This is a genomic window from Armatimonadota bacterium (genome assembly GCA_031081585.1).
Lineage (GTDB): Bacteria > Sysuimicrobiota > Sysuimicrobiia > Sysuimicrobiales > Humicultoraceae > Geohabitans > Geohabitans tengchongensis.
This window is the reverse complement of record JAVHLY010000008.1, coordinates 1-57,671: the sequence shown is the minus strand read 5'-3', so window position 1 is coordinate 57,671 and position 57,671 is coordinate 1. Positions and strand designations below refer to the sequence as shown.

Below are 57,671 nucleotides of genomic sequence, written 5' to 3'. Positions count from 1 at the left end.
ATGGGGTTGGGGACGACCGGGACCGAGCCGGTGGCCACGGGGCGGTCTCCCGGACCGAGCAGGGTGATCTCCACGAAGAGGGCCTGCGGGGCGCCCGCGTTGCGGACGCGCCCTGAGACCACGAACGTGTTGCCCTCGGTGCGGCCGGTGAGCTCGACCACGGTGACCTCCGCCTCCGCCCCGGCGGCCCCCGGCGCGGGCGTGGCAGGCGGTGCCGCCGCCGACGGGGGAGCGGCGGTGCGGGAGAAGACCTCGATCTGTCGGACCCGTCCGGCGACGACCAGGAACTCCACGCCCTCGAAGGGGAAGATGAGACGCTCCCCCTCGACGGCCCGGGCCCGCACCCACCCCACGGTGCGCGGGTAGGCGGCAACGGCCCGCTGCTCAGGATCGCCGATGGCCACTCCGCGGGCGGTCGCGCACCCCGCCTGGCGCGTGGCCACGCGCTGGACGACCCCGCGGACGGCGGTGAGGCGGTAGATGGCCCCGGCGAACTGGTAGACGGTCTCCGTTCCCCTGATCACCTGGGCCACGGGGCGGCCGGCATCGGCGAGGGCCCGGGCAATGGGGCTCCCGATCCGCACCCCGCCCACCCCGACACCCTCCTGGACGACACACGGGGCCGCTCCCGTCCCCGCCGGGGCGGGGACGAGGAGGAGAGCCAGCACCACGCCGAGCACGCCACGCATCGACATCCTCCAGGGGAAGCGCGGGAGGGCTGTCCGCGCAGAGTGGGAGCGCGGAAAGGGCGGCCCCGGCTTCCCAGCCTGATTCCCACCCCTCCCGGGGAGTTCCTGCCCCCCGGGGGCCCTGGCACAGACCTCCACCGCCCCCTTGTAGTATGGTCGTTTTCGGAGGGCAGCGTCCGCCGGTGCGGGCCCCGGTCTTCAAAACCGGTGGGAGGCTCGTGGAGTCTCCGGTGGGTTCGACTCCCACGGCCCTCCGCCACCCGGCGCAGAGCACCGGCGGCTGGAGCAGGAGGGGGACGGGAGGTCCGCGTATGCCCTGGGGCATGGAGGCGGCGGCGGCCGCACGATCGGCCACCGCCGGAACGCCGTGAGGTCGGCCACCACCGTTGCCCGGCCGTTCGCGGACGTGCTGGCCCAGGGGCGGCGCTGGGTGCGGCGCGAGGCCGTCCTGGGCCCGCTGCTGGTCCTGCCCGCCTTCCTCTACGTCGGCCTGCTGGTCGGCTTCCCCTTCCTCTTCGCCATCTACCTCAGCCTGACCGACGCCACGACCGGGAACCCCTACGGCACGTTCATCGGGCTGCGCAACTACGCCGAGATCGTGCAGGACCGCGTCTTCCGCCAGGCGCTGCGCAACACCTTCCTCTTCACCCTCACCGCCCAGGCCGCGGTGATCGTCCTGGCCAACATCCTGGCCCGCGCGCTGCACGCCACGCGGCGCGGCCGCGGGGTCGTCCTCTTCCTCGTCCTCCTCCCCTGGGTGGCGCCGGTCTCCCTGGCGACGATCGGCTGGCTGTGGATCCTCCACGCCCGCTTCAGCATCGTCGACTGGCTGCTCTGGCAGGTGGGGCTGCTGCCGCGGCACACCAACATGTTCTGGCTGGGGCGGCCCGACCTGGCCATGGGCTCGGTCATCGTCGTCCACGTCTGGCGGATGCTGCCGTTCGCCACCGTGGTGCTGCTGGCCGGGCTCACCTCCCTCCCGCGCGACCTGCTGGACCAGGCCCTGGTGGACGGCGCGGGGTTCTGGCGGCGGCTCGTCCACGTCCAGCTGCCGCTCCTGCTGCCCATCCTCAGCGTGGCCCTGCTCTTCGGGACGATCTTCACCTTCACCGACATGGCCGTGGTCTACGTCCTCACCCGCGGGGGGCCGTTCGACACCACGCAGGTGCTCTCCAGCCTGGCCTTCTTCAAGGGCATCGTCGGCGGCAACCTGAGCGTGGGGGCGAGCATCTCCCTCTTCCTCTTCCCGGTGCTCTTCGCCACGGCCGTGCTGATGCTGCGCCTGGCCCGCCGGGCGGAGGTGGCGTGATGCGCCTGGGCCGGCGCTGGCGGGCGCTGCTGCGGGACGGGGGCCGGTGGGCGGTGCTGACCGCCTTCGCCGTCTTCGCCGCCTTCCCGTTCGCCTGGATGGGCATCACCGCTTTCAAGCGCAACTCCGACCTCTACAACCCGGCCAACAACCCCTTCTGGTTCAACGAGCCGCCGACCCTCGAGCACCTGCGCTACGTTTTCCACAACACCATGTACGCCCACTGGATCACCAACACGGCGATGGTGGGCGTCGCCGTGGTCGCCCTCACGCTGCTGCTGGCGTTGCCGGCCGGGTACAGCCTGGCTCGCTTCCTCGGGGCATGGGGGACCCGGCTCGGCATCAGCATCTTCCTCGTCTACCTGGTGCCGCCGACGCTGCTCTTCATCCCGCTGGCCCGGGTGGTCAGCGAGCTGGGGCTGCAGAACACCATCTGGGCCCTCGTCGTCGTCTACCCGACGATCACCGTCCCCTTCGCCACCTGGCTGCTCATGGGGTTCTTCAAGTCCATCCCCCGGGAGCTGGAGGAGCAGGCCCTGGTGGACGGCTACAGCCGGGCGGGAGCCTTCCTGCGCATCACCCTGCCGCTGGCCGTCCCCGGCATCGTGGCGGTGACGATCTTCAGCTTCACCATCTCGGCCCAGGAGTTCGTCTACGCCCTCACCTTCGTCACCAGTACCGCCCGCAAGACCGTCAGCGTGGGCGTGCCGGCGGACATGGTGCGGGGCGACATCTTCGACTGGGGGCCGCTGATGGCGTCCGCCTTCCTGGCGAGCGTCCCGGTGGCGGCCCTCTACTACTTCGTCCTGGACAAGTTCGTGTCGGGGTTCACCACGGCCGGGGCGATCCGGTGAGCCCGGCCTGAGGCCACGGAGCACGGAAGAGGATGCCGAGGAGGAGAGGAGGGGAAGACGATGGCAGACGGGCGCGAGGAGCGCATCTGGGTGCAGGTGGCCGACGGACGCTGGCGCCGGCTCACCCGTCGGGAGTTCCTCAAGCGCGCGGCGGGCGCCGCGGCGGTGGCCGGGCTGGGGCCGTACGTCCTCACGGAGCGGGCGGCGGCCCAGCCGGTGACGCTGCGCATCCTGCAGTGGCGCCACTTCGTCCCGCCCTACGACGAGTGGTTCGACCGCGTCTTCGCCCCCCGCTGGGGCGAGAAGAACAACGTGCGCGTGGTCGTGGAGCACATCGGCCTGGCGGAGATCCCCGCCGTGGCCGCTGGCGAGGCGTCGCGGGTGGCCGCCGGCGCCGACCCCGGCCACGACCTCATCCAGCACCTCACCCCGCCGGCGGCCCTGGAGAACCAGGTGGACACGGCCCTGCACCAGGAGGTCATCGAAGAGCTGAAGCGCCGGGCCGGGACCTACATCCCGCTGGCGGAGAAGAGCACCTACAACCCGGTGACCCGCAAGTACTTCGGCGTCTCCGACAACTTCGTCCCCGACCCGATCCACTACCGGGCCGACCTGTGGCGGCAGGTCTCCGCCCGCCTCACCGGGGAGCAGCGGGTGCCGCTGCGCGGGCCCATCACCTGGGAGGACATCCGCAAGGCCGGCCGGGAGCTGAAGCGCCTGGGCCACCCGGTGGGGCTGGGGCTCTCCCAGGAGATCGACACCGGCATGTGGCTGCGGGCGTTGATGTACTCCTGGGGTACCTCGGAGCAGGATGAGGGCGGCAACGTCGTCCTGGACGTCCCGCCCTTCCGCCAGCGCACGCTGGACGCGCTGCGCTTCGTGAAGGCGCTCTACGAGGAGACGATGTTCCCCGGGGTCTTCGCCTGGACCGCCGCCTCCAACAACGAGGAGTTCCTGGCCGGGCGGATCTCCATCGCCGCCAATGCCATCTCCATCGCCCGCTCGGCCCAGGCGCTGGCCGCCGCCGCCATTCGCCGGGGCGAGAACCCCAACCAGTCGCCGGCGGTGCAGTTCGCCCGCAACACCTGGATCACCGAGCGGGCCCCGCGGGGCCCGGAAGGGGCGCGCGGGCTGGAGCACGTCATGGGGGTCTACACCCTCTGGCGCAACCGTCCGCGCCCGGTGCGGGACGCCGCCCGGAAGTTCCTCATCGACCTGGTCCTGAGCTACGACCCGGACGTGGCGGCGCGCGAGGGGTGGCCGCCCGGGAAGTTCCACGCCAGCCAGGCCTACGACTACCCGACCTTCCTGAACGCCATCCCCAAGGCGAAGCGCCTGGCCTACCTGCGCGACGACCCCGTGAGCAAGGCGGCGGGGGACCGCAAGGACAAGCTGGTCACCATCGAGACCGCCTACGAGTGGGCGCACAACGTCGGGTGGCCGGGGCCGTCGAGTGCCGCCATCGACGAGGTCTTCAACACCTGGATCATCAACACGATGTTCGCCCGCGTGGCCCAGGGCGTGGACACGCCGGAGCAGGCGCTCGCGGCCGCGGCGGCGCAGATCCGCCGCGTCTTCGCCAAGTGGCGCGACCAGGGGCTGGTGGGCGGACGGCGGTAGACGTCAGACCGATTCCCCCGGACCGTGGCGGTGGCCGGCCGCTCCAGAAGCGGCCGGCCGCCGCCGTCCCGGTGGTATCCTGAGGGACGATGCCGGAGCTGCGGATCGTCTCCCTCCTGCCCAGCGCCACGGAGATCGTCTGCGCGCTGGGGCTGGCCGACGCCCTGGTGGGGATCTCCCACGACTGTGACTACCCGCCGGAGGTCCTGGACCGTCCCGTCCTGAGCCAGGCGGTCGTCGGGCCCGAGCTGCCCAGCGGGGCGATCGAGGAGGCGATCCGCGGTCAGGTCCACCGGGGCCTCAGCGTCTACCACCTCGACGCAGACGCGCTGGCCGCCCTGCGCCCCACCCTCATCCTCACCCAGGAGCTGTGCCGCGTGTGCGCCCCCTCCTACACGCTCGTGCGCGAGGCGGCGCGCATCCTGGAGGGGGAGGTCCGCCTGGTCTCGCTGGAGCCGCGCACGCTGGCCGAAATCATCGAGACCATCCGCCTGGTCGGTGAGCTCACCGACCGACGGGGGCAGGCCGAGGCCCTCGTGGGGCAGCTGCGCGCCCGCCTCGACGCCGTGCGGGCGCAGGTGGCCGGTCGCCCCCGACCACGGGTGGCCTGCCTGGAGTGGCTTGACCCGCTCTATGCGGCAGGGCACTGGGTACCCGAGATGGTGGAGGCCGCAGGGGGGGAGGACGTGCTGGGCCGTCCCGGCGAGCACGCCCGCGTGGTCGCCTGGGATGCCGTGCGCGCGGCCGCTCCCGAGGCGCTGGTGCTGATGCCCTGCGGCTTCGACGTGTCCCGCACGCGCAGAGAGGCCGCCCTGGTGGCCCGTCGGGCGGGCTGGGGAGAGGTGCCGGCGGTGCCGGCAGGACGGGTCTACGCGGTGAACGGGTCGGCCTTCTTCAACCGGCCCGGTCCGCGCATCGTGCGCGGGGTGGAGATCCTGGCCGGGCTCCTCCACCCGGAGGCCGCACCGGCCCCCGAGCCGGGGGAGGGGGAGCGCCTGGACCTCGCCGCCCTTGGGGCCGCCGCCAGACAGGGGAGCGGGGTATAGCCAGAACGGGGTGTGCTGACGACGCGGTCCACCGTGCCCATCGCCGACCGGTACATCGTCCGGGAGATCCTGCCGCCCTTCCTCCTGGGCGTGGGCGGGTTCGTCGTGCTCCTCTTCGGCGACATCCTCTACACGCTGGCCGAGTTCATTGCCTCGGGGCGCATCACCCTCCAGGCGCTGGGGCGCCTGCTGGCCTACAAGCTGCCGGCCATCATGGTGATCACCTTCCCCGTCTCCACCCTCTTCGGGGTGCTGCTGGGGCTGGGGCGGCTGGCGCGCGACCGCGAGCTGCAGGCGATGCGCCTGGCCGGGATGAGCCTGGGCCGGCTCTTCGCCCCGGTGCTGGCCTTCGCGCTGGCCATGGCCGCGGTGACCTTCCTCACCAACGAGTACTTCGCCCCCTGGGCCAACCACCAGGCCAACACCCCGGTGCGGCGCGCCGCCTTCGGGGAGGCCTTCCCCCAGGTGCGGGAGCAGGTCTTCTTCCGCGCGCCCGGCAACCGCTTCTTCTACGTCGAGCGGGTGGACGACGCGGAGCGGCGGTTGCAGAACGTCATGGTCTACGAGGTGACCCCGCCGCTGCCGCGCCTGATCACGGCGCGCCAGGCCCGCTGGGACGACCGCACCTGGCACCTGCGGGACGGCGTCGTGCGCGAGTTCGACCCGGAGGGGTTCACCCGCTACGAGGCGCGCTTCGACGAGATGCGCATCCTGGTGAACCTCCCCGGCGGGATCTTCTTCGCCGGGCAGAAGACCCCCGACGAGATGACCGCCGCCGAGCTGCGCCAGTACCTGGCCGCCTTCGGCCGGGAGGCGCCGCCCCGCTTCGCCATCGAGTTGCACCGGAAGTTCGCCATCCCCGCCGCCAGCGTGGTCTTCGCCCTGGTGGCGGCGCCGCTCAGCCTGCTGGGCGCGCAGGGCGGGCGCTTCATCGGGGTGGGGATGAGCGTGGTGCTGCTCTTCCTGTACTACGCCGTGATGTCGAGCGCGCGGGCGATGGGGGCAGCCGGGGCCCTCTCGCCGCTGCTGGCGGCCTGGCTGCCGAACCTGCTCTTCGCCGCAGGGGGCCTCGTGATCTGGGCGCGGCAGGACCGGTGGCTGCGGCGGGTGCCGCCCGTCCCCAAGGTGAGCACCGTTGGCGCGCCCTCCTGACGCGCCGCCACCTCCGCCCGTGCGCCTGCGTGCGGGCTCCAGGCTCCGGACCGCCCTCGCCGTGGCCGGCCTGGTGGCCGCCGCGCTGGCCGCGGGCGCCTACCTGGGCTGGTCGGTCGCCTGGTCCCGCCGCGCCCCGGCACCGGTGGCCGTCGTGCCGACGCCCGCCGCCACGCCCGCCCCGCCGGGCGTGGCTATCAGGGGTGCGGCGCTGGTCCTGCGCCACCAGGGGAAGCGGCAGGTGGAGGTGCGGGCGGACCGGGTGGAGGTCAGCGCGGACGCGCGGCTTGCACGCTTCCGGGGGATCCGCCAGGCCACCCTGTACCGCGACGGGGCCCCGGCCCTGCACCTGCGCGCGAGGGAGATCGTACTCGACCGGGCCACGGACGACTTCACGGTGCTGGGCGACCTCGAGATCACCACCCCTCAGGGGGACCGCATGCGGGCGCCGGAGGCGCGCTGGAGCGCGGCCCGCCGGACTCTCACCTTCCCCCGGGGGGTGGACGTGACCATCGGGGGACACCGCGTGCGAGCGGGCCGCCTGGTGGTCGACCTCTCCCTGGAGACGCTGCACCTCGAGGGCGGCGTGGACGTCACCTTCGCCCTCTCGGGTCCGCTGCCCCTGGGGCTCCCGCGGTGAGAGGGGCACCGCTGCGCGCCCTCGGGCTCGTCGTCGCCGCCACGCTGGCCGTCGCCGTTCCAGCCGCGGCCCGACGGTCCCTCGCCGGCCCGGTGGCCGCTGCGTCGGCTGCGCCGGGGCCGACCGCCACCCCACGGCCCACCCCCAATCCGTCCGCGACCGCGACGCCGCCGGTCCAGGTGGGCCGGCTCCGTGCCGACCGGGTCCGCTACGACGCCCGGGCACGCGTCTTCACGGCCGAAGGACGGGTGCGCCTCACCCTGGGCGCGGTGGAGATCCGAGCGGAGCGCGTGCGCCTCGATCAGCGGGTCCAGGTGGCGACCGCGCACGGTGGCGTGGTCGTGCAGCAGGCACGGACCACGCTCACGGCGGAGACCGTGCGCTACGAGGTCCGCACGCGCCTGGCCCAGGCCGAGGGCCGCGTCGTGGTGGCGCAGGGTGAGGGGACGCTGCGCGCCGGACGGGTGCGCTTCGCCCTGGACACGCAGGTCACGCAGGCCTCCGGGGGGGTGACGGTCACCCGGGGCGACCTGGAGGTGCAGGCCCCCTCGCTCACCCACGACGGCCGCACCGACGAGGTGACGGCTGCAGGCGGGGTGCGGCTGCGTCAGGGCGGGAGTACCCTGACCGGAGAACGCCTCGCCGCCAACCTGCGGGCGCGGCGCGCCGAGGTGGTCGGCCGCGCTCGGCTGGTGCGTCCCGGCGCACCGGCCCCGGGCGGCGATGCCACCGTGGACGCCCTCGCGCGCGAGGAGACCACCATCACCGCCGAGCGGATGCGCTTCCGCTGGGACACGCCGGAGGCCGAGGCGCTCGGGGAGGTGGAGGTGCGGCAGCGGGATCGCACCGCCCGCGCGGCCCGCGGGCGCTACAGCGAGGCGGACGGCCGCCTCGTGCTGGAGGGGGACGTGGTGGTGGAGGGCCTCACCGGTGACCTGTTCCTGCCGGAAGGCGAGCGCCCGGCCGACCCGGAGACGCGCCGCACCCTGGCCGCCCCGGCGCGGCTGGCCTGCGATCGCCTCACCCTGCTCCTCGGGCCGCGGGACATGGAGGCCGAGGGACGGGTGCGCGTGACCCAGGGCGCCCGGCAGGCCACCGGCGACCGCGCCCGCTACACCCACCGCGACCGGCGGGTGGTGGTGACCGGGAACGTGCACCTGCAGGACGAGGACGGCAACCGGCTGCGCGCCGACCGTGTCGTCATCGCCCTGCAGGAGGAGACGTTCGAGGCCCTCGGCAACGTGCAGACGGAGTTCAAGGTCCGGCGCGGTCGCTAGTCTCCGCTCATGCGCCGCCTCTGCGTCCCTGCGGCCGCGCTGCTGGCGCTCCTCACGCTCGTCCTCCCGTCCTCCGCGCCTCCGGCAGCGGGCGCCACCGCACCGCCGCCCGCGCCCCGGTCTCCCGGACCTGTGGCCCAGCCATACCCCACGCCGACGCCCACCCCCACACCGGCGGCCCCCACACCGGCACCCGCACCGTCGCCAACACCCGCTCCCGCACCGCCCCCGGTGGCACCCGCCGACGAGGTCCCGGTGCAGATCCGCGCCGATGCCTTCCGCTACGACCGCCGCACGCGCGTGCTGGTGGCCACGGGGAACGTCGTCCTCACCTTCGAGGACGTGACCATCCACAGCGACGCCCTCATCGCCAACCTTGAGACCGGAGAGGTGACCGCGGAGGGAGGCGTCCGCCTGCGAGTCGGCACGCAGGAGGCCACCGCCGACCTCCTCACCTACAACCTGCGGACCCGCCTGGGGACGCTGCACCAGGCCCGCGCCCAGGTGACCAGCCCGATGGTGCTCGGCCCCGTCCACCTGCGCGCCCAGCGGCTGGAGGGCGTGCTCGACCGCACCGTCTCCATCCGCCAGGGCTTCGTCACCACCTGCGACGCTGACGACCCGCTCGTCTACCTGACGGCGGACGAGATCGCCGTCTTCCTCACCGACAAGGTGGTCGGCCGGCGCGTCTCACTGTGGCTGGCCGGGCGGCGGATCCTCACGCTGCCGGCGTTCATCATCTTCCTGCGCGAGCGGCAGGAGACCCGCTTCTTCCCGGTGGTCGGCTACAGCCCGGCCGAGGGGTGGTTCGTGAAGACCCGGACCACCTACTTCGTGAACGAGGCCCACTGGGGGTCCGTGCTGGCCGACTACATGGAGCGGCTGGGGATCGGCCTCGGCGTCGAGCACGTCTACCGGCTGGGCGGCGGGCGGGGCCAGGGCAACGCCGTCGTCTACCGCCTGGCCAACCGCCAGACCGACGGGACCGACTGGCGGGTGATCCTCAATCATGCCCAGGAGCTCACCCCCGCGCTGCGCCTGGGCCTCTTCGGCGACTACACCCTGCGCGCGCCGGGCGGGACCCCGCCCCCGCCGGCCACCAGCGACCTCTACACGGCGCTCGACCTCAACTACCGCACCCCGCGCTCGACGACCTTCCTGTACGCGACGCACACCAGCGCGTCCCTCGGCCCGACCCACAGCCTGACGGGGACGCTGGTCCACACGCAGAGCCTCTCGCCGACACTGAGCGGCGAGGCGGTCCTCACCTTCACACGCGCGGCGGGGACGGCAGGCGTGGACGACGAGCTCCTGCCGCGCCTGGTGCTGCGCCACGCCGGCCCAAACTTCTCTGCGGCTTTGGTGGCCGAGACCCGCTGGGACCTGGACGGTGCGGCTTTTCCCGCCGACCAGCGCTACACGCTGGAGCGGCTGCCGGAGCTGACCGTGGCGCTGGCGCCCGTCCCCCTGGGGCGGTCACCCTTCATCCTGCAGGTGGAGGGCGGGGTGGGCCGGTTCCGCGAGCACAACGTCACGCCCTCGAGCCTGACCGACGCGGTGCGGGCCGACGCGCTGCTGACCCTCAGCGGGCCGCTGCCGGTGGCGGGTGGGACGCTCTTCCTGCGCGCCTTCGGCCGGACGAGCTGGTACACCACCGGCGACCTGCGCCTCTTCACCGGAGGCCGGGTCGAGTACCTCCGCCCGCTCAGCCCCGTCCTGGAGCTGCGCGGGGCTTACACCGCTCAGGGTGTGGCCGGACGGAGCCCCTTTCTGTTCGACCAGATCGCCGGGACGTTCAGCTTCGGCGAAGCCAGCCTCACCTACCGGACCCCGGGGCTCTTTGCCCGCGCGTCGGTCACCTACGACTTCCTGACCCGGCAACCGGGCAGCGTGGTGGCCCAGGCGGTCGTCCTGCCGCGGCCCGAGTGGACGGTGGCGCTGGCCGCCAGCTACAGCCCGACGCTGGGCCGGCTGGAGCGCGTCGAGGCCAGCCTGGACCTGCGCCTCAGTCCCCAGTGGCAGGTGCAGTACCTGGGCTTCTACGATGGGACCACGGGGCAGGTCTTCCACGACCGCCTGACGGTGACGCGCATCTTTTGCGACTGTCTGGCCGTGAGCCTCTCCTACCTGGGGGTGCGAGGGGAGATCTGGCTGGAGACCTGGCTCACCGCCATCCCCTGGGGGCGGGGGCGCATCGGGCTGGGGCAGAGCGGCCTGCTCTTCGACCAGCCGCTGCCCTTCCCGGGCAGCCCCTGACGGGGCGTGGACCTCCGGCGAGTGTGGCCGCCAGCGCGGTTCGGGCATAAGCCATGAGGAGTCGCCGGTGAAGCGGGACGGGTCGCCGGTGAAGAGCGGAGAGGGAGGCGCTATCGTGCCCACGAGGATCGGTGGCCCGCTCGCTGGCGTCGTCCTGGCGGTCGTCGCCTCGATGGCGGCGACGACCGGACCCGCCGCAGCGCAGGCCGGAACGCAACTCGCCATCACGGTGCAGTTCGCGGCTCCCGTCCGTCCCACGGGCGGGGTCTACTACATCGCCTTCACGGTGGACGAAACCCTGCTGCGCGGACCGCAGCCCGACAGCACCGACTGGACCCACTACGTCCTCCTGCGCGGGGGGCGCTTCTTCTTCGGCCGCGTCCCTCAGGCGCCGTACCGGCCCTTCGGGTTCGAAGCCATCCGCCCGCCCGAGCCCTTCCTCTTCGGCGAGGTCCTGCCCGACGGGCGTACCATCCGCGCACGGGTGCCGATTGCCAGTCTGCAGACGGGCACCGCACCCCCGAGGCGGGTGAAGGTGAACGTCGTCACGGTGGACGGGCGGCAGCGGCCGCTCGACGCCCTCGGCCCGGGCGCCCGGGACGCGTTCGGGTTCGTCACGGTGGAGGTGCCGCGGGACCTCTTCACCACGCTCGTGGACCCGACGGGAGACGCACCAACTCCAGCGTTCGACATCGTGGGGGGAGAGGTTCGGATCGCGACGCCGTGACCGGCCGCGCGGCTCGCCTACCGCCGCCGCTCGGCGAAGAGGCGGCGCTGCTCGTCCAGGTTCACCGTCCGCAGCAGGCTGGGCAGGAACTCCGCCAGCGGGGCGGTATCGCGCTCGTACCGCTCGAGCTCCGTGGCGAAGTGGTCCACCAGGATGAGCCCCCGGTCGTAGTGGCGGCGCAGGAAGGCCGCGCGCTGGTCGGGGGGCAGGACCAGTCGGGCCGTGACCGCGGCCACGAGACTCTCCTGGATGACGGCCGCCCACTCCTGGTAGCCGTGGCGCTGTGCCGTCTCGCGGACCAGGTCAAAGAGCGGGCTGGTGCGCTGCACCTCGGCCGCCGCCTCGGGCCGGAGAGTCCCCAGGACCAGCCGGGCGGTGAGGGTCACGAGCGTGACTGAGTCGGGCGGGCCGACGGAGCCCAGGACGAAGACCACCACGTCGTCGAGCGGCACGAGGTAGCCGCGGCCCGGCGCGTCCAGGAGGTTCGGCACGAGCACCAGCCGCTCCCGCGGGGCGTCGCCGGCCCGCAGGTAGTCGAGGGTGCGGCCCATGAGTGCCAGGCCGTCACCGGCGAGCGCGGCGGCCGCCTGCTGGTGAGCCTCGGCCTGGGCCTTCCAGAGGTCCGCCACCCCGGCGGCCTTGTAGAAGTCGGCCAGCACCCGCCCCCAGCCCTCCAGGCCCCGGAGGGCGCGCTGCTCGGCGAACCCCGGCGGGGCGCCCAGCGTAAGGGTGGAGCGGACGTAGGCCTCCAGGGGCAGGGGGTGCTCCTCGCGGTACCGGCGCACGGGCTCGACCACGCGGAGCGGCAAGTCCCCGAGCCTGTCCCGCACGGCCTGGCGGACGGCCCCCGACTCCCGGAGCCCCTCGTCATAGCCGGCGGCGTTGAGGGCCGCAAAGAGGGTGAAGAGGCGCTCGTCCGCCCGCACCTCCACCCGGTCGCGCAGGCGTGCCTGACCGGTCCCGGCCCGGGCGGCCGGCGGCCCGGCGGTGAACGACCAGGTGAAGGGGGCCAAGGTATTCCCGGCCCGGTCGCGGCCGCTCACCGTGACGGTGTACCGGGTGCCGGGGTTGAGCGGGTTCTGCGGGCGCACGGTGACAGTCCGCTCGTCGGCCGACCACTCCGCCGGGGCGAAGGTGACGGCCGGCTCGGCGGCGACCGTCACACTGCGGGTGTTCATGGCCTTGCTGAAGGTGACCGAGATCTGGGCGTCGGCCGGGATGGTCCCGTCACGCTGGGGGACGGTCGCCGTGACGGTGGGAGGAGTGGCGTCGGCGGCGGGGGTAAGGGGAGGTAGGCCGCTCAGGCTGCCGCAGGCGGTCAGAACCGCCGCGGCAAGGACGCATAGGGTGATGCGCGGCAACGTCATCTCGAGACCGATCCCTCAGATAGTTCTGCCCAGGACTCACCGACTTCCTGTGCCCTCGCACAACCGAGCATGGACGGGCGGTGAAGGACGCTGCCCGGGCAGGGGGCCCTCCCCTGAGGGAAGTTGCCCACCCGCTGAGGGAAGTTGCCCGCCCGCCCGCGAAATGCCCCGGGGATGACGCCTGGGAGGAGGGTTCCGATGACCATCAACGGGGCATTCCGATACGCTTTGGCCGTCATCGCTGTGGCAATGCTGACGGCCGCCTGTGGGGGCGGTGGTGTCAGCACTCCCACACCCGGGCCAGGCGTGGGATCCGTGTCGGGGACTGTCTCCATCTCGGTCGCGGCGCGGGGCGCGCGTCCCCGTCTGCCTGCGCACCGGGGTTTCCGGCAGGCTTCCATGAGACCCATGGCGAGGCCCAATGAGTTCCTGGTCAAGTTCCGACCTGGAGTCATGCCTGGCGAGGCCGCCAACCTGAACGCCCGGGTAGGAACCCAGGAGATCCGGCGACTGCTGAAAGGGCGCATTGCGCTCGTCCGGGCAGTTTCAGCAACTCCCGATACAGTGCTCAGCAGCTATCGCGGCCACGCCGCCGTCGAGTACGCTGAGCCAAACTACTACCGCTATCTCCTGTCGACCCCACCGCGTCGTCCTCTTGCGGTTCCCAACGATCCCTTCTACTCGTTCCAGTGGCACTACTCCAACATCGGCACCGAAGCTGCTTGGGACGTCACGACCGGAAGTGCGTTGGTCGTGGTGGCCGTCATCGACACTGGGATCCTCTTCGGCCACGCGGACCTCAACGGGGTCACCGTGGCCGGCTTCGACTTCGTGGACGACGATACGAACCCGGCAGATCCCGGGTGCCCGGGCCCCTCCGATGTTAGTCATGGATCGCACGTTTCGGGCACGATCGCAGCTGCGACCAATAACGCGACCGGCGTGGCCGGTGTCAACTGGGGCGGCCCGAGTCGAACTCGCATTATGCCTCTGCGTGTCTTCGGGAACATCGGTGGATCCTGCACGGCGACGAGCGCCGATGTCATCGACGCCATCGAGTACGCAGCCGATCACAGCGCTCGTGTCATCAACATGAGCTTCGGCGGACCCGGATTCAGCCAGGCGGAACAGGACGCCGTCAATTACGCCTACGGGCTCGGGGTAACCCTGGTGGCCGCGGCGGGCAACGACAATGTGGACCTGGGGGCCTCACCCGTGTACCCCGCGTGCTATGCAAACGTGATCGCCGTCGCCGCGACCACGATCACCAACACGAAGGCTCCCTATTCGAACTTTGGCTCCTGCATCGACCTGTCGGCTCCGGGAGGGGACGTCAATACCGATCTGAATGGTGACGGCGAGCCCGATGGCATCTTGAGCACCAGTGGAACCCCTGCGACGCCCACGCAGTACTGGTGGTTCGACGGCACTTCGATGGCATCTCCCCATGTCGCCGGGGTGGCTGCCCTCCTACTGAGCAAGGGCGTCACGGGGGCCGCGATGATTCAGAACGTCCTGCAGAGCACCGCGACCGACCTCGGGACTTCCGGATACGACACCACGTTTGGCTGGGGGAAGGTCAACGCCGCGGCCGCCGTCGGCGCATCCGTCAGCACCAACCCCATGCTTGCCTTTACCGGAGACCTGAGCGGGTCGACCATTACGGTTGGCAGTGACCAGGTGGGGGTCGCCTCTGATGGAACCTTCGTCATCACCAACGCGCAGTCAGGGACGCACACGGTCTTCGCGTGGCAAGACACCAACGCCAACGGCATCATCGATGCCGGAGACCTCTATGGGACGGCGCCTGGCGTCGTGATCTTCCCGGGCACGACGACCTCGGGCGTCATGGTGTCCGTCTCTGAGCGCCCCTCTGGTTCACCGCCGATCAACCTGGCTGCCCGGCGCGGAGCCCCGCTCCCGTAACCAGGACCCCGAGAACCGACTGACGATGCCGGGAGCCATCCCCGGACTGGCTCCCGGCATCGGGTCTAGATCCGCACGTCGATGATCGCCGAGACGCCTACCCCTACGACCCGGCGGAGCTGGCGCCACGGCTCCAGGCTGTCCACCGGGATGAGGGCCCGGATCTGCCACACCCCGGAGAAGTTCGCGTCGATGGCGGCCACCGCCTGAACCCGCTGCACGGCCCGGCTGGGGCCGGCCACCTGGGCGGCCCCGATGGTGGCCCGGCCGGGGGCGTCCACCCCGATGGAGAGGCTCAGGATGGGCACCACCTTGGTGGTCTGCTGTGTCTGCGCGTCACGCGCCGCCAGGAGGTTGTTGATGAAGGTGTTGATCTGGGGCGCGAACATGCGCACGGCCGCGCCGATGCCGATCGTCTTAATGATCGCCGTGATGTCCTGCGCGTAGGCGCCGGTGACCCCGGAGAGGAGCGCGACGGCGACGAGCAGCGCTGCCAGGCGAGTCTTGCGCATGGATCACCTCCAGGTCAGCTCTCGAACTTCTCATTTCCCCACACGGGGGCAGGTCCTGCCAGGTTCCCGTGCCCGGTCTCCCGGGGGCTCATCCTCCCTCCCATGGGCGACCGCCCCGGCGTCGCTGTGCCCGCCCCTTCGACGGCGGAACCGGACCGCCTGCCCGCTCCGTGATCTCGGGTGGCCCCGCCACGCTCGGGGCCGCCCCCGGGGTCCCGTGAGGGGGAAAACTGCCCTTGCCCCGTCGGGGAGGGGGAGCAGGCAGAGGAGGAGTCGACGTGGCTAGAGGAGTCATCGCCGTGGCAGTCGTGGTGCTGGTCGTGACCGCGTGCAGCGGGCTGGTCGAAACCTCGGTGACCAGCCGATTCGCCGACGGGGTCGGGGATACAGCCCCCGGAGCCCCGCCCACCGAGTACGACATCACCCGCGTCGTGAGCACCCGGACAGGGAGTGGGGTGACCGGACAGCTCGCGGTCGAGGTGACCTTCAGCCAGGGGATCGCGCTGCCGCCGGCCGGCTCCGGCCCGGACAGCCTGGGGATCCAGCTGGCCTTCGATATCGGCTTCAACACGGACCAGAACACCGCCACGGGCGGCAGTCTGAACTGCGGAGTGCTGGGCACCACCGCCGGCATGGACTTCTTCGTCATCGGGGACGGGCAGTTCGCGCCCCTGGGCAACCGCCTACCCAACGGGAACTACCGGGTCATCACGGCCTCGCTGGTGCAGACGGGGGAAGCGTCCGTCGCGGTGAGCGGCAACGTCCTCACCGTGACGGTTCCCCTGAGCGCCCTGGGCAACGACGACGGGCAGACCCAGCTGGTCGTCTTCGCCGGCAACCGCAACGGCGGTTCGCTGAACACCACGGACTGCGCGCCGGACCCGACCGGGGCCGTCATCACGCGGGAGTCGCCGGGGATCCGGCGGCGCTGACCTGCACCCGAACAGGGTGGGTCAGGACGGCGGTCGGGGCGGCCGCCCCGACCGCCGTCGGCGTCAGTTCCCCGCCGGTGCGGCGTACCAGGCCCGCAACCAGCCTCGGAGCATCTTCGCCTCCTGACCGTCCACCCGGGCCAGCTGGGTGCCGAAGGCCTTGAGGTCGGCTTGGGTGGCCTTCGCTGCGGCCAGGCGCCCGAGGGCCGCCGTCTGCTCCAGCCGCCCGGCCATGAGCGGCAGGTAGACGCGCTCCAGGGCGGCGCCCTTGAGCGCCCGCATCTGCTTCACCGGTGCCGACGCCACGCCCACCATCCGCCTGCTGGGGGACTTGCCCGCCTGCTGGAGCCAGGTCAGCATGCGGCGGACCTCGGCGTTCTTGCGCTCGACCATACGCTGGTTCCACTTGAGCAGTTCGCTGTGGTCCGCGTTCAGGGTGGCGGCCATGGCGATCTCGACCGCCTCCTCGTGGAGGGGGATGAGCGTCTGGAGGAAGGCGATGTCGAAGGCCGACCCGCTGAGACGGGAGAGCGCGGCGACGGTGGGGTCTGGCGGGGCGGCGGCCTGGGCCGTGACGGACACGCCAATGGTGGTGACGAAGGCCGAACCGAGGGCCAGGACAAGGGCGAGGGCAGGGATGATGCGCGGCATCGGCTCACCTCTCAGGTCGCAGAGTCGTCTTCGTGGGCTGTTATGCCCCAACGGGGGGAGGCCCGGACGCTGTTCGGCAGGATTCGGGCAGCGTAGCCAGAAGAGAGCGGGCAGTTTGCGACGAGCAGGGACCGGCACCGCGCCTCCGACCGTCCCCATGACCACGGACCTCACCCCGATGATGCGCCAGTACCACGAGCTGAAGGCGCGTCACCCCGGGACGCTCCTCCTCTTCCGGCTCGGCGACTTCTACGAGCTCTTCTACGAGGACGCGGAGGTCGCCGCCCGCGTGCTGGAGATCACCCTCACCTCGCGGGAGGTGGGCAAGGGGCGCCGGGTGCCGATGTGCGGCGTGCCCTACCACGCCGTCACCGGCTACCTCGCCCGCCTGGTGGAGCGCGGCTACCGGGTGGCGCTGTGCGACCAGGTCGAGGACCCGCGCAAGGCGCGCGGCCTGGTGCGCCGGGAGGTCACCCGCATCATCACGCCCGGGACGGTCATCGAGGAGGCCCTCCTGCCCCCGCGGGCCGGCGTCTACCTGGCCGCGCTGGCGCGGATAGAGGGGCGATGGGGGCTGGCCTGGGCCGACCTCTCCACCGGCGAGTTCGCCGCGGCGGAAGCCGGCCAGGGCGACCTGCCGGCGCTGCTCGAGGAGGTGGAGCGGATCGGCGCGCGGGAGCTCCTCCTGGCCCCCGAAGAGCGCAACGCGGTGGAGGGCCGCCTCCACAGCGGCAACCGCGGCACCCCCGTGCACGTCACCGAGGTCGAAGGGTGGCGCTGGGAAGCCGGACGGGCGGAGCGGGCGCTGCGCGAGCACTTCCGGGTGCACGGCCTGGAGGGGTTCGGGCTGGCCGGGCTCCCCGCGGCAGTCAGCGCAGCCGGCACGCTGCTGCAGTACCTGCAGGAGACGCAGCGCAGCCCGCTGGCGCACCTGCAGGGGGTGCGCGTGCTGGCGCTCGACCGCTACCTGGCGCTCGACGCCGGCACCCGCCGCAACCTGGAGGTCCTGGCCAACCTGCGGGACGGCTCCTCGCGCCACACGCTGCTGGGGGTCCTCGACCGCACCGTCACGGCCATGGGCGCGCGGCTCCTGCGCGCCTGGCTCACGCGGCCGCTGCGGGACCAGGAGGCGATCCGCGAGCGCCACGACGCGGTGGCCGACCTGGTGGCCCACCCGGCCCGACGCGAGGCCCTGCGCCAGGCATTGCGCCCGATCGCCGACCTGGAGCGCCTGGTGGGCCGCATCGGCCACGGCTCCGCCACCCCGCGGGACCTCGTGGCGCTGCGCGCCTCCCTCGAGCGCCTGGGCCCGGTGCGGGAGGCGCTCGGCGCCGCGACGGCACCGCTCCTGCAGGCGCTGGCCGCGCAGGTGGACCTCCACCCGGAGGTCACCGACCTGATCCGCCGCGCCATCGTCGACGACCCGCCGGGGGCGCCGCGCGAGACGGGGATCATCCGCGACGGGTACGACGCCGAGCTGGACGCCCTGCGGACGGCGGCCCGCGACGGCAAGGCGTGGATCGCCGGCCTGGAAGCGGCGGAGCGGGCGCGCACGGGGATCCGCTCCCTGCGCGTGGGGTTCAACAAGGTCTTCGGCTACTACCTGGAGGTGAGCCGCCCGAGCCTCCACCTGGTCCCGCCCGACTACATCCGCAAGCAGACGCTCACCCAGGCGGAGCGCTTCATCACCGCCGAGATGAAGGAGCGCGAGGCGCAGATCCTGGGGGCCGAAGAGCGCATGGCCGATCTGGAGGCGCGGCTGCTCGACGGGGTGCGCCGGCAGGTGGCCGCCCACGCGCCCGCGCTGCAGGCCACCGCGGCCGCGCTGGCCCAGGCCGACGTGCTGGCGGCCTTCGCCGAGGTGGCGGCGACGCGCAGCTACGTCCGGCCGGAGATGACCGAGGCGCCGGTGCTCCGGGTGCGGGCGGGGCGCCACCCGGTGGTGGAGGAGGCCCTGCCGGCGGGAGCCTTCGTCCCCAACGACCTGGAGCTGGACGTGGAGGAGCGGGCCGTCCTCATCGTCACCGGGCCCAACATGGCCGGGAAGAGCGTCTACTGCCGCCAGGCGGCCCTGCTCGTCGTCATGGCCCAGGCGGGGGCGTTCGTCCCGGCCGAGCGCGCCGTCATCGGGCTGGCCGACCGGGTCTTCGCCCGGGTCGGGGCGAGCGACGACACGGCCATGGGGCGCAGTACCTTCCTGGTGGAGATGCAGGAGACCGCCGCCATCCTCCACGGGGCGACGCGCCGCAGCCTGATCGTCCTCGACGAGGTCGGGCGCGGGACCAGCACCTACGACGGGATGAGCCTGGCCTGGGCGGTGGTCGAGTACCTGCACGACGTCGTCGGCGCGCGGACGCTCTTCGCCACCCACTTCCACGAGCTGACCGAGCTGGCCGCGCTCCTGCCGCGCGTGCACAACGTGAACGTGCTGGTGCAGGAGGAGGGGGAGGAGGTGGTCTTCCTGCACCGGGTGGTCCCCGGCGCGGCCGACCGCTCCTACGGCATCCACGTGGCCCGCCTGGCCGGGATCCCCCAGCCGGTGATCGCCCAGGCCCGCCGCGTCCTCGCCCACCTGGAGGCGGCCTCGGTGGGCCCGGCCGCCGACACCTTCCTGCCGCCGCTGCCCGGCCGCGCCCGCGGCGCCCTGCAGATCCCCCTGCCGCTGCAGGTCCCCTCCCCGGTGGAGGAGGAGCTGCTCAGCCTGGCCGTGGAGACGCTCTCGCCGCTGGAGGCGCTCAACAAACTCTCCGAACTGCGCGAACGGGCCCGCGCCGCCCGGGAGGGCCAGGGGCGGGCGGGTCCTGCGGGGCGTGCCGGTCATGCGGATCAGGGGCGGGCCGAGGGGCGGGCCCGGCGCGTGCAATAGCGGACGATGGACACCCTGCCCGGCCGCATTGTCCGCCTGCCCCGCGAGGTGGCCGAGCGCATCGCCGCCGGCGAGGTCGTCGAGCGGCCGGCCTCCGTGGTGAAGGAGCTGGTGGAGAACAGCCTCGACGCCGGCGCGCGAACGGTCTCCGTGGTCGTCGAGGGGGCGGGCCTGCGGCGCATCCGCGTCAGCGACGACGGCATCGGGATGACGCCCGGGGACGCGCCGTTGGCGGTGGAACGCTTCGCCACCAGCAAGATCCTCCGGGCGGAGGATCTGGAGCAGGTGGCCACCTACGGCTTCCGTGGCGAGGCCCTGCCCAGCATCGCCGCCGTCAGCCGCTTCGACCTGGTCACACGGCCGCCGGCGCAGAGTGCGGCGACCCGGGTGCGGGTCATCGGGGGTGGCCCCGCCGAGGTGCGCGTGGCCGCCGGCGCGCCCGGCACCACGGTCACGGTCGAGGACCTCTTCTTCAACACCCCGGCCCGGCGCAAGTTCCTGAAGTCCCCGGGGCGCGAGTTCGCGCTGATCGTCGACGCCGTGCAGCGCCTGGCGCTCGCGGCCCCGCGCGTGGCCTTCCGGCTGAGCCACGACGGGCGGGAGGTGTTGGCCTACCCGCCGGCCACGCCCGACGAGCGGCTGGCGCAGGTGCTCGGGCGGTCCACGGCCGCGCAGCTGGTGCCCGTTGCGGGCCCCTGGGGGACGGTGGCGGTGGCGGGGTGGGTGACCCGGCCCGAGGCGGCGCGGCCTGGCCGCGGCCTCGACTACCTCTTCGTGAACGGCCGGCCCATCCAGAGCCGGCTCCTCTGGCGCGCCGTCGTGCAGGGCTGTGCGGAGCTCCTCCCGCACGGGCACCACCCCATCGCGGTGCTCTTCCTGACGGTGCCGCCGGGTGCCCTCGACGTGAACATCCACCCGCGCAAGCTCGAGGTGCGCCTCGCCGACGAGCACCGCGCCTTCGCGGCGGTCGTCCACGCGGTGCGGGGCGCGCTCCTGGGCCCGGGCGGCATCCGGGAGGTCGGAGAGGGCGGGGGACCCGGCCACGCCTCCGAGGCTCTTGCCCCGGCATCGTCGAGAGCGGCGAGCCTTGCCCCGGCATCCTCGGACCTGGCGACCCTCGCTCCGGCATCCTCGGGGCCGGCGACGCTCCTCCCCGGTCGCGCGTCTTCCCTCCCCGATGCCATCGGCGAGACCGGCGGCGCATACGCGCAAGGAGCCGCCGCCGTCCCGGCCGCGCAGGTGACCTTCGACGAGCGCGGCCGCCTCCCGCCGCTGCGCCTGCTGGGGCAGGTGCACGCCACCTACCTCCTGGCCGAGGACGCCCGGGGGGTCGTCCTCGTCGACCAGCACGCCGCCCACGAGCGCGTGCTCTACGAGCGGCTGCTCGAAGGCGCCCGGCGCGGCCGGGGAGCGACCCAGCTCCTGGCCGTGCCCGTGACGGTGGACCTGAGTCCCCGCGAGGAGGGAGTGCTGGCGGAGTTCCTGGCGGCCGCACCGGCGCTTGGGTTCGACGTCGAGGAGTTCGGCCGGGGCACGCTCCTCGTCCGGGGCGTGCCGGCGGCGCTGGCCGGGCGGCCGGTGGAGCCCCTGGTGCGGGCGGCCCTGGAGGCCCTCGCCGACCCCGGCGGCGGCGACGAGGCGCTGCGCCGGCTCGCCATCGCCACGGCCTGCCACACCGCGGTCCGCAGCGGCGACGTCCTGACCCCGGAGGCGGCGACGGCGCTGCTGCGCGACCTGGCGGCCACCGAGGACCCCTACACCTGCTTCCACGGGCGGCCCACCATGGTCCGGGTGGCACTGGAGACGGTCGACCGCTGGTTCCTCAGGCGCTGACCCGCATGCTCCTGGTCCTCTGCGGCCCCACCGCCACCGGCAAGAGCGCGGCGGCCATCGCGCTGGCCCGGCGCGTCGGCGGCGAGGTGGTGAACGCCGACTCGCGCAACGTCTACCGCGGGCTGGACATCGGGACCGCCAAGCCCACGCCCGCCGAGCGCGCCGGCGTCCCGCACCACCTCTTCGACGTCGCCGACCCGCGCGAGGTCTTCACCGTGGCCGACTACCAGCGCCTGGCCCTGGCCGCCATCGAGGCGATTCACGCCCGCGGCCGCCTGCCCATCCTGGTCGGCGGGACCGGCCTCTACATCCGGGCGGTGGTGGACCGCCTCACCATCCCCGCCGTGCCGCCCGATCCGGCCTTCCGGCTGGCCGCAGAGGCGGAGGAGGCGGCCCATCCCGGCACCCTCCACGCGCGCCTGCAGGGGCTCGATCCGGCGGCGGCCGCACGCATCCACCCGCGCAACGTCCGGCGCCTCGTGCGGGCCCTGGAGGTGATCCACCACACCGGCCGCCCCCTGTCGGCGCAGCAGGGACGCAGGGGCGCGCCCGAACCCGTCCTGCAGGTCGGCCTGCGCCTCCCCCGGCCCGTCCTCGACGCCCGCATCGACCGGCGCGTGGAGGCGCAGCTGGCAGCGGGGCTGGTGGAGGAGGTCCGCGGGCTCCTGGCGGCCGGCGTGCCGCCCACCACGCCGGCCATGCAGGGGCTCGGGTACAAGGAGCTCATCCCCTACCTGGAGGGACGCCTCCCCCTCGACCGCGCCGTCGCCCTCCTGAAGCGCAACACCCGCCGCTACGCGCGGCGGCAGGAGATCTGGTTCCGCGCCGACCCGCGCATCCGGTGGCTCGACGTGGAGGGGCTCGACGCCGAGGCGGTGGCCGAGCGGGTCCATGCTATGCTAGCGGCGTTCGCGGCGGCGCCGTCGTGGGGCGGCGTCCCTGCGCGGCCCGACGCCGGGAGGAGGGTCACGTGAGCGCAGCCCGTCGTCTCGAACGCATCGGGGCCTACCTCTTCGCCGACCTCGACCGCAAGCAGGAGGCGCTCCAGGCCCAGGGCGTGGACGTCATCAACCTGGGGGTGGGGGACCCCGACCTGCCCACGCCCGAGCACATCGTCGCCGCCCTGGCCGAGGCGGCGCGCGACCCCCGCACCCACCGCTACCCGCCCTATGCCGGCACGCGCGAGTTCCGCGAGGCGGTGGCGGCCTGGTACCGTCGGCGCTTCCAGGTCGACCTCGACCCCGAGCGCGAGGTCCTGGCGCTGATCGGCTCCAAGGAGGGCCTGGCGCACCTCCCCTGGGCGCTCGTGAACCCCGGCGAGGCCACGCTCGTGCCCGACCCCGGCTATCCCGTCTACCGCGCGGCCACCATCCTGGCCGACGGCGAACCGGTCACGGTCCCCCTGCGCGCGGAGCGTGGCTTCCTGCCCGACCTGAGCGCCATCCCCTCCGCGACGGCCCGGCGCGCGCGCCTCCTCTTCCTGAACTACCCGAACAACCCCACCGCCGGCGTGGCGACGCTGGCGTTCTTCCAGGAGGTGGCGGCGTGGGCGCGGGAGCACGGCGTGCTCGTTGTCCACGACAACTCGTACTCGGAGATCGCCTACGACGGGTACCGCCCCCCGAGCTTCCTGCAGGCCGACGGGGCCAGGGCGGTGGGGATCGAGCTCCACTCGCTCTCCAAGACCTACTGCATGACCGGCTGGCGGGTGGGCTTCGCCGTGGGGAACGCCGACGCCCTGGGCGCCCTCGGCCGCCTGAAGACCAACGTCGACTCGGGGGTCTTCGTGGCGGTGCAGCGGGCCGGGGTGGCCGCGCTCACCGGGCCGCAGGCCCCGGTGGCGGAGCGCGTGGCCGTCTACCAGCGCCGGCGGGACCGCGTGGTGGAGGCGCTCACCGCGCTGGGGTGGACCCCGCCGCGGCCGCGCGCCACCTTCTACGTGTGGCTCCGCGCGCCCGGCGCCTCGGGCGCGGCGTTCGCAGCGGAGGTCCTGGAGCGCACGGGCGTCGTCCTCACGCCGGGGCGCGGCTACGGGGAGGAGGGGGAAGGGTACGTGCGCCTCTCCCTCACCACGCCGGACGACCGTCTGGAGGAGGCCCTCGACCGCCTGCGCCGGACGTACGGGTGAGGGCACCGGCGCCGTCGGGGCGGAAGCGGCCGAGACGGCCCGGCGCACGGCGGCATCAGGGGGCAAAACGCCACCAACCGGCCGATGACACGAGCGGAGGCATGCTATCTTTGAGGGTGGACGATGACGACCTCTCCGCTCGAAGCACGCCTGGGGGCATGGAGGCCCGCGTGGCACGCCTGGCAGGTGTGTACGAACAGGTCTTCGTCTGACCCTTGTCCCACATCCTGACCCCGCCCACAGGGGGACGACCGGAGGGAGCTGGCTCATCCCACCCGTCCACGGCCTGACCCGCGCCATCCAGCCCAAGCACCGAGAGATGCTCCAGGCGCTCTTCCGCCGGCGCGTCCCGCAGGAGCGCCTGGTGGACCTGCCGTTGCTGGAGACCCTGGCCCACCTGGCCCAGGCCACGCAGCGGGAGGTGGGGGTCTACCTCGACCGCCACGGCGTGGTGCGCGAGGTCGTGGTCAGTCGGCGCTGGCAGGACCTGCTGGCCCAGTTCCAGCGTCGCGCCGCGCCGACGCGCCCGGTGGGGCTGCGGTACGTGGGCGCGCGCCCCGGGCCCGTGAACGGGCTGGAGGAGGGCGACCGCCGCCACGTCCTGGAGGGACGCCTCGACCTGGCCGCCCTCGTGCCGGTGGACCGGGCACGCCCGGGGGAGGGGTGGGTGCTCCAGGTGGCGGCGGCGCAGAACGGGCAGACTCCCCAGGTGGTCGCCGAAGGTCCCTACCCGGCGGAAGCGCTCTGCCGCCTGGAGGTCGCCCCGCGCCTGCGGGCGGTGGAGGCGGCGATGCGCCGGGCGGGTCCCGTGGTCACTCCGCCGCGGCGCGAGCGGGCCGTGCTCGTCGGGTTGCTGCCTCCGGTCCGAAGAGGGGATGTCGACGCCGCCCCGGCGGAGGTCCCCGTCGCCGCGGAGTTCACCGCACAGGACTCCCTGGAGGAGCTGGCCCGCCTGGCCGACACCGCCGGCGCGGACGTCGTGGGCACGGTCCTGCAGGCCCGCTCCCGCCCCGACCCCGCCACCTACATCGGGCGGGGCAAAGTGGAGGAGGTCCGGCGCCTGGTCGAGGAGCGGGACGCCGACCTCGTCGTGGTGGACGAGGAGCTGACCCCGGCCCAGCAGCGCACCCTGGAACAGGCGCTGGGCGTGAAGGTGCTCGACCGCACCGCCCTGGTCCTCGACATCTTCGCCCGGCGGGCGCAGACCCGTGAGGGTCGGCTGCAGGTGGAGCTGGCGCAGCTCACCTACCTCCTGCCGCGGCTGGCCGGGCGGGGTGCGTGGCTCTCGCGCCTCGGGGGCGGCATCGGGACGCGCGGGCCCGGCGAGACCAAGCTCGAGGTGGACCGCCGGCGCATCCGCGACCGCATCACCGAGCTGCGGCGGGCGCTGGCTCAGGTGGAGCGCCACCGCACGCTCCAGCGGCGGGGCCGCCAGGAGGCCGACCTGCCGGTGGTGGCCCTCGTCGGGTACACCAACGCCGGGAAGTCCACCCTGCTCAACGCCCTCACCGGCGCCGGCGTGCTGGTGGAGGACCGCCTCTTCGCCACCCTGGACCCCACCGTGCGGCGCGTCGTCCTGCCCAACGGCCGCCCGGTGCTCTTCGTCGACACCGTGGGCTTCATCCACAAGCTGCCCACCCACCTGGTGGCGGCCTTCCGGGCCACGCTGGAGGAGGTGGTGGCGGCGGACGTCCTGGTGCACATCGTCGACGTCAGCCACCCCCGCTGGCGCCACCAGCAGCAGGTGGCCGAGCGCGTCCTGCGGGAGCTGGGTGCCGGCGGGCGGCCCTGCCTCGTGGCCTACAACAAGATCGACCGCCTCGACCCGGCCGCCCGCCAGGCCCTGCGGCGGGAGGCCCCCCAGGCGGTGCTCCTCTCCGCCGCGCAGGGGGTCGGCCTGCTCAACCTGCTGCGGCGGGTCGCGCAGCTCCTCATCCCGCCGCTGGTGCGCCTCCACCTGGCGGTCCCCTACGCCGAGGCGGGCCGGCTGGCGGAGATCTTCGCCCGGGGGCGGGTGATGGCCCAGCGGTACGAGGGGGACGCCATCGTGCTCGACGCCGAGATCCCGCCAGCGCTCGCGGCGCGCTTCCAGCAGGACGGCCTGGTCCGGCCCACACTGTGAAGCCCCGGCCCACATGCTGATGGCCCGGCCCTACGAGGTCCTCACCTTCGACTGCTACGGGACCCTGATCGATTGGGAGCGCGGCATCGGGGAGGCCTTCGCCCGGGCGGCCGCCGCCCGGGGCCGGGAGGTCGACCGGCAGCGGGTGCTGGCCCTCTACGCCGAGGTGGAGCCGCAGGTGCAGGCCGAGGCATACCGCCCCTACCGGGAGGTGCTGGCGGAGGCGGCCGTGCGCGTGGCCGCCCGCCTGGGTTGGACGCTGCCGCATGGCGAGGCCGGCTTCCTGGCCGACAGCCTGCCCGCCTGGCCGCCCTTTCCCGACACCGCCCCTGCCCTCCAGCGCCTCGCCCGGGCGGGCTACCGTCTGGGCATCCTCTCGAACGTGGACGACGACCTCCTGGCCGCGACGCTGCGCCACCTGCCGGTCCGGTTCGACCTGCTCGTCACGGCGCAGCAGGTGCGCGCCTACAAGCCGGCACCGACCCACTTCGAGGCGGCGCGGCGGTGGGTGGGCGACCGCGCCTGGCTCCACGTGGCCCAGAGCGCCTTCCACGACGTGGCCCCGGCCCGGCGGCTCGGGATTCCGGTGGTCTGGGTCAACCGCAAGGGCGAGCGCCTCCCCGACGGGAGCGCGCCGCCGGAGCGGGAGGTGCGCACGCTCACGGAGCTCGCGGACTGGCTGGCGGGTGAGGGCGGGTAGAGTCCGATGGCAACCTCAGGAGGCGAAGCGGCGGATCAGCCCGACGACCTTCCCCTCGATGACCACGTCCTTCGTGATGATGGGGGCCATGCGGGAGTTCTCCGGCTGGAGCCGCACGACGCCGTTCTCCCGGTAGAAGCGCTTGACCGTGGCTTCGTCCTCCAGGCGGGCGACGACGATATCGCCGTTCTGCGCCGTGGGCTGCTTGCGCACGATCACGTAGTCCCCGTCGAAAATGCCGGCCTCGACCATGCTGTCGCCGCGCACGCGCAGCATGAAGCACCCTTCCCCGTCGCGCAGGAACCCACTGGGGAGGGGGAAGTAGTCCTCGATGTTCTCCTCGGCCAGCAGCGGCCCGCCGGCAGCCACGCGCCCCACCACCGGAATGGGGATGAGCCGCTTAGGCGGATGGGCGCGCTCGTCACGCAGCACCTCGATGGCGCGGGGTTTGCTCGGGTCCCGGTGGAGGTAGCCTTTTCGGGACAGGGCGGCGAGGTGGCTGTGGACGGTGCTGCTGCTGGTCAGGCCGAGGGCCTGACCGATCTCGCGGACGGACGGCGGGTAGCCGTGCGTCTCGGTGTAGCGCTGGATGAATGACAGGATCTCGGCCTGGCGGCGGGTGAGACCTCGGCCCATGAGGTAAGCACCTCCTGTCCCGGGAACGGCGGAGACAGTCTACCACGGGCGGGAGGACAAGGCAAACAGGTGTTCGCAGGGCGGAACAGGCGGTGGCTTACCGCCCGCCCGGGAAGCGCAGCTCCCGCCGCACCACCTCCAGCAGCCGGTCGGCGGCCACCGCGGTGTAGATGCGGGTGGTCCGCGGGTCGCGGTGCCGCAGCAGGTCCTGGATGTACTCCAGCGGCACGCCGCGGTCGGCCAGGTGGACCCCGACCGTGTGCCGCAGCGCGTGGAAGCTCAGCGGACGCGAAATCCCGGCGGCCTGCAGGTAGCCGCGCAGGATGCGCTCGGCGCTGAAGTAGTGGAGGCCGCGCCGGCGCCGTGGCGGCAGCGCGGTGAAGACGTAGGGGTGCGGGACCCGGGGCCGCACCGCGAGCCAGGCCAGGAGCGCCGCCACCGCCTCAGGCGTCACCGGCTGGAGGTAGGTGCCGCCGCCTTTGCCGCGCACCCGCACCTGGCCGCGGTCGAGGAAGAGGTCGTCCAGCCGCAGCCCCACCACCTCGGAGACGCGCAACGAGCTTAGCCCCAGCTCGACGAGGGCCCGGTCGCGCCGCCCCGCCGGCGTGTCGGGGATGGCGGCGCGCAGCGCGCCCACCTCCTCCGGACGCAGGAAGCCCGGGACGTACTGGCTGGCCACGCGGGGCAGGCGTACCTCCGCCGTCGGGTCGGCCGTCACGCGGCCGGTGGCCACGAGGTAGGCGTAGAACTGCCGCAGGGCCACCAGGCGCCGCATCCGGCTGCGCGGGGCGAGCCCGGCCCGCTGCATGGCGTGGGTGTAGGCCCGGACGTCGTCGGGCCGCGCGGCGGTCAGGGGACGCCGCAGCCACTCGGCGAACTGCCGCACGTCCACGAGGTAGCCGGCGATGGTGCGCTCGGCGCGGTTCTGTGCGGCCAGCTCGTCGGCCCACTCGGCGAGCAGCGGCGGGAGCGGCCGTCCCCCGGGACCCCGAACCCGGGGCGGGGGGGAGGGGCGGCGACGGGAGGGGCGGCGGAGCGGCATCAGCGCGTCGGCGGCGGTCGGTCGTCGGTCTGGTCGCCGGAGAGATTCGCCCCGGCCGGGCCGATCTCCTTCATGTGATATAACGGCTCTTGTGCAACATTGACTCGCCCCGGGGCGAGCCCTCTCCGTATGATCGGGGAGGCGGCGGGCGGGCACTGTGATCGGGAGGCGGCGAGCTGGCGGGCGCCGGGGCCTCCCGGGCCCGGCCGCTCCGGGGTCCGTCGGAGCCGGGCATCCCTATGACGCGCGAGGAAGCCGTCGTCCTGTACGGCCGGGCCTTCACGTTCCGCTTCTACGACCGCCCCGACCTGCAGCGGGTCGAGGTGGAGATCCTGGAAGGCAGCGGCGCCCAGGCCCGCCGCTACGTCCGCGTGCGCGTGCGCGGCCGCACCACCGATGAGGCGCGGGACCGCGCCCTGGACGTCCTCCACCACCACGCCGGGTTGGACCGCTACCTGGCGCTCGTCCAGCGCGCGGTCGACCGGCTGGCCCCGGGCTCCCGCCTCGACGTCTCCGAGAACGCCCGGGAGATCCAGGTCGACCTGCAGGGCCCCTGGGCGCTTGACCCGCCGCTCATCCTGGTGCAGGAGGACGCCCTCGACCACGAGCGGACCGACGAGGAGCTGACCGCCTTCATCGAGGCCCACCTGCGGGCCTACCTCCAGCGGCGTGGCTAGCGCCACCCTCCCGAGCAGCGGGCCTGGTCGTGGCGCGGAGGAGGATCATCAACACCCCCGAGGGCCCGTCTCACCGGTCAACCCTGGCGGGCATGGACCTGTCAGGATGCCCGTGGAAGGACCGTTGCGTCTCCCTCGTCGTGCAGCCGTCGGCCTGGCCATCGCCCTGGTCGGCGTGCTGGCTACCGCCTGCCTGGGCGGCCTGGCTCCCCCGCCGCTCCGCCGCGGCATGGTCCGCGAGCGCACCGTCACCATCCGCGTGGAGGGCACGCCGGGCCTGCCCTTCGAGGGGAGCTACGGCACGCCCACCGCCACCCGTCCCGTCCAGGGGCGCGTCCCGGCCGCCTACACCGTCACCACGGCGGTGGCCGTCACCGCCGCCTTCACCAAGGCCAACGCCGAGGGGGAGCTCGTCGTGCGCCTCCTCCTGGACGGCCACGAGGTGGCCCGCCGTGCCACGCGCCACCCCTACGGCACGGTGACCCTCCTCTACCAGGTCATGCGGTAATTCACCGCCGGCCCACCACCCGGGTGACGGATGATGGGCCGGCCCGGGCCAGCATCCCAGGTCAGGCGGCAATTGACCGCCGCCGGCCCGGCGCCTAGAGTCAGGGTGACAGCACCGAAGGCTCGCAGCCCTTCGGGGCAGGGTGAGGCTTCACCCCTTGCGGGCGAGGCCAATTCCCGATCGGCGGTGACAGCCCGTGAGGTCCTGCCGGCTGTGGCGCAGGCCGGGCCGGTGGGACCGTGGCTCGGTGGAATTCCGAGGCCGACGGTACAGTCCGTATGAGGCAGGGCTGCGAGACCAGGCGCCTGCATGCCCCGGAGACGCCCGCGTTCGGGCGTCTCTCCTTTTCCAGGCGTCGGGGGGAGGGATGTGTGATGGTGGTGGACGCCGCCCCGGTGCGGCCGGGGACGGAGCGGGTGAAGCGGGGCCTCGCCCAGATGCTCAAGGGCGGGGTGATCATGGACGTCACGACCGCCGAGCAGGCCCAGATCGCCGAGGAGGCGGGCGCGGTGGCGGTGATGGCGCTCGAACGGGTCCCCGCCGACATCCGGGCCGAAGGCGGCGTGGCGCGCATGGCCGACCCGCGGCGCATCCGGGAGATCATGGAGGCGGTGACCATCCCCGTGATGGCCAAGGTGCGCATCGGCCACTTCGTCGAGGCCCAGATCCTGGAGGCGCTGGGCGTCGACTTCATCGACGAGAGCGAGGTGCTGACGCCGGCCGACGAGCACCACCACATCGACAAGCGGGCGTTCACGGTCCCCTTCGTCTGCGGGGCACGCGACCTGGGCGAGGCCCTGCGCCGCATCGGGGAGGGCGCGGCGATGATCCGCACCAAGGGTGAGGCGGGCTCGGGCAACGTGGTGGAGGCCGTCCGCCACATGCGCCTGGTGCTGGGCGGCATCCGGCGCCTGCAGGCCCTGGCCGACGAGGAGCTGATGACGGCGGCGAAGGAGCTCGGCGCCCCCTACGCGCTGGTCCTGGAGACCCGGCAGCTCGGCCGCCTCCCCGTGGTGAACTTCGCCGCCGGCGGCATCGCCACGCCCGCCGACGCCGCCCTGATGATGCAGCTCGGCGCCGACGGCGTCTTCGTCGGCTCCGGGATCTTCAAGTCCGCGGACCCCCGCCGCCGCGCCCGGGCCATCGTCGACGCGGTCGCGCACTACCGGGAGCCGGGGGTGCTCGCCGAGGTCTCGGCCGGGCTGGGCGAGCCCATGCGCGGGCTCGACCTGCGCCGCCTGCCCGAAGCGGAGCTGCTGCAGGTGCGGGGAGTGTGAGGACGGTGCGCGTGGGCATCCTGGCGCTGCAGGGGGACGTCGCCGAACACGCCGCGGTGGTGCGGGCGTGCGGCGCCGAGAACCGGGAGGTGCGCCGGCCGGAAGACCTGGCGGGCGTGGAAGCGCTCATCATCCCCGGCGGCGAGTCCACCACCATCGGACGGCTGATGGCCCGGGTCGGCCTCGACGAGGCCATCCGCGAGCGGGTCGAGCAGGGGCTGCCAGTGCTGGGGACGTGTGCGGGGGCCATCCTCCTGGCCCGCGAGGCCCGCGGGGGCCGGCCTCCGCTGCTGGAGGTGATGGACATCGCGGTGGCCCGCAACGCCTACGGTCGGCAGCGGGAGAGCTTCGAGGCGGACATCCACGTCCCGCCGCTCGGCTCCGCGCCGCTGCGGGTGGCGTTCATCCGGGCGCCGGTCATCGAGGCGGTGGGGCCGGCGGTCCAGGTGCTGGCCTCCTTTGGAGGGCAGCCGGTGCTGGTGCGCCAGGACCGCCTGCTGGCGGCCACCTTCCACCCCGAGGTGCTGGGGGAGACCGCCCTGCACCGGTACTTCCTCGAGACCGTCGTGCGGGCGGCCTGAACGTCCAGGCCTCAGCCGAAGGCTTCTGCCGGCGACAGGGCGGCCATCGGGTTGGCGGGGCCGTGGCCCCGCCCCAGGCGCAGGGCGCCGCGGACCGCGGCCGTGACGAACGCCTTGGCCCGTCGGACCGCCTCCAGGGGCGGCGCCCCTCTCGCCAGGTGCGCCGCGATGGCCGCGGCGAAGATGCACCCCGTCCCGTGGGTGTCGGTGGTCTCGACCCGCGGCTCCCGCAGCGCGACCACCTCCCGACCGTCATAGACCACGTCGACCGCCTCCTCGGCCAGGTGGCCGCCCTTGACCACCACGACGCGAGGGCCCAGCGCCGCGATCGCCCGGGCCGCCTCCCCCATCGCCGCCGGGCTGTCCACCGTCAGCCCGGTGAGGGCGGCGGCCTCGGGCAGGTTCGGGGTGACCACCTCGGCCAGCGGCAGGAGGAGGCGGCGCAGCGCCTCCACCGCCTCGGGGCGGAGCAGCGGCGCCCCGGACTTGGCCACCATCACCGGGTCCACCACCAGGTGCGGGAGGCGGTGGTGGCGGATCCGTTCCGCCACCGCGTCGATGATGGCAGCGTTGGCCAGCATGCCGGTCTTCACCGCATCCACGCCGATGTCCTCGACCACGGCGTCGATCTGCCGGGCGACGAACTCCGGCGGGACCTCCACGACCCCCGTCACCGCGGCGGTGTTCTGCGCCGTGAGGGCGGTGATGGCCGTCATGCCGAAGACCCCCAGCGCGGAGAAGGTCTTGAGGTCGGCCTGGATGCCGGCGCCGCCGCCGGAATCGGAGCCGGCGATGGTCAGCGCCCGCGGGATGGTCACGGCAACGCGGTCGGGGTGGGCGGAGGTCACGGCGCCGCACCTCCGCGGCGGGCCAGGGCGGCGTCCACCTGTGCCCGCAGCGCCCGCGCGGCTGCGGTGATGTCCGCCTGGCCGACGACGGCGCGGATCACCGCCACGCCCGCCGCCCCGGCGGTGATGACCGCCGCCGCAGTGCCGGCATCGATCCCGCCGATGGCCACCACGGGGATGCGCACCGCCTGCACCACCCGGCGCAGTCCCTCGAGGCCCACCACCGGGCCGGCGTCGGGCTTCGTCCGGGTGGGGAAGATCGGCCCCAGCGAGACATAGGTCGCCCCCTCCCGCTCCGCCTGTACCGCCTCCGCCACCGTGTCCACGGACCGCCCGATGACGCGTTCGGGACCCAGGTGGGCCCGCGCCCGGGCCAGGTCACCGTCGGCCTGGCCGAGGTGCACCCCATCGGCGTCACAGGCGCTGGCGACCTCGGGTCGGTCGTTCACCAGGAAGAGCACCCCGGCCTCCCGGGTGAGGCGCCGCAGCCGCCGGCCGATGGCCACGAGGGCATCGGGCGGCAGGGACTTGTCCCGCAACTGGACGGCCGTGGCTCCGCCGGCGATGGCCTGCGCCACCTGCTCCTCGTGGGAGCACCCGGCGAGGGCCCGGTCGGTAATCACGTAGAGCCTCAGGTCCACAGCCAGCCCGGTCCGCCCCATCCCGGTCTGCACGAACTCACCCGCGATCGGTCAGACCTGCCGCCTCGCGGACCGCCGCGCCGTCGCGCACGCGCCCGGGATCGAGGCCAGCCAGCGCGTCCAGCAGGGCGGGACGGAAGCTCCCCGGTCCGCGTGCCCCCCTGGCGGCCTCCTCCGCGGCCAGCCCGAAAGCCACCAGCCCAGCCAGGGTGGCCACCACCGCGTCCGGCTCCACGGCGGCCACGGCGGCGACCACCGCCGTCACCATGTCCCCGCCCCCGGTGATGCGGGTGAGGAGCGGATGGCCGTGGACGACCGTCCAGGCCTGCGCCCCATCGCTCACGACGTCGTGCTCCCCGGTGGCGGCGACGACCGCCGCGCTCCGGTGCGCCAGCCGGCGTGCCGCTTCCAGCGGGTCGACCGGCGTCTCCCCGGATTCCACCCCGACCATGGTCGCCTCGAGACCGGCGAGCGTGGCGATCTCGGCCCGGTTGCCCCGGACGACCCGCACCCGCACCGCCTCCAACAGCCGGGCTGCGGCCGCGCGGCGGAAGCGGGTGGCGCCGCACCCCACCGGGTCGAGGATCACGGGGACGTCGTGGCGGTTGGCCGCCCGCCCGGCCGCCAGCAGCACGGCGAGCCGTTCCCGGGTGGGGGTGCCCAAGTTGAGGACCAGGGCCGCGGCCTGCGCCGCCACCTCCTCGACCTCCTCGCGCGCCTGGGCCATCACCGGCCGGGCGCCGCAGGCCAGGGTGACGTCCGCGACGTCGCCGGCCGTGACGACGTTCGTCAGGTGGTGGACCAGGGGGCGCCGCCGGCGCACAGCGGCCCAGGCCTCGGCCAGCCGCGTCCCCGAGACTACCGTGGCCACACGCCGCGCAGGAGCGCGTACGCCACCAGGGCGGCCAGGAAGCCCGGCACCGAGCCGCCCAGCCAGGGGACGACATCCCGCAGCGGGAAGGGCAACCCCACCGCCGTGAAGGCCGCGCGCAGCGCCCCCTCCCACCCCGGGAGGGCGGTGGGGGCGATCCACTGGTAGACGAGGAAGCCCACGGCCCAGGCCACCAGACCGGGCAGGGAGACGCCGCGCCCCGCGCCCTCGGCGCGCCCCGCGCCGTCCGCAGCCGCCTGCGACAGGGGCGCGCGGGCTCGGCCGCCCGGCACGAAGTAGTCGGCCGCCAGTACGCCGAACAGCGGGACGAAGACGGCGCCGATGAGGAAGAGGAAGGCCTCGTAGGCGACCAGGTTCACGTTCACCGCCACGACGAAGCACAGCGTCCCCACGAGGACGATGAGGAGGCGCTGGGGGGCGCGCGGCAGGATGTTCTGCAGGCTGAGCGCCGTGGAGTAGATGTTGGCGAAGGCGTTGTCGGTCTCGTCCACGAGCAGCAGGAGGAGGGCCAGCGCGCCACCGGCGACGCTCAGCACCGCCGGGATCACCTCCTGGGTCCGCAGCGCCAGCACGAAGAGGGCCCCGAGCGCGTAGAACCACACGTTGGCCAGGAAGTAGCCCAGGTACGTCCCCCAGAACGCCGCCGCCGGGCGCTGCGCGAAGCGGTTGTAGTCGGCCACGAGCGGCATCCAGGAGACCGGCATGGCCACCACCAGGTCCACGCCCAGCCAGAAGGGCAGCGCGCCCGTCCCCGGCCGGGCCAGCAAGGCCCGCAGGTCGTGGTGGGTGAGCAGGTAGCCGGTCAGGTAGAGGGTGGTGGCGTAGACGAGCCAGATGGCAAAGCGCTCCAGCCACCGGCGCACGACCACCAGCGGGCCGCCCAGCGCCAGCAGGGTGGCGATGGCGGCGAAGAGGAGCGCCCACAGCGCGGGGCGGTGCAGGCCAGTGAGCTGGCGGCTGATCGCATCGGCGGCCTGCGCCATGATGTAGACCTCGAAGGCCCCCCACCCGACCAGCTGGACCACGTTCAACACCGTGGGCAGGTAGGACCCGCGCAGCCCGAGCACCGGGCGCAGGAGGACCATCGTGGGGAGCGCGGTGCGGCTGCCGACGAGGCCGGTGAGGGCGAGCAGCAGGTTCCCGATGAGCGTGCCCAGCACGATGGCGCCCAGCGCCGCCCGGGGGCTCATCCCTGGCACCAGCAGGCCGCCCGCGGCCAGGACCAGCAGGCCGACGCCCAGGCTCGACCACAGGGCGAAGAAGTCGAGGAAACCCAGGCGGCGGTACGCCGCCGGGACCGGCTCGATGCCCCACGCCGGCGGGACCTGGAGGCGGGGACGAGGCAGGGTGAGGACGCCCACGTCAAACCGTCCCCGGGTCGGCTGCCCCCACCACAGCCTCACCCCCGCGCTCCGGTGGGCGCGGTCACGCCCGCGCGCTCCAGGGCCTTGAGCAGGAGCGTCCCCACCGCCGCGCCGGGGATCGAGCTGGCCAGGAAGGCCACCATGAGCGCCCCGAGCGGCAGCGCCTTGCCCATGAAGGCGGGCGCCACGATGAGGGCGCCGACGGTGGCGCCCACGGGACCGGTGCCGAGCGGCTCGAGCAGCCCCACCCACGGCCGGCGCCACAGGCGGTAGGCGAAGCCGACGACGAGCGCCCCGGCCATCCCCCCGGGAAAGGCGAGCGGCGTGCCCACGCCCAGGGCGTTGCGCACGATGGCGGCCACCGTGGCGGCCAGGGCCGCGTACCACGGCCCCAGGGTGATGCCGGCCACCACGTTCACCATGTGTTGCCAGGGCAGGACCTTGGCGCCGGCGACCGGGATGGCACCGGGGAAGAACGAGAGGACCACCGGCAGCGCCGCGAAGAGCGCCGCCAGGACCAGCGGTCGCGCCTGCATCGAGCATCCCCCCTCACGGGGGAAGCAAAAGCCGCCAGTCCACGCGCTACTGGCGGCCTGCCTCTCCCCACGCCAGCATTACCTGGATCGGGTGCAACGGGTCGGCGTTGTCATCGGAACGCCCTCTCAGCCCGCCTCGTCGAGCTCCCCGGATGGCTATGCAGTTGTCCCGTCCTTACGGTAGCAGTGCGCTGCGCTCCTGGCAATCCTCCCGCCCCGGGACGCGCACGGGTCCGCGCCCGCGTCAGCCCTCGACGTCGCGCGGGGCCGCGACCTCGTAGTGGATGTTCCGGGCCTCGAAGAAGTTGACGATTTCCGGCACGTCCACCTCCGTGGCCATCCAGGGCGCAGGGTTGGGGGTGTGGAACGAGGCCGGCAGGCCCAGCTCCTCCAGCCGGCGGTCGGTGATGTACTCCACATAGGCGTTCAGAACCTCCGCGCTGACCCCCAGGACAGGCCGCTGGAGCAGCGCCCGGTTGTAGTCCCGTTCGAGGTCCACCGCCGTCAGGATGAGGTGCAGGAGCTCCCGACCCAGCCCGGGCGTCATCAGGTCGGGGTCCTGGGCGAGGAGTTCCCCGATCAGGTGGATGCCGAAGCTCAGGTGCAGGCTCTCGTCCTTGAGGGTCCAGTCCACGATGGTGGCGAGCCCACGGAGGAGGTTGCGGCGACGGAAGGTGTAGGCGAACAGGAACCCGCCGTAGAAGAAGACGCCCTCCAGGATGATGTAGTAGCCCACCAGGTTCCGCAGGAAGCTGCGCCGGTGGGAGACCCGGGACAAATCCAGCGGGTCCAGCATGGTCCGGGACAGGTCCACCAGGAACTCCTCCTTGGCCCGGACGGCCGGCTCGTTCCGGTGGGCGTTGAAGACCCGTTCGCGCTCTACGGGAAGGGTCTTGAGCACGTACTCGAAGGCCATGGTGTGGTTGGCCTCCTCCCAGATTTGCCGGGCCAGGTACAGACGCGCTTCGGGAGCGGTGACGTGGCGGTAGATGGCGAGGACGAGGTTGTGGGTCACCAGGGACTCCATGGGGTTGAAGAAGCCCAGGAGGAGCTCCACGGCGCGCTGTTCGTCCGGGGACAGACGGGTCTCCCAGTCGCGGACATCCTCGGCCAGGGGGACCTCCTCGGGAAACCAGGTGTTGCGCTTGCCCTGCTGGGCGTGCGCGTACGCCCAGGGGTAGCTGAGGGGCACGAGCTGGACAGGCTCGAGGGGATTCCCGCCAACCAGAGGCCGCATGGTCCACCTGCTCAGCCGGCACAGGACTCACAGCCCGGTGCGCAGCTGATCGCGTGTTCGGGAAGTTCCAGGTTCCAGCGGAGCCGCTCGCGGGCCTTGTTGACGTGGACGGTACTGGGCTCCGCGTACATGCGGGGAGCGGTGAACAGGTAGTAGGTGGACTTGAGGCCGGCCCGCCACGCTTCCAGGTACAGGCGCGCCATGGCGTCCAGGGAGCGATCCCGCACGAACAGGTTGCGGCTGACTCCCTGGTCCACCCACTTCTGGGCCAGGGCGGCGACCCGGACGAAGTCCTCGGGAGGGATCTGGTAAGCGGTGCGGTGAACGTGGCGCAGGGCCTGCGGGATCTGCTCGATGCGCTCCAGATCCCCCCGCTCCTCGACCAGCTGCGCGCGCACCCGATCCCACAGACCCAGCGACTGCAACTGCTCCACGAGCACGCGGTTGAATTCCAGGAACTTCCCGGACAGCGTCTGGCGGGCGAAGAGGTTCGCGTAGCAGGGATCGATGCCAGGGGTGGTCCCGGCGACCAGGCTGATGGTGGCGGTGGGCGCGATGGCGAGGACCGTCCCGTTCCGGATGCCCTGACGCACCCGGTGGCGGAGGGCGTCCCAGTGCAGACGCCCCGAGCGATCCACGACAGGTCCGCCACGGAGTTCGGCCAGCTCCTGAAGGGTGTCGATGGGCACCTCACCCCGGGCCCAGCGGCTGTCGGGGAACGAGGGGAAGGGCCCGCGTGCTGTGGCCAGCTGGCAGCTGGCCTCGATGGCGCAGAAGCTCAGGAACTCCACTGCGCGGTCGGTGCACTCGCAGGAGGCTTCGTCACCGTAGCGCATGCCCAGCCGTGCGAAGACCTCCGCGAGCCCCATCAGGCCCAGTCCCACGGGCCGGTGGCGCAGGTTCCCGCGGGATGCGCGTGCTGTGGGGTAGAGGTTCAGGTCGATCACGTTGTCCAGGCCCCGGATGGCGAGCCGCACGGTGCGGCGGAGGCGATGCCAATCCAGCCCCCCGGAGGTCACGTGACGTGCCAGGTTGACGCTGGCGAGGTTGCACACAGCCATCTCTTCCTCGCTGGTCGGCAGGTGGATCTCGGTGCAGAGGTTGCTGGAGTGGATCACCCCCGGCAGCATGCTGCGTACGTTGCTGGCGTCCTTGAAGGCGACCCAGGGGTGGCTGGTCTCCTGCAGTGTGGCCAGGATCTCCCGGAACAGGGACCGGGCGCTCTCGACGCGGAATGCGCGCGGCGGGATGCGGCCGGCCCGGGCTTCCTCGATTCGGCAGCGGTAGGCCCGGGAGAAGGCCTCGCCCCACAGGTCGGGGAGCTCCGGCGTGTACGCAGGGTCGAAGAGGTACCACTCGTCGTCCCGCTCCACCCGGAGGAGGAATTCGTCCGGGACCCACAGCGCGGTGTTCAGGCTGTGGGCCCGCAGGTACGGGTCGCCGGCGTTCCGCTTGAGGTCCAGGAAGGCCCGGATCTCGAGGTGCCAGGGCTCCAGGTACACGGCGAGGGTGCCGCGGCGACGCCCTCCCTGGCTGACGGCTCTGATGAGCGAGTCGAAGAGGTGGATGAAGGGAATGATGCCGGAGCTGGTGCCGTTGATGCCGCGGACCGGAGCACCCGCGGCGCGCAGTTTGGTGACGGAGGCCCCGAGGCCGCCGGCGTACTTGGCGACCTTCCCGAACTCCTCGCAGGACTGGAGGATGTGGTGCATGCTGTCCAGCACATCCGACACGTAGCAGCTGCTGAGCTGGTGGTGAGGAGTGCCCGCGTTGAACAGGGTGGGGGTGCTGGGCAGATAGTCCAGTCGACTCATGGCGTCGTAGAAGGCCTCCGCCCATGTCGCGGGATCGCGCTCAACGAGGCTCATCCCCATGGCGACTCGCATGAACAGGAACTGCGGGACTTCCAGCAGCCTGCGGGTTTCGGGGTCCCGGACGAGGTACCGGTCCGCAAGGGTAGACACCCCGATCAGGGGCAGCCACAGGTCCCGTTCGGGCCGCAGGACCCGGCTCAGGCCCTGGAGGTCGAACCGGAGCAGTCGTTCGTCCAGGGCCCCGGCGCTCGCGGCCTGCGGCACGTACCGGCAGAAACCGGCGCGGTAGGCGTCAGGGTCGGGTTCGGGGGTCCCCAGGGCTTCCCGGTACAGCCGGCGCAGCATCAACCTTGCCGCGAGGCGCTCGTAACCGGGGTCCTGGTGAATCCGGCCCTGGCTGGCCTGAAGCAGGGCCAGTTCGAGCTCACTTTCCCCGCTGCCGCGGACCGCGGGGTCGTCACGGAGGCTGTTCAGCAGACGCGTGCCGCCGGGGATTGGGCGGGCAAGCCGTTCCAGCCAGTGCGGCAAACCAACCAGGGTCGCCACTTCGGCCACCTCCGTCCTCAACCACGGCCCTGCGTGCGATAGACGGAGGCGGCCCCAGGACGGCCTGGGAACCTGTCTCCGCTCCGCCCCACTCCACGAGGGCACGCGGATTGTTCACAGGCCGGCAGGTCTTCGGACTCGGGTTCCTCCGGACCGGACGCCTTCCCGGGCCAGTTCGCCCAGTGGCCCCGATCTCCGATCCGTCCCCCTTACCGCGGCGGGCCCGTCCCGGACTCGCGCAGAGCAGGAGCGCTACACCGGGTTCCCTTTTCACCCCTTAGGGGACCGGCCTGCATCTACATCTTGTGTCCGCAGAGACTTCCTATCACAAGATGTAGCACCATGTCAAGCATGCGCGTTGTGCGGTTGACGGGGCTCTGGGAAGATCAGGCGGGCCGGATGACGGTCAGGGCTGGCGGGTGACCCCCTCCTCCACCACCTCGACCTCGGCCGCCCGCACCAGGCGCTCGGCTTTGCCGGCCTTGGCCCCGTCGACGATCACCGCCACCAGCGCGTAGCGGTCCCCCCGGTACCCGGGGATGACGCGCCGGACCTCGCCCTCCTGGGCCGTATCGTCCAGGACCCGCACCCGGACCCCGGGCCGGATCACCCGGCCCCTGCGGTCGTGCACCTGCTCCATCGCCCGCCTCCTCGTCACGGTCCTCGATCCGCCGGGGGGCCCGACCCCTACCGCGGCAGCCGCTCGATCACCAGCGCGATCCCCTGCCCCACGCCGATGCACATCGTGGCCAGGCCGTAGCGCCCCTCCCGCCGCTCCAGCTCGTACAGGAGGGTCGTGAGGATGCGCGCGCCGCTGCAGCCGATGGGGTGCCCGAGCGCAATCGCCCCACCGTTGGGGTTGAGCCGGTCCAGCGGCAGCCCCAGCTCGCGCACGCAGGCCAGCACCTGGGCCGCGAAGGCCTCGTTGAGCTCGATGACGTCCAGGTCCTCCACCCGCAGCCCAGCGCGCTGCAGCGCCTTGCGCGTGGCCGGCACCGGGCCGAGGCCCATCGTGGCCGGATCCACGCCAGCCACCGCACTGGCGACGACGCGGGCGCGGGGGACGTGCCCGTGGGACTCGGCGTAGGTCCGCGAGGTCACCAACAGGGCCGCCGCGCCGTCGTTGATCCCGGAGCTGTTGCCGGCCGTCACGGTGCCGCCCGGCTTGAAGGCCGGGGGGAGCTTTGCCAGCGCCTCCAGGGTCGTTGCCGGCCTGGGGTGCTCGTCGGTGTCCACCACCACAGGCTCGCCCCGCGGCCGGGGGATCACCACGGGGACGATCTCGTCCCGAAAGCGCCCGCTGGCGATGGCCGCCGCCGCGCGGCGCTGGCTCTCCAGGGCGAAGGCGTCCTGCTCCTCTCGGGTGATGCCCCAGCGTTCGGCCACGATCTCGGCGGTCTCGCCCATGCTGTAGGGCGGGTACACCTCGGCGAGGCGCGGGTTGACGAAGCGCCAGCCCAGCGTGGTGTCGTAGAGCTCGACGTTGCCGCGGGGAAACCCCTGCGCGGGCTTGGGCATCACCCAGGGCGCCCGCGTCATCGACTCGACGCCCCCGGCGATGAAGACGTCCCCCTCTCCGGCGGTCACGGCATGCGCCGCCGTGACCACCGCCTGCAGCCCCGAGCCGCAGAGCCGGTTGACCGTCTGGCCGGCCACCTCCACCGGCAGCCCGGCCAGCAGGACGGCCATGCGGGCGACGTTGCGGTTGTCCTCCCCCGCCTGGTTGCTGCAGCCGAAGATGATGTCCTCGATGTCCGCGGGCGGCAGGTGGTTGCGGCGCACCAGCTCGCGGATGACCAGCGCGGCCAGGTCGTCGGGGCGGACGTCCTTGAGGACGCCCCCGTGCCGACCCACCGGCGTGCGCACCGCGTCGACGATCACGGCGTCAGGCATCGACGTCCCCTCCGGCCTCATCATAGCCGCGGGCCCGCATCGGGGGCAGGTCGGCGCCCCGCCCCCTCAAGGACGCCGCGGCCGGCCGCCACCACGCGCCGCAGCAGCGGGGCCGCCCGGTAGCGGTCTTCCCCCAGGTCGGCGTGCAGCCCATCCAGGACGGCCAGCACGAGGGGCGGCCCCACGCTGTCCGCCAGGGCGAGCGGCCCCGCAGGGAAGTTCATCCCCAACCGCATGGCCGTGTCGATGGCCTCCGCGGTGGCCACGCCCTCGCCCAGGGCGAAGAGCGCCTCGTTCACCAGCATGGCCGCGATGCGCGGGAAGACCCCGGCGACCCCGTCGCGCACCAGGGCGGTCTCCTTGCCCAGGCGGGCCAGCAGAGCCAGGGCCGCCTCCACCGCGGCGGGGGCGCTCTGCAGCGCCGGGAGCACCTCCACGAGCGGGCGCGCCTCCCACGGCGGGAGCGTGGCGAAGCCCACAACCCGGTGCGGCGCCGCCGAGCGCGCGGCCATGGCGGTGGCCGAAGTCGCCAGGGCCAGGGTGAGCCGCAGCGGGTCGCCGGCCCGGTCCGCCGCCGCCATCACCGCCGCCTTGGCCGCTGGCGCCACCTCCACGTCCACCACCGCGTCCAGGGGGCCCTCCGCCGGCACCCCGCGCGCCACCACCAGGCCGGCGCCTTCGGCGGCCCGGACGATCGCCTCGGCGAGCGCGCCCTCCCCGGCCACCGCGATACGGCGCATCGCCGCGGCCTGCCGCTCCACCGCCGCCGGCAGCGCCGGGACCCCCGCCTCGCCACCTCCGCCGCTCTCCGCCCCCTCGCCGTACGTGTAGAAGCCCCGCCCCGTCTTGCGTCCTAGCAGCCCCGCGTCCACCATGCGCTGCTGGATGGGGTGGGGCCGGAAGCGCGGCTCGTGGAAGGTCGCCTCGTACAGCGAGCGCGTCACCGCCAGGTTCACGTCCAGGCCGATGAGGTCGAGCAGCTCGAAGGGGCCCATGCGGAAACCCCCGGCGCGGCGCATGATCCGGTCGATCACCGCCACCGGCGCGGTCTGCTCCGCCAGCAGGCGCACGGCCTCCACGTAGAAGGGGCGGGCGATGCGGTTGACGATGAAGCCGGGCGTATCCTGGACCTCCACCGGCGTCTTGCCCAGCGCCGCGACGGCCTGCCGCGCCCGCGCCACGACCGCCGGGTCGGTGGTACGGCCCGGCACCACCTCGACCAGCGCCATGACCGGCGCGGGGTTGAAGAAGTGCAGTCCCAGGACGCGCTGGGGGTGGGTGGTGGCGCCGGCGAGGGCGGTGATGGAGAGCGAGGAGGTGTTGGAGGCCAGGATCGCCGGAGGCGGCACGACGGCATCGAGGCGGGTGAAGAGCTCGCGCTTCAGGGCCAGGTCCTCGGGGACCGCCTCGACGACCAGGTCGCACGCCGCCAGGTCGGCCAGGTCGACGGTGACGGTGAGGCGCTGGAGCGCCGCCTCCGCGTCGGCCCGCGTGAGCCGCCCCCGCTCGACGTCCCGGTCCAGGGCGGCCTGGAGGCGGTCGCGGGCGCGTTGCAGGATCGGTGCTGCCACGTCGCAGAGCACCGTGGGGATCCCGCGGCGCACCCCGACCTCGGCGATCCCCGCTCCCATGGTGCCGGCGCCGACGACGCCCAGGCGCCGCACCACCGTCCCGTCCATGGCGGCCGAAGCTCCCCGGCGTGGCCGCCCGGTCAGGCGCCAGTGTAGCGGGGCGGCCGCTTCTCCAGGAAGGCCGCCACGCCCTCGCGGTGATCGGCGGTGCGCCCGGCGACCTCCTGGAGGTAGGCTTCGTACTCGAGCGCCTGCTCCAGCGGCGCGGTCTGCGCAAAGCGCAGGCCGCGCTTGGCCAGGGCGTAGGCCCGGGTGGGACCCCTCGCCAGCCGGCGCGCCCACGCCAGGGTTTCCGGCAGCAACGCCTCGTGGGGCACCACCCGGTTCACTAGCCCCAGCCGCAGCGCCTCCTGGGCGTCCAGCGGCTCCGCCAGGTAGGCCAGCTCGAAGGCCTTGCCCAGCCCGACGAGCCGCGGCAGGAACCAGGTGCCGCCGGAGTCGGGGATGAGGCCGACGCGGGCGAAGACCTCGATGAACGCGGCGCGCTCGCTGGCCACGCGCAGGTCGCACGCCAGGGCCAGGTTGCACCCGGCCCCCGCCGCGACCCCGTTCACGGCGGCGATGGTGGGCTTCTCCATGGTGGCCAGGCGCACCACGATCGGGTTGTAGCGCCGGCGCAGCGAGTCGCCGTAGGAGACCTCCCCCACCCCCCGCCGGTCCCGCAGGTCCTGTCCCGAGCAGAAGCCGCGACCGGCGCCGGTGAGCACCACGCAGCGCACCGCCGCGTCCCGCTCGGCCCGCCGCAGCACCTCGTGCAGCTCCTCGCTCATGCGGTCGTTCACGGCGTTCAGCACGTCGGGGCGGTTCAGCGTGCAGAGGAGGATCCCCTCCTCCACCGTCACCTGCACCGTCTCGTATGCGGGCTCGGCCATACCGCTCACCTCCACGGACCCGACGGGCTCAGCCCGACGCGCCGCCGCTCCGGCGGCGATCCGGCTACCGCCCCTGGAACTGCGGCGGGCGCTTCTGCAGGAAGGCCGCCACCCCCTCGCGGTGGTCCTCGGTGGCGAAGAGCAGGTAGAAGCACTTGCGCTCGTAGTCCAGCCCGCCCTCCAGGTGGGTGTCGAAGGCCTTGAGCACCGCCGCCTTGGCCAGGCGCACCGCCACCGGGGCTTTGCCGGCGATCTCCCGGGCCAGGCGCAGCGCCTCGTCCAGCACCAGCTCGTCCGGGACCACCCGCGTCACCAGGCCCGCCGCCTCCGCCTCCCGGGCGGTGAGGTGGCGCCCGGTGAGGACGAGCTCCATCGCCCGCGCCTTCCCGACGGCGCGGGTGAGCCGCTGCGTCCCCCCGGCGCCCGGCATCAGCCCCAGGTTGATCTCCGGCTGGCCGAAGCGGGCGCCCTCCCCGGCGATGATCATGTCGCACAGCATCGCCAGCTCGTTGCCGCCCCCCAGCGCAAACCCCTGCACCGCGGCGATGAGGGGCTTGCTGACCTGGCGGATGCGCTCCCACTGCTGGAAGCGGTAGCCCTGCAGCATCGTCACCGGGGTGGCGCCCTCGAACTCGCGGATGTCGGCCCCGGCGGCGAACGCCCGCGGGCCGCCGGTGAGGACGATGCAGCGTACGGCCTCGTCCCGGTCGAGGGCCTCCAGGGCGGCGACAAGCTCGTCCATCACCGCCTGGCTGAGGGCGTTGAGGACGTCGGGCCGGTTGAGCCGCACGACGGCCACGGCGTCCTCGCGCGTGACGATGAGGTGCTGGAACTCCATCGGCACCCTCCTCCCGTGTACGGGTGATGTGCGCCCCGAAGGGCCCGGGGATCAGGCAGGCGGGCTGGCCGGGCCCGGAGGTGCGCCGCCCGCCCACCCCGCCCCGGGCGGGCCTCCGGGCGATCCCGCTCCGGGCAGGCCTCCCGCCGATCCCGCCCCGGGCGGGCCCCCCGCGGACCCCGCGCCCGTGCCGGACCCCTCACCGGGCGGCGGCAGGGGGTGCCCGCACCGGCCGCAGTAGGCGAACCCCTGCGGGAGGCGCGCAGCGCCGCAGTGGGGGCAGGTGCGGGTGGCCGGGCCCCAGGGGTACTCCGTGGACGCCCCCGCGGCCAGACGCCGGCGGATGGCGGCGTAGTCGGGCGGCCGCTTGGCGCGGAAGGCCTCCAGGCCCTCCTGCGTCTCCGGTGCGCCCGCGTGCAGCGTCAGCCAGTCGCGGGCGTGCCCCACCGTGAGGTGCCAGGAGAGGTCGCGCCAGAAGTTGAGCTGCTGCTTCGTGTAGCGGGTGACCTCCGGGAGCTTGGCCAGCAGCTTGGCGATGAGCGCGTCGACGGCGGCGTCCAGCTCCGCCCGCGGGACGACCTGGTTCACCCACCCCCAGGCCAGCGCCTGCTGCGCCGTGTACGGCTCGCACAGGAAGAGCACCTCCCGGGCGCGCCGGTCCCCCACCAGCAGCGGCATCCACTGGGTCGCCCCCGCCGCCGGGACGCTGCCGCGCGCCGGCCCCACGTGCTGCAGGAGGATGTCGTCGGCGGCCACGGCCAGGTCGCAGGCCAGGTTGAACTCGTTGCCGCCGCCGACGACCATGCCGTTGAGGCGGGCGATGGTGGGCTTGCCCAGGTTGCGCAGCCGCTCGTTGGCCTCGATGAAGGCGCCCATCCACTTCCAGTAATCGCGCGGCCGCTCCAGGAAGCGCTCCTGCTCCCGCAGGTCCGCGCCCGTGCAGAAGGCGCGGTCTCCTGCCCCGGTGAGGACGAGCACCCCCACGGCGTCGTCCCAGGAGGCGTCCTGGAAGGCCGTGGCCATCTCGGTGAGCGTCTGGAAGTCCAGCGCGTTGAGGACCTCGGGGCGATTGATGGTGACGCGGGCCCACCCCGGCCCCTTGGTGTAGAGGATCTTCTCGAAGCCGAAGCGCTCGGGCGACTGGGGGCGGGGGTACACGCGCCGGCGCTACTGGCGGACGATGATGATCTCGTACCCGACCGCACGCAACCGCTCGGCCAGCCGCTCGGCGTTGGCGCGGTCGGTGAAGGCGCCCACCTGCACCTTGTAGAGGTTCTCCGCGCGGAGGATGTAGGCGTCGAAGCCAGCGGCGCGCAGTTGCGCCGCGCGCTCCTCGGCGTTCTCCCGCCGCAGGAAGGCACCCGCCTGGACGCGGTAGAGCCCCGTCCCCGGAGCGGGCGGGCGCTCCGGCGCGGCCGCCGTCACGGTGGGGCGGGGGGTCGAGCGGCGCGCGGGGGGCGGCGCGGTGTGGGGCGGGGCGGGCGGCGTCACCGGCCGAGGCTCCCTCGCCGGCGCCGGCGAGGGACTCGGCGGCAAGGCGGGGCGGGGCACCACCGGCTCCGGCGTGGACGCCACGGCCGGGGGCGGCAGCGGCGTGACCGCGGGAGCTGGCGTCCGGGCCTCCGGCCGCAGGAAGACCTCGCCCGCCACATACCCGAGGGCCAGCGAGAGGAAGAAGAGACCGACGAGCGCGATGGTCACGACGACGGTATTGGGTCGCACGGGCGTCCCCCCTCACAGGTCGCGCCACGGTGGTGTTCGGGAGGATGCGGCGGTTTCCTGCGGCCGCGCACATGCTGGCCGCGTACACCGGTGCAGCCGCGTACACCGCTGCGGCCACGCACACCGGCGCGGCCGCCCGGCTCACCCCTGCAGCGCCGCCAGGTGACCTTCCAGGACGCGCGACCGCTCGCGCAGCGCCTCCCGCCGCGCGGTCTCCGCCTCCACCACCGGTTGCGGCGCACGCGCCTGGAAGTCCGCACTGCGCAGGCGGCCCTCCACCCGCTGCAGCTCCGCGCTGACTCGGGCGAGCTCCTGCGCCAGGCGCGCGCGGATGCGGTCGCGGTCGGCCGGCGCCACCGGGAGCAACACCTCCACGCCGTCGGCCAGCAGCCCCGCCGTCCCCGCCGGCCGCGCCGCCGCCAGGTCCTCCACGGTGAGCGGGTCGGAGCGGGCGAGGGCGGCGATGTAGGGACGCAGGGCCCCCAGCGTCGGGTGCAGCTCCGCCGGGGCGCGCAGCACGGCGGGGACCCGCGTCCCCGGCGGGACGCCGAGGTCGGCGCGCAGCGAGCGGATGGCGCGCACCACCGCCACCAGGCGGTCGCCCGTGGCCTCCACCTCCGGGTCCACCCAGCTCTCCGGCACCTCGGGCCACGGCGCCACCATGATGCTCTCGCCGCGGTGGGGGAGGCGCTGCCACACCTCCTCGGTGATGAAGGGCATGATCGGGTGGAGCAGCCGCAGGCTCCCTTCCAGCACCGTCCACAGCGTCCAGCGGACCGCCCGGCGCCGCTCCTCGCGGGCCGGCCCGCCGTCGGGCGCGTAGAGGTCCACCTTGGCCAGCTCCACGTACCAGTCGGCGTAGGTGGACCAGAGGAAGTCGTAGCAGGCCCGGGCCGCCTTGTCGAACTCGAACCCCTCCAGGTCGTCGGTGACCTCCTGGACGGTGCGGGCGTAGCGGCTCAGCACCCAGAGGTCGAGCGGGGAGAGGCCCACCGGGGGCGCCGTGCCCTCGGACGGCCCGAAGCCGGCGAGGTGCAGCTGCACGAAGCGGGCGATGTTCCAGATCTTCGTGGTGAAGGTGCGCACGTCGTCGAGCATCTTGGCGCTGAAGCGCAGGTCCTGCTGCTGCTGGGAGCAGCGCACCACCAGGGCGAAGCGGAGGACGTCGGCGCCGTAGCCCTGCTGCTCGACGTAGTCGATAGGGTCGAGACCCGTCCCCAGCGACTTGCTCATCCGCTGCCCCTGCAGGTTGAGCACCGTGGGGTTGATGTAGACGTCGGTGAAGGGCACCTCCCCGAGGAACTCCAGGCCCATCATGATCATACGGGCCACCCAGAGGTGAATGATGTCCCGCCCCGTCACCAGCACGTCGCCGGGGTAGAAGTAGCGCAGCTCGGGCGTGGTCTGCGGCCACCCCAGGGTGGCGAAGGGCCACAGCGCGCTGCTGAACCAGGTGTCGAGGATCTGCTCCTCCTGCTCCAGGTCCGCACCGCCGCAGGCCGGACAGCGCGCCGGCCGCTCCCGCTGGGCCACCATCTCGCGGCACGCCCGGCAGTGCCACACCGGGATGCGGTGCCCCCACCACAGCCGCCGGGAGATGTTCCAGTCGCGGATGTGCTCCATCCAGTCCAGGTAGACCCGCGCCCATCGCTCCGGGTGGAAGCGCACCTTCCCCTCGCGCACCACCCGGATCGCCGGGGCGGCCAGCGCCTCCATGCGCACGAACCACTGGTCGGTGATGTAGGGCTCCAGCACCGTCTTGCACCGGTCGCACACGCCCACCGTGGTCGTGTAGGGCTCCTCCCGCTCCAGCAGGCCCTGGCGGCGCAGCGCCTCCACCACCGCGGTGCGGGCGGCGAAGCGGTCCATCCCCGCAAACGCGCTCGCCGCCTCGCCCGCCATCCGCCCTGCCTCGTCCAGGACCACCAGGGTGGGCAGCCCGTGGTCGGCGCCGATCTCGTAGTCGAGGGGATCGTGGCCGGGCGTGATCTTCACCGCTCCCGTGCCGAAGTCCGGCTCCACCCGCCGGTCGGCGATCACCGGCACGCGCCGCTCGGCCAGCGGCACGATGACCTCCCGGCCTACCAGCGCGGCGTAGCGGGAGTCCTCCGGGTGCACGGCCACCGCCACATCCGCCAGGATCGTCTCGGGGCGCTGGGTGGCGATGACCACCCCCGGGCCGCCGTCGGCGCCCCGGTAGCGCACGTGGTAGAGCGTCCCCTGCACCTCGCGGTGCTCCACCTCCAGGTCGGAGACGCTGGTGAGGTCGTGGGGGCACCAGTTGACCATGCGCTTGCCGTAGTAGATGTAGCCCTTCCGGTAGAGGCGCAGGAACGCCTCCAGGACCGCGTCGCTGTAGGCCGGGTCCATGGTGAAGGTGGCCCGCGCCCAGTCGCAGGAGAAGCCCAGCCGACGCAGCTGGCTGTAGATGATCTGCTGGTACTTCTCCTTCCAGCTCCAGGCGAACGCCAGGAAGGCCTCGCGCCCGAGGTCGAAGCGCGTCTTCCCCTCCTTGGCCAGCTCCCGCTCCATCACCACGTGGGTGCCGATGCTGGCGTGGTCCGTGCCCGGCATCCACAGGACGTTGTAGCCCTGCATGCGCCGCCAGCGGATGAGGACGTCCTGCAAGGTGTTGTTCAGGGCGTGGCCCATGTGCAGGTCGCCGGTGATGTTGGGCAGCGGCATCATGATGACGTAGGGCTGGCGGGCGGGATCCACCGGGGCGTGGAAGTAGCCGCGGGACATCCAGACCGCGTACCAGCGCGGCTCCACCGCGGCCGGGTCGTACACCTTGGGCATGGCCTCGGCCGTCCCCGCCTCCGGCGTCCTCGGGTCCTCTCCCATCGTCCACCTCGCTGTGCGTCGGTCCCGTCCCACCCCGTCGTCGGCGCCGACCAACGACAAACGCCGCCCGCCCCAAGGGCGAAGCGGCGCTCCGCGGTACCACCCTGGTCACCGACCCGGGCGCCCGGGCCGGCAGCTCGACGCGCGATCACGGGCGCACCCGGCGGCGGCGCCCGCGAGGCGCGCCTCCGCAGGTCCTCGAGGCGACGTTCAGGCCGTCCGTCGCCGGGAAACCTTGCACCCGGTGGGTCTCCCTCGCTCCGGCCGGTGGCGGCCCTACTCCTCCTCGAGTTACCGCCCAGTATAGGGAGGTCCCCGGCCCGCCGCAACGGGTCACGCCGCTCCAGCGTTCGGCGTCAAGGCCCGGGGAGGAGCCACCCCGCTTCGCGGCCCTCCTGACGCAGGCTGGCCACGTGCTCGCGCAGGGCCGCCTCGGCCCGGTCCGGGTCCCGTGAGCGGATCGCCGCGGTAAGCCGGGCCAGCTCACGGAAGGATCGGGTCGTGCGTCCGCGGTTCTGCAGGAGGCGCGCGAGCAGCGGCCGCAGACGCCCCCGGACCCGCTCGACCGCCCGGGCCAGGATGGGGTTGCCGGCAGCGGAGCCCACCGCGGCGTGGATCGCCTCCTCGGCCGCGGCGAAGAAGGCCGCGTCGCCGCCCCGCGCCGCCACGCTCACCGTCTTGATGAGCGTGCTGAGCTGTGCCCGGACCTCGGGGGTCGCGCGCTCGGCCGCCCGCCTCGCGGCCATGCCCCCGACGGCCTCCCACAGGTCGAGGAGCCCGGCGGCGGTCTGTGGGGTCAGGGCCGCCACGACCACCCCTCGCCCCCGCCGTCCCTCCACCAGTCCCTCGGCCAGGAGGCGGCGGAGAGCGTCGCGCACCGGTGTGCGGCTCACTCCCCAGGCGGCCGCCACTGCCGACTCGCGCACCACCTCCCCCTCCTGCAGGCGACCGGAAAGGATGGCCTCGCGTAGACGGCGGTAGACCGTCTCCGCGGCGGTTTCCCGCGGGGGGATCGGGCCACCCAGCTCCACGAGATTCGGCATTCGGTATCCAGAATACAGTACACATGATCCGCCTGCAAGATCCCCGTTGAAATGGGTTGTCAACGGCCCTTGAGCTCCGTTATTGTGGTCTTGAGAGAGCTTCTGACAGCATTTATTCCGGAGGTGCGGGATGACCTACATCATCGCCGAGCCCTGTATCGGGACCAAGGACCGGTCCTGCGTGGAGGTCTGTCCGGTCGACTGCATCTACGAGTACGTCGAGGAGGTCGGCGGCTACGTCGTTCCGGACCCGGCCACGGGGGCCGGCCCCGACAAGCAGGTCATCCCCCGGGGGGAGGCCGTTCATGTCCCGCCCGACGACTTCCCCAAGGAGACCGCCCTCCAGCAGCTCTGGATCCACCCGGAGGAGTGCATCGACTGCGGGGCGTGCGAGTCCGTCTGCCCGGTGACGGCCATCTTCGCGGAGGCGGACGTCCCCGAGCAGTGGCGCCACTTCATCCCCCTGCAGTACCAGGCCTTCGGCCTGCAGCCGAAGTAGCGTAGTCGGTCAGCTCACCGGGGGCGGCTCGGGTTGCCGGATCGCCTCCGGCTGCGGGATGGGCCGGTAGGCCGCCGCAGGGATCGTCGTCATCCCAGGCACCTGGGCCTGCGCCGGAGCCGGGGCGAAGGCCTCGGCCAGCACCTGGTCCATGTGGTCCACCAGCACGATGCGCAGGGCCCGGCGGACGTTGGCCGGGATCTCGTGCAGGTCCTTCTCGTTCTCCTTCGGGAGGATGACGGTGCGGATGCCCGCCCGGTGGGCGGCCAGAACCTTCTCCTTGACCCCGCCGATGGGCAGGACCCGCCCGCGCAGGGTGATCTCCCCGGTCATGGCCACGTCTCGCCGCACCGGCCGGCCGGTGAGCGCCGAGGCCAGCGCCGTGGCCATGGTGATCCCGGCCGACGGCCCCTCCTTGGGCTGCGCCCCGGCCGGGACGTGGATGTGCACGTCCAGCTTGCGGTAGAAGTCCTCCGGCAGGCCCAGCCGCCGCGCCCGTGAGCGGACGTAGGAGAGCGCCGCCTGGCCGGACTCCTTCATCACCTCGCCCAGCTGCCCGGTGAGGATGAGCTTCCCCTCCCCCGGCATCAGCGTGGCCTCGACGCTGGTGACGTCCCCGCCCATCTCCGTGTAGACGAGCCCGGTGGCCACCCCGACCTCGTCCTCCTTCTCCAGGCTCCCGAAGCGGAAGCGCGGCGGCCCCAGGAACTTGTGCAGGGTGGCCACGGTGACGCGGACCTGGCGGGTGGACCCGCGGGCCACCTCGGTGGCCACCTTCCGGCAGATCGTCCCGATCTCCCGCTCCAGGTTGCGGACCCCGGCCTCCCGCGTGTACTCCCGGACGATGCGCCGCAGCGCCGCCTCGGTGAACTGCACGTGCTGCTCGGTCAGCCCCGTGGCCTTGCGCTGCTTGGGAATGAGGAACTGCTCGGCGATGCGGACCTTCTCCTCCTCGGTGTAGCCGGGGAAGCGGATGACCTCCATCCGGTCGCGCAGCGCCGGCGGCACCGTGTCCAGGATGTTGGCCGTGGTGATCCACATGACCTCGCTGAGGTCCAGGGCCAGCTCCAGGTAGTGGTCGCTGAAGGCGTGGTTCTGCTCCGGGTCGAGCGCCTCCAGCAGCGCCGCCGAGGGGTCCCCGCGGAAGTCCACGCCGAGCTTGTCGATCTCGTCCAGCATGAAGACGGGGTTGCGGCTGCCGGCCTGCTTCAGCCCCTGGACGATCCGCCCCGGCAGCGCCCCCACGTAGGTACGCCGGTGGCCGCGGATCTCCGCCTCGTCCCGCACGCCGCCGAGCGAGACCCGCACGAACTTCCGCCCCAGCGCCCGGGCGATGGACTTGCCCAGCGAGGTCTTCCCCACGCCGGGCGGGCCGACGAAGCACAGGATGGGGCCCTTGCTCTCCCGGGCCAGCTTGCGCACGGCCAGGTACTCGATGACCCGCTCCTTGGCCTTGGTCAGGCCGTAGTGGTCCTCGTCCAGGATCCGCCGCGCCTCGTCGATGTCCAGGCGGTCCTCGGTGGTCACCGACCAGGGGATGGCCAGGATCCAGTCGAGGTAGGTGCGGACCACCACCGCCTCGGCCACCATGGGCGGCATCTTCTCCAGCCGGGCCAGCTCCTCCAGGGCCTTCTCCTTGACGTGGGCGGGGAGGTTGGCCGCCTCGATCTTCTTGCGGTACTCGGCCGCCTCAGCCTGGCGCTCGTCGCTCTCCCCCAGCTCCTGCTGGATGGCCTTCATCTGCTCCTTGAGGAAGTACTCCCGCTGGGACTTCTCCATCTGCTTGCGGACGCGGTTCTGGATCTTCCGCTCCAGCTCGAGGATGGAGATCTCCCGCGAGAGCAACTGCCCCAGCTTCTCCAGGCGCTCCTGGGGCGGCGCCTCGAGCAGCTCCTGGCGCTCCTCCAGCTTGAGGTTGAGGTGCTGCGCCACCAGGTCGGCCAGCCGGCCCGGCTCCTCCGCCTGCATGATGGTGACGAACTGGTCGGGCGGCACCGCCCGGGACAGCCGGGCGAAGCGCTCGAAGGAGGCGGAGAGCCCGCGCACCAGGGCCTCCACCTCCAGGCTCCGCTCCACCACGTCGGGTCGGGCGGCGATGCGCACCGCGAAGTAGGGCTCGGTGTGGAGGTACTCCAGGATCTCGGCCCGGACCACGCCCTCCACGATCACCTGCAGGACGCCGTCCGGCTGCTTGCCCACCTGCAGGATGCGGCACACCGTCCCCACCCGGTGGATGTCGTCGGGGGTGGGATCCTCGATGTCGTCCTGCCGCTGGGCGACCAGGAGGATGAGCTTCTCCCCCTCCGCCCCCAGCGCCGCCTCCAGGGCCCGCAGCGACTTGGGCCGCCCCACCCCCAGGCCCTGGGCCTGGTGGGGGAAGACGATGGTGCCCTTCAGCGGCAGGAGCGGCAGGGTCTCCCGGGCCACGGCCGTCATCTCCGTGCTCATCCAGCCTCCTCTACCCGATCTGTGCCCATAAAGAGAAAACGGGGCGCCCCCCGCCCCCTGTTCCCTGCCTCTGGCGCTACTTCCAGGATACCAGGGCGGCCGGCAGCCCGCCAGATCGGCGCGGGGCCCCGGGCCGGCCGGACCATCCCGCAGCGGCCCGGCGCCGCGACGGCCCTCAGGAGGCCGGCTTCTCCTTGGCCAGGCGGCGCAGGTCGGCCGAGGTGAGCAGGATGGGGTCGCGCCGCCGCAGCACCGCCTCCTCCGTGACGACGCAGCGCTTCACGTCGGTGCGGGAGGGGATGTCGTACATGATGTTGAGCATGATCTCCTCGATGATGGTGCGCAGCCCGCGTGCCCCCGTGTTGCGGGCCATGGCCTCGCGCGCGATGGCCCGCAGGGCGTCGTCGGTGAAGATCAGCTCCACCCCGTCCATGTCGAGGATCTTCTGGTACTGCCGCACCAGGGCGTTGCGCGGCTCCACCAGGATGCGGATGAGGTCGGCCTCCTCCAGGGGGTCGAGGGGGACGATGATGGGCAACCGGCCGACGAACTCCGGGATCATGCCGTAGCGCAGCAGGTCCTGGGGCATGACCTTGCTGAGCGTTTCCCCCAGCCGCCGCTTGGCCCGGGACTCCACGTGCGCACCGAAGCCCATGCTGCTCTGGCGCACGCGCGTCTCGATGATCCGCTCCAGCCCGTCGAAGGCCCCGCCGCAGATGAAGAGGATGTTCGTCGTGTCGATCTGGATGAACTCCTGGTGGGGGTGCTTCCGTCCGCCCTGCGGCGGGACGTTGGCCACCGTCCCCTCCAGGATCTTCAGCAGCGCCTGCTGCACCCCCTCGCCGGAGACGTCACGGGTGATGGAGGGGTTCTCGCTCTTGCGGGCGATCTTGTCGACCTCGTCGATGTAGATGATGCCGCGCTCGGCCTTCTTGATGTCGTAGTCGGCCGCCTGGATCAGGCGCAGGAGGATGTTCTCCACGTCCTCGCCCACGTAGCCGGCCTCGGTGAGCGAGGTGGCGTCGGCGATGGCGAAGGGGACGTCGAGGATGCGGGCCAGGGTCTGGGCCAGCAGCGTCTTGCCGCACCCGGTGGGGCCGATGAGCAGGATGTTGGACTTCTGCAGCTCCACGTCGTTGGGGCGGCGGGAGCCGATGCGCTTGTAGTGGTTGTAGACGGCCACCGCCAGGGCCTTCTTGGCCCGGTCCTGGCCGACGACGTACTGGCAGAGGGTGTCGTAGATCTCCCGGGGCTTGGGAGTGGTGCGGACGGGGCCGGGGGCCTCCTCGGCGGAGAACTCCTCCTCGATGATCTCGTTGCACAGCTCGATGCACTCGTCGCAGATGTACACCCCCGGCCCGGCCACGAGCTTGCGCACCTGCTCCTGGGACTTGCCGCAGAAGGAGCACTTGAGCCGCTCGCGCTCGTCGCCGAACCGGAACATCCCGTCCACGGGCACGTCGCCCCCGCCCGTCCCGCCTACTTCACCGCCACGGCCTTGCGCGGGACGATGATCTCGTCGATGATGCCGTACTCCTTGGCCTGCTCGGCGCTCATCCAGAAGTTGCGGTCGGTGTCGCGCTCGATGCGCTCCAGGGGCTGCCCGGTGTGGCGCGCCAGGATCTCGTTCATGAGCTGGCGCAGCCGGATGACCTCCCGGGCCTGGATGTCGATGTCCACGGCCTGACCCTGCGCCCCTCCCCAGGGCTGGTGGATCATGATGCGGGAGTACGGCAGGGAGGAGCGCTTGCCCTTCGTCCCCCCGGCCAGGACCAGCGCGCCGCCGCTGGCGGCCAGCCCTACGCACACCGTCTGCACGTCCGGACGGACGTACTGCATCGTGTCGTAGATGGCCAGCGAGGAGATCAGGTCCCCCCCCGGGCTGTTCACGTACATGATGATGTCCTTGTCGGGGTCGTCCCCCTCCAGGAAGAGCAGCTGGGCGATGACCAGGTTGGCGACGTCGTCGTCGATGGGCCCGCCCAGGAAGACAATGCGCTCCTTCAGCAGACGGGAGTAGATGTCGTAGCCGCGCTCGCCGCGCGGCGTGGACTCGATGACGTACGGGATCAGCGGTGGCATGTCTCAGGCATCCTCCTCGCGCGTCTCCGTCGGTGGGGGCGCAGGCGCCTCGGCGGCGGCCAGCCCCAGGAGGAACTGCACGGTCTTGCGGCGCCGGAGCGAGGCCGCCAGCGCGTCGCGGCGCCCTTCCCGGGCGAGCCACTCGCGCACGCGTGACGCGTCCTGCCCGAGACTCTGCGCAAGGTTCTCTACCTCCGCAGCCATCTCCTCCTCCGTGGGCTCGAGCCCCTCGCGGCGCGCGATGGCGTCCAGGACGAGCCGGGTGCGCAGGCGCCCCTCCGCCGCCGCGGTCAGGTCCGCCTCCACCTCTTCCATACTCTTCTCGGCCGCCCGGCGGTAGGTTTCCAGGGTCAGGCCCCGCCGCCGCAGCGACGCCTCCAGGTCCTCCCGCAGGTGCGCCACCTCGTGCGCCACCATCGAGCGCGGCAGGTCCACGGTGCCCCGGCGGAGCACCTCGCGCAGCACGGCCTCCGCGTAGGCCTCCTCGGCCCGGCGGGCGGCGTCGGCGGCCAGCCGGCTCTCCACCTGGGCTCGCAGCGCCGCCAGGCTCTCCGCCCCCTCCAGCCTGGCCAGCGCGTCGTCCAGGGGCGGGAGCTCGCGGCGCTTCACGTCACTCACCAGAACCACGAGGACCTCGTCGCTATTCCCCCGGGGCAGGCGGCGCTCCTCGCCGGGGCGGGCGCCCACCAGCCCCTGCTCCAGGGCCTCCGGGTAGGTGCCGCTGCCGATCTCCACTAGGTACTCTTTGCCCGCCTGCAGCCGCCCCGCCCCCGCCGGACCCTCCAGGACCCGGATCAGGACGAAGTCCCCGGGCGCGGCCGGCTCCCCCGAGGCGACCAGCGTGGCATGGCGCAGGCGCAGGTCCTCCAGCGCGCGGTCCACCACCCCCTCCTCGAGCGTCTGCGCGGGGCGCGGGACGCGCACCTCCCGGTAGGGGCCGGGGTCGACCTCGGGTGCCACCTCCACGGTGGCGGTGAAGCGCAGCGGGGCGTCGGGCGAGACCTGCCGCTCGTCCACGTCGATCTCGGGGCGGCTGATCGGTTCCAGCCCCACCTGCTCCATCGCCTGGAAGACGGTACGGGGCAGGAGGAGCTTGAGGGTCTCATCCACGACCCCGTCGCGGCCGACGTAGCGCTCGACCAGGGCGGCCGGCGCACGACCGCGGCGGAAGCCGGGGATGTTCACCCGGTGGGCCAGGCGGCGGTGCGCCTCGCGCATCGCCTCGGCCACCGCTTCCGCCGGGAGCTCCACCTCCAGGACCGCCCGGCTCTGGGGTTCCCGCCGCACTTCGACCTTCATCGCCTCGGCCACTTCGGCTCCTCCCCGCGGGCCCTTCGCCACCGCACGGCCTGCGTCGCGCGCCCGCTCCGCTCCGGGCTTGGGACGTCCCTGACCAACACGGACCCCGACGGCCCGGAACGAAAGAGCGGCCCGGGGCACCGCCCCGACGGCCGCCTCCGGCGTCCAGCCGCCCTCCGCGCCGCACTGGTGCGGGCGGAGGGATTCGAACCCCCACCGGCTCGCGCCGACCAGATCCTAAGTCTGGCGCCTGTACCTGATTCGGCTACGCCCGCGCCACGTCACCCTGGAGGGCCGTGAGGGACTCGAACCCCCAACACGAGGCTTAAGAGGCCCCTGCTCTGCCTGTTGAGCTAACGGCCCTCACACCAACCTCTCATTATAGCGGGGGCGGGTCGGCGCTCAACCCGGAGCTACCCGGGCAGGACCACGTGCTCCTCCAGGACCACCGTCCCCGAGGCGCGGGTGAAGCGGCCCAGGTCGGCCAGGATCTCCCGCACCTCGGGCGAACGGACGTCGGCGTCGAACTCCTCGCGGGAGGCCCACGTGAGCTCGGCCAGGCCGTCGAAGGGGGCCTCGCCGCGGGGGAGCGTGCCCACCACCCGCCGCACGACGTAACGCTGCAGCCGGGTGTAGACGCGCCGGACCAGCGTCGCGTGCGGGCCCAGCCAGTAGGCCAGGAACGCCTCGTCGCTCATCCCTTCCGCCTTGCACACCCAGGTGGCGATGGTGAACATGGCGCGTCCTTCCCCGCACGACCCCTCTCCTCCTCCCCGCCGACCGGCCCGGTCTGGTACACTGGGCGAGGGCCCGTAGCTCAGCTGGACAGCAGCGACGCCCTTCGAAGGCGTAGGTCGGGGGTTCGAGTCCCTCCGGGCCCGCCACCCTCCCGTGGTCGACTGCTCCTTCCCCCCGCTCGTCGCCTCACTTTTCAGAAGACTGATTGGACGGCCTCATCCCCCGGGTACCTACGTTTCTGACACCCGTGCGGATCCGTCCGCCATCCATGTCTGCGGGCCCCGACCACGTGCGTCTCCTGCTGAGCCGCCTGGTGCTCTTCGGCCTGGTCGGCACGAGCGGGGTGCTGGTCAACGTGGCGATCTTCTCGACGCTCACGGCGCTGGGGGTCGGCTACCTGCCGGCGGGCGTGGCCGCCGCCGTCGGGGCGATGGCGTGGAACTTCCTGGGGAACGACGCGGTCACCTTCGACGACGGGGGGCGCCACCTCTGCCGCCGGCACCGGGCGGCGCGCTTCGGCCTCGTCTACGGCCTGGGCCTGCTGGTGGCCGCCTCG

General features: G+C 73.1%; 50 protein-coding genes, 4 tRNA genes and 2 riboswitches (1 of these 56 running past the window's edge). Of the genes, 25 read left to right on the top strand and 29 right to left on the bottom strand.

The features are described from left to right. Positions 1–689: the 5' portion of a hypothetical protein gene (locus RB146_04720; protein ID MDQ7828283.1), read on the bottom strand. It extends 523 nt beyond the left edge of the window; 689 of the gene's 1,212 nt are visible here — the first part of the coding sequence; it begins with the start codon at positions 687–689; its stop codon lies beyond the left edge, outside the window. Positions 690–853: 164 nt separating this feature from the next. On the opposite strand from RB146_04720, the gene RB146_04715 reads away from it, so the two are divergent. From RB146_04715 to RB146_04670, 10 genes are all read left to right on the top strand, one after another. Then, positions 854–948, top strand: a tRNA-Sec gene (locus RB146_04715). Between the two features lie 108 nt (positions 949–1,056). Beyond that, positions 1,057–1,998 carry a sugar ABC transporter permease gene (locus RB146_04710; protein MDQ7828282.1) on the top strand — a complete coding sequence of 314 codons (942 nt, stop codon included), beginning with the start codon at positions 1,057–1,059 and terminating at the stop codon, positions 1,996–1,998. Beyond that, complete coding sequence (locus RB146_04705; GenBank protein ID MDQ7828281.1) at positions 1,998–2,852, top strand: carbohydrate ABC transporter permease; 855 nt, start codon at positions 1,998–2,000, stop codon at positions 2,850–2,852. The genes RB146_04710 and RB146_04705 overlap by 1 nt, the downstream gene beginning before the upstream one ends. 60 nt (positions 2,853–2,912) lie before the next feature. Then, complete coding sequence (locus tag RB146_04700) at positions 2,913–4,472, top strand: twin-arginine translocation signal domain-containing protein (GenBank protein ID MDQ7828280.1); 1,560 nt, start codon at positions 2,913–2,915, stop codon at positions 4,470–4,472. A gap of 89 nt (positions 4,473–4,561) precedes the next feature. Further along, positions 4,562–5,518 carry a cobalamin-binding protein gene (locus RB146_04695; protein MDQ7828279.1) on the top strand — a complete coding sequence of 319 codons (957 nt, stop codon included), beginning with the start codon at positions 4,562–4,564 and terminating at the stop codon, positions 5,516–5,518. Positions 5,519–5,530: 12 nt separating this feature from the next. Further along, entirely contained in the window at positions 5,531–6,670 is a 1,140-nt protein-coding gene (locus tag RB146_04690) for an LptF/LptG family permease (protein ID MDQ7828278.1), read from the top strand. A gap of 61 nt (positions 6,671–6,731) precedes the next feature. Further along, on the top strand, positions 6,732–7,310 hold the full coding sequence (gene lptC / locus RB146_04685) for an LPS export ABC transporter periplasmic protein LptC (protein MDQ7828277.1): 579 nt from the start codon (positions 6,732–6,734) through the stop codon (positions 7,308–7,310). Beyond that, complete coding sequence (locus tag RB146_04680) at positions 7,307–8,587, top strand: LptA/OstA family protein (GenBank protein ID MDQ7828276.1); 1,281 nt, start codon at positions 7,307–7,309, stop codon at positions 8,585–8,587. Before lptC ends, RB146_04680 begins: the two co-directional genes overlap by 4 nt. Positions 8,588–8,842: 255 nt before the next feature. Further along, positions 8,843–10,843 carry an LptA/OstA family protein gene (locus tag RB146_04675; GenBank protein ID MDQ7828275.1) on the top strand — a complete coding sequence of 667 codons (2,001 nt, stop codon included), beginning with the start codon at positions 8,843–8,845 and terminating at the stop codon, positions 10,841–10,843. A gap of 115 nt (positions 10,844–10,958) precedes the next feature. Beyond that, a complete protein-coding gene (locus tag RB146_04670) occupies positions 10,959–11,570 on the top strand; it encodes a hypothetical protein (GenBank protein ID MDQ7828274.1) in 612 nt (203 codons plus the stop codon). 17 nt (positions 11,571–11,587) lie between these two features. Here the strand turns inward: RB146_04670 and RB146_04665 are convergent, their stop codons facing one another. Then, entirely contained in the window at positions 11,588–12,937 is a 1,350-nt protein-coding gene (locus RB146_04665; GenBank protein MDQ7828273.1) for an Ig-like domain-containing protein, read from the bottom strand. Positions 12,938–13,345: 408 nt separating this feature from the next. On the opposite strand from RB146_04665, the gene RB146_04660 reads away from it, so the two are divergent. After that, entirely contained in the window at positions 13,346–14,863 is a 1,518-nt protein-coding gene (locus tag RB146_04660; GenBank protein ID MDQ7828272.1) for a S8 family serine peptidase, read from the top strand. 65 nt (positions 14,864–14,928) lie between these two features. Here the strand turns inward: RB146_04660 and RB146_04655 are convergent, their stop codons facing one another. After that, the gene (locus tag RB146_04655; protein MDQ7828271.1) at positions 14,929–15,375 is read right to left on the bottom strand and encodes a hypothetical protein; all 447 of its coding nucleotides are present in this window, start codon (positions 15,373–15,375) and stop codon (positions 14,929–14,931) included. 278 nt (positions 15,376–15,653) lie between these two features. Here RB146_04655 and RB146_04650 point away from each other — a divergent pair, with 278 nt between their 5' ends. Then, on the top strand, positions 15,654–16,307 hold the full coding sequence (locus RB146_04650; GenBank protein MDQ7828270.1) for a hypothetical protein: 654 nt from the start codon (positions 15,654–15,656) through the stop codon (positions 16,305–16,307). A 63-nt stretch (positions 16,308–16,370) separates the two neighbouring features. On the opposite strand, the gene RB146_04645 is transcribed toward RB146_04650, so the two are convergent. Next, positions 16,371–16,958: a DUF305 domain-containing protein gene (locus tag RB146_04645; GenBank protein MDQ7828269.1), complete on the bottom strand. Its 588-nt coding sequence runs from the start codon at positions 16,956–16,958 to the stop codon at positions 16,371–16,373. Between the two features lie 157 nt (positions 16,959–17,115). On the opposite strand from RB146_04645, the gene mutS reads away from it, so the two are divergent. The 6 genes from mutS (at position 17,116) to RB146_04615 (ending at position 26,607) form a co-directional block, all read left to right on the top strand. Continuing rightward, a complete protein-coding gene (mutS, locus tag RB146_04640) occupies positions 17,116–19,824 on the top strand; it encodes a DNA mismatch repair protein MutS (GenBank protein MDQ7828268.1) in 2,709 nt (902 codons plus the stop codon). 6 nt (positions 19,825–19,830) lie between these two features. Then, positions 19,831–21,657, top strand: a complete 1,827-nt coding sequence (mutL, locus tag RB146_04635) for a DNA mismatch repair endonuclease MutL (protein MDQ7828267.1) — start codon at positions 19,831–19,833, stop codon at positions 21,655–21,657. Between the two features lie 5 nt (positions 21,658–21,662). After that, positions 21,663–22,631 (top strand): tRNA (adenosine(37)-N6)-dimethylallyltransferase MiaA, encoded by a 969-nt coding sequence (gene miaA, locus RB146_04630; GenBank protein MDQ7828266.1) that lies wholly within the window; start codon positions 21,663–21,665, stop codon positions 22,629–22,631. Further along, a complete protein-coding gene (locus RB146_04625; protein ID MDQ7828265.1) occupies positions 22,628–23,785 on the top strand; it encodes an LL-diaminopimelate aminotransferase in 1,158 nt (385 codons plus the stop codon). The genes miaA and RB146_04625 overlap by 4 nt, the downstream gene beginning before the upstream one ends. Before the next feature lie 319 nt (positions 23,786–24,104). Next, on the top strand, positions 24,105–25,907 hold the full coding sequence (gene hflX, locus RB146_04620) for a GTPase HflX (protein MDQ7828264.1): 1,803 nt from the start codon (positions 24,105–24,107) through the stop codon (positions 25,905–25,907). A 13-nt stretch (positions 25,908–25,920) separates the two neighbouring features. Beyond that, on the top strand, positions 25,921–26,607 hold the full coding sequence (locus RB146_04615; protein MDQ7828263.1) for a haloacid dehalogenase type II: 687 nt from the start codon (positions 25,921–25,923) through the stop codon (positions 26,605–26,607). Positions 26,608–26,622: 15 nt separating this feature from the next. On the opposite strand, the gene lexA is transcribed toward RB146_04615, so the two are convergent. After that, positions 26,623–27,243, bottom strand: a complete 621-nt coding sequence (gene lexA / locus RB146_04610) for a transcriptional repressor LexA (GenBank protein ID MDQ7828262.1) — start codon at positions 27,241–27,243, stop codon at positions 26,623–26,625. A gap of 97 nt (positions 27,244–27,340) precedes the next feature. Continuing rightward, the gene (locus tag RB146_04605; protein MDQ7828261.1) at positions 27,341–28,285 is read right to left on the bottom strand and encodes a tyrosine-type recombinase/integrase; all 945 of its coding nucleotides are present in this window, start codon (positions 28,283–28,285) and stop codon (positions 27,341–27,343) included. 239 nt (positions 28,286–28,524) lie between these two features. Between RB146_04605 and RB146_04600 the strand changes: the two genes are divergently transcribed. The 4 genes from RB146_04600 to pdxT all read left to right on the top strand — a co-directional run bounded on the left by RB146_04600 (position 28,525) and on the right by pdxT (position 31,328). Further along, on the top strand, positions 28,525–28,962 hold the full coding sequence (locus RB146_04600; protein MDQ7828260.1) for a hypothetical protein: 438 nt from the start codon (positions 28,525–28,527) through the stop codon (positions 28,960–28,962). A 112-nt stretch (positions 28,963–29,074) separates the two neighbouring features. Next, entirely contained in the window at positions 29,075–29,470 is a 396-nt protein-coding gene (locus RB146_04595; GenBank protein ID MDQ7828259.1) for a hypothetical protein, read from the top strand. A gap of 374 nt (positions 29,471–29,844) precedes the next feature. Then, positions 29,845–30,747, top strand: a complete 903-nt coding sequence (pdxS, locus tag RB146_04590; protein ID MDQ7828258.1) for a pyridoxal 5'-phosphate synthase lyase subunit PdxS — start codon at positions 29,845–29,847, stop codon at positions 30,745–30,747. Continuing rightward, positions 30,744–31,328 (top strand): pyridoxal 5'-phosphate synthase glutaminase subunit PdxT, encoded by a 585-nt coding sequence (gene pdxT / locus RB146_04585; GenBank protein MDQ7828257.1) that lies wholly within the window; start codon positions 30,744–30,746, stop codon positions 31,326–31,328. Before pdxS ends, pdxT begins: the two co-directional genes overlap by 4 nt. Before the next feature lie 11 nt (positions 31,329–31,339). On the opposite strand, the gene thiD is transcribed toward pdxT, so the two are convergent. The 16 genes from thiD to RB146_04505 all read right to left on the bottom strand — a co-directional run bounded on the left by thiD (position 31,340) and on the right by RB146_04505 (position 50,049). Beyond that, entirely contained in the window at positions 31,340–32,146 is an 807-nt protein-coding gene (gene thiD / locus RB146_04580; GenBank protein ID MDQ7828256.1) for a bifunctional hydroxymethylpyrimidine kinase/phosphomethylpyrimidine kinase, read from the bottom strand. Positions 32,147–32,172: 26 nt separating this feature from the next. Beyond that, positions 32,173–32,838 (bottom strand): thiamine phosphate synthase, encoded by a 666-nt coding sequence (gene thiE, locus RB146_04575; protein MDQ7828255.1) that lies wholly within the window; start codon positions 32,836–32,838, stop codon positions 32,173–32,175. A gap of 16 nt (positions 32,839–32,854) precedes the next feature. After that, the gene (thiM, locus tag RB146_04570; GenBank protein MDQ7828254.1) at positions 32,855–33,688 is read right to left on the bottom strand and encodes a hydroxyethylthiazole kinase; all 834 of its coding nucleotides are present in this window, start codon (positions 33,686–33,688) and stop codon (positions 32,855–32,857) included. Then, positions 33,676–35,112: a putative hydroxymethylpyrimidine transporter CytX gene (gene cytX / locus RB146_04565; GenBank protein ID MDQ7828253.1), complete on the bottom strand. Its 1,437-nt coding sequence runs from the start codon at positions 35,110–35,112 to the stop codon at positions 33,676–33,678. Before cytX ends, thiM begins: the two co-directional genes overlap by 13 nt. After that, positions 35,109–35,609 (bottom strand): energy coupling factor transporter S component ThiW, encoded by a 501-nt coding sequence (gene thiW / locus RB146_04560; GenBank protein MDQ7828252.1) that lies wholly within the window; start codon positions 35,607–35,609, stop codon positions 35,109–35,111. Before thiW ends, cytX begins: the two co-directional genes overlap by 4 nt. Positions 35,610–35,656: 47 nt before the next feature. Further along, a riboswitch (TPP riboswitch) is annotated at positions 35,657–35,770 on the bottom strand. A gap of 83 nt (positions 35,771–35,853) precedes the next feature. Next, the gene (locus tag RB146_04555) at positions 35,854–36,846 is read right to left on the bottom strand and encodes a ribonucleotide-diphosphate reductase subunit beta (GenBank protein ID MDQ7828251.1); all 993 of its coding nucleotides are present in this window, start codon (positions 36,844–36,846) and stop codon (positions 35,854–35,856) included. Positions 36,847–36,857: 11 nt separating this feature from the next. Then, entirely contained in the window at positions 36,858–39,215 is a 2,358-nt protein-coding gene (locus RB146_04550) for a ribonucleoside-diphosphate reductase subunit alpha (protein MDQ7828250.1), read from the bottom strand. Between the two features lie 96 nt (positions 39,216–39,311). Then, positions 39,312–39,511: riboswitch (cobalamin riboswitch) on the bottom strand. Between the two features lie 101 nt (positions 39,512–39,612). Then, positions 39,613–39,846: a hypothetical protein gene (locus tag RB146_04545; GenBank protein MDQ7828249.1), complete on the bottom strand. Its 234-nt coding sequence runs from the start codon at positions 39,844–39,846 to the stop codon at positions 39,613–39,615. Between the two features lie 47 nt (positions 39,847–39,893). Next, entirely contained in the window at positions 39,894–41,099 is a 1,206-nt protein-coding gene (gene pcaF, locus RB146_04540; GenBank protein ID MDQ7828248.1) for a 3-oxoadipyl-CoA thiolase, read from the bottom strand. 20 nt (positions 41,100–41,119) lie between these two features. Then, complete coding sequence (locus tag RB146_04535) at positions 41,120–42,778, bottom strand: 3-hydroxyacyl-CoA dehydrogenase (GenBank protein ID MDQ7828247.1); 1,659 nt, start codon at positions 42,776–42,778, stop codon at positions 41,120–41,122. 32 nt (positions 42,779–42,810) lie between these two features. After that, a complete protein-coding gene (locus RB146_04530; GenBank protein MDQ7828246.1) occupies positions 42,811–43,602 on the bottom strand; it encodes an enoyl-CoA hydratase-related protein in 792 nt (263 codons plus the stop codon). A gap of 64 nt (positions 43,603–43,666) precedes the next feature. Beyond that, positions 43,667–44,440 carry an enoyl-CoA hydratase-related protein gene (locus RB146_04525; protein MDQ7828245.1) on the bottom strand — a complete coding sequence of 258 codons (774 nt, stop codon included), beginning with the start codon at positions 44,438–44,440 and terminating at the stop codon, positions 43,667–43,669. 51 nt (positions 44,441–44,491) lie between these two features. Then, positions 44,492–45,598 carry an enoyl-CoA hydratase-related protein gene (locus RB146_04520; protein MDQ7828244.1) on the bottom strand — a complete coding sequence of 369 codons (1,107 nt, stop codon included), beginning with the start codon at positions 45,596–45,598 and terminating at the stop codon, positions 44,492–44,494. A 9-nt stretch (positions 45,599–45,607) separates the two neighbouring features. Beyond that, on the bottom strand, positions 45,608–46,162 hold the full coding sequence (locus RB146_04515) for an SPOR domain-containing protein (protein MDQ7828243.1): 555 nt from the start codon (positions 46,160–46,162) through the stop codon (positions 45,608–45,610). A 141-nt stretch (positions 46,163–46,303) separates the two neighbouring features. Then, positions 46,304–49,006: a valine--tRNA ligase gene (locus tag RB146_04510; GenBank protein ID MDQ7828242.1), complete on the bottom strand. Its 2,703-nt coding sequence runs from the start codon at positions 49,004–49,006 to the stop codon at positions 46,304–46,306. 356 nt (positions 49,007–49,362) lie between these two features. Continuing rightward, positions 49,363–50,049 (bottom strand): GntR family transcriptional regulator, encoded by a 687-nt coding sequence (locus RB146_04505; GenBank protein ID MDQ7828241.1) that lies wholly within the window; start codon positions 50,047–50,049, stop codon positions 49,363–49,365. Between the two features lie 130 nt (positions 50,050–50,179). Between RB146_04505 and RB146_04500 the strand changes: the two genes are divergently transcribed. Next, on the top strand, positions 50,180–50,548 hold the full coding sequence (locus RB146_04500; protein MDQ7828240.1) for a 4Fe-4S binding protein: 369 nt from the start codon (positions 50,180–50,182) through the stop codon (positions 50,546–50,548). Between the two features lie 9 nt (positions 50,549–50,557). Here the strand turns inward: RB146_04500 and lon are convergent, their stop codons facing one another. The 7 genes from lon to RB146_04465 all read right to left on the bottom strand — a co-directional run bounded on the left by lon (position 50,558) and on the right by RB146_04465 (position 57,114). Further along, positions 50,558–52,996 (bottom strand): endopeptidase La, encoded by a 2,439-nt coding sequence (gene lon / locus RB146_04495; protein MDQ7828239.1) that lies wholly within the window; start codon positions 52,994–52,996, stop codon positions 50,558–50,560. Positions 52,997–53,171: 175 nt separating this feature from the next. Beyond that, positions 53,172–54,440 carry an ATP-dependent Clp protease ATP-binding subunit ClpX gene (clpX, locus tag RB146_04490; GenBank protein ID MDQ7828238.1) on the bottom strand — a complete coding sequence of 423 codons (1,269 nt, stop codon included), beginning with the start codon at positions 54,438–54,440 and terminating at the stop codon, positions 53,172–53,174. 35 nt (positions 54,441–54,475) lie between these two features. Beyond that, positions 54,476–55,078, bottom strand: a complete 603-nt coding sequence (clpP, locus tag RB146_04485) for an ATP-dependent Clp endopeptidase proteolytic subunit ClpP (GenBank protein MDQ7828237.1) — start codon at positions 55,076–55,078, stop codon at positions 54,476–54,478. Between the two features lie 3 nt (positions 55,079–55,081). Then, a complete protein-coding gene (tig, locus tag RB146_04480) occupies positions 55,082–56,419 on the bottom strand; it encodes a trigger factor (GenBank protein MDQ7828236.1) in 1,338 nt (445 codons plus the stop codon). A 145-nt stretch (positions 56,420–56,564) separates the two neighbouring features. After that, positions 56,565–56,652: transfer RNA gene (locus RB146_04475), tRNA-Leu, on the bottom strand. Positions 56,653–56,664: 12 nt separating this feature from the next. Beyond that, a tRNA-Lys gene (locus RB146_04470) sits at positions 56,665–56,740 on the bottom strand. A 50-nt stretch (positions 56,741–56,790) separates the two neighbouring features. Further along, on the bottom strand, positions 56,791–57,114 hold the full coding sequence (locus tag RB146_04465) for an EthD family reductase (protein ID MDQ7828235.1): 324 nt from the start codon (positions 57,112–57,114) through the stop codon (positions 56,791–56,793). A gap of 69 nt (positions 57,115–57,183) precedes the next feature. Here RB146_04465 and RB146_04460 point away from each other — a divergent pair. Continuing rightward, positions 57,184–57,261: transfer RNA gene (locus RB146_04460), tRNA-Arg, on the top strand. A gap of 143 nt (positions 57,262–57,404) precedes the next feature. After that, positions 57,405–57,671 (top strand): GtrA family protein (locus RB146_04455; GenBank protein ID MDQ7828234.1); only part of this gene is annotated, 267 nt, incomplete at its 3' end.

Coding starts and splice junctions, on each gene's coding strand:
- RB146_04500 (MDQ7828240.1), top strand. CDS start 50,180: ATGACCTACATCATCGCCGAGCCCTGTATCGGGACCAAGGACCGGTCC.
- pdxS (MDQ7828258.1), top strand. CDS start 29,845: ATGGTGGTGGACGCCGCCCCGGTGCGGCCGGGGACGGAGCGGGTGAAG.
- RB146_04655 (MDQ7828271.1), bottom strand. CDS start 15,375: ATGCGCAAGACTCGCCTGGCAGCGCTGCTCGTCGCCGTCGCGCTCCTC.
- RB146_04525 (MDQ7828245.1), bottom strand. CDS start 44,440: ATGGAGTTCCAGCACCTCATCGTCACGCGCGAGGACGCCGTGGCCGTC.
- RB146_04545 (MDQ7828249.1), bottom strand. CDS start 39,846: ATGGAGCAGGTGCACGACCGCAGGGGCCGGGTGATCCGGCCCGGGGTC.
- RB146_04510 (MDQ7828242.1), bottom strand. CDS start 49,006: ATGGGAGAGGACCCGAGGACGCCGGAGGCGGGGACGGCCGAGGCCATG.
- clpX (MDQ7828238.1), bottom strand. CDS start 54,440: ATGTTCCGGTTCGGCGACGAGCGCGAGCGGCTCAAGTGCTCCTTCTGC.
- hflX (MDQ7828264.1), top strand. CDS start 24,105: ATGCTCCAGGCGCTCTTCCGCCGGCGCGTCCCGCAGGAGCGCCTGGTG.
- RB146_04530 (MDQ7828246.1), bottom strand. CDS start 43,602: ATGGCCGAGCCCGCATACGAGACGGTGCAGGTGACGGTGGAGGAGGGG.
- RB146_04645 (MDQ7828269.1), bottom strand. CDS start 16,958: ATGCCGCGCATCATCCCTGCCCTCGCCCTTGTCCTGGCCCTCGGTTCG.
- mutL (MDQ7828267.1), top strand. CDS start 19,831: ATGGACACCCTGCCCGGCCGCATTGTCCGCCTGCCCCGCGAGGTGGCC.
- lon (MDQ7828239.1), bottom strand. CDS start 52,996: ATGAGCACGGAGATGACGGCCGTGGCCCGGGAGACCCTGCCGCTCCTG.
- RB146_04615 (MDQ7828263.1), top strand. CDS start 25,921: ATGCTGATGGCCCGGCCCTACGAGGTCCTCACCTTCGACTGCTACGGG.
- RB146_04665 (MDQ7828273.1), bottom strand. CDS start 12,937: ATGACGTTGCCGCGCATCACCCTATGCGTCCTTGCCGCGGCGGTTCTG.
- RB146_04660 (MDQ7828272.1), top strand. CDS start 13,346: ATGGCGAGGCCCAATGAGTTCCTGGTCAAGTTCCGACCTGGAGTCATG.
- pcaF (MDQ7828248.1), bottom strand. CDS start 41,099: ATGCCTGACGCCGTGATCGTCGACGCGGTGCGCACGCCGGTGGGTCGG.
- RB146_04555 (MDQ7828251.1), bottom strand. CDS start 36,846: ATGCGGCCTCTGGTTGGCGGGAATCCCCTCGAGCCTGTCCAGCTCGTG.
- thiE (MDQ7828255.1), bottom strand. CDS start 32,838: ATGGGGCGGACCGGGCTGGCTGTGGACCTGAGGCTCTACGTGATTACC.
- RB146_04505 (MDQ7828241.1), bottom strand. CDS start 50,049: ATGCCGAATCTCGTGGAGCTGGGTGGCCCGATCCCCCCGCGGGAAACC.
- miaA (MDQ7828266.1), top strand. CDS start 21,663: ATGCTCCTGGTCCTCTGCGGCCCCACCGCCACCGGCAAGAGCGCGGCG.
- clpP (MDQ7828237.1), bottom strand. CDS start 55,078: ATGCCACCGCTGATCCCGTACGTCATCGAGTCCACGCCGCGCGGCGAG.
- RB146_04700 (MDQ7828280.1), top strand. CDS start 2,913: ATGGCAGACGGGCGCGAGGAGCGCATCTGGGTGCAGGTGGCCGACGGA.
- RB146_04535 (MDQ7828247.1), bottom strand. CDS start 42,778: ATGGACGGGACGGTGGTGCGGCGCCTGGGCGTCGTCGGCGCCGGCACC.
- thiW (MDQ7828252.1), bottom strand. CDS start 35,609: ATGCAGGCGCGACCGCTGGTCCTGGCGGCGCTCTTCGCGGCGCTGCCG.
- RB146_04600 (MDQ7828260.1), top strand. CDS start 28,525: ATGACGCGCGAGGAAGCCGTCGTCCTGTACGGCCGGGCCTTCACGTTC.
- RB146_04695 (MDQ7828279.1), top strand. CDS start 4,562: ATGCCGGAGCTGCGGATCGTCTCCCTCCTGCCCAGCGCCACGGAGATC.
- RB146_04465 (MDQ7828235.1), bottom strand. CDS start 57,114: ATGTTCACCATCGCCACCTGGGTGTGCAAGGCGGAAGGGATGAGCGAC.
- RB146_04605 (MDQ7828261.1), bottom strand. CDS start 28,285: ATGCCGCTCCGCCGCCCCTCCCGTCGCCGCCCCTCCCCCCCGCCCCGG.
- RB146_04705 (MDQ7828281.1), top strand. CDS start 1,998: ATGCGCCTGGGCCGGCGCTGGCGGGCGCTGCTGCGGGACGGGGGCCGG.
- lexA (MDQ7828262.1), bottom strand. CDS start 27,243: ATGGGCCGAGGTCTCACCCGCCGCCAGGCCGAGATCCTGTCATTCATC.
- mutS (MDQ7828268.1), top strand. CDS start 17,116: ATGACCACGGACCTCACCCCGATGATGCGCCAGTACCACGAGCTGAAG.